The organism is Rossellomorea sp. RS05 (assembly GCF_039822645.1).
Lineage (GTDB): Bacteria > Bacillota > Bacilli > Bacillales > Bacillaceae_B > Rossellomorea > Rossellomorea marisflavi_B.
In genome coordinates this window covers 57672-115342 of sequence record NZ_JBDKWY010000003.1, presented here as the reverse complement: position 1 = coordinate 115342, position 57671 = coordinate 57672, and the positions used below count along the sequence as shown (strand labels likewise).

The 57671-nt window shown below is 49.3% G+C and carries 50 protein-coding genes, 1 tRNA gene, 3 pseudogenes and 1 other annotated feature (2 of these 55 cut by a window edge); of the genes and pseudogenes, 49 read left to right on the top strand and 5 right to left on the bottom strand.

The window, feature by feature from the left end; genetic code table 11:
- The 9 genes from ABJ225_RS10385 to ABJ225_RS10345 form a co-directional block, all read left to right on the top strand.
- Nucleotides 1-1429: the 3' portion of a phage tail tape measure protein gene (locus ABJ225_RS10385; protein ID WP_347320019.1), read on the top strand. 1340 nt of this gene lie to the left of the window's left edge; the window shows 1429 of its 2769 coding nt (coding positions 1341-2769); the start codon falls outside the window, past its left edge; the stop codon is at nucleotides 1427-1429.
- A complete protein-coding gene (locus tag ABJ225_RS10380; protein WP_347320017.1) occupies nucleotides 1413-2210 on the top strand; it encodes a phage tail domain-containing protein in 798 nt (265 codons plus the stop codon). Before ABJ225_RS10385 ends, ABJ225_RS10380 begins: the two co-directional genes overlap by 17 nt.
- A 17-nt stretch (nucleotides 2211-2227) precedes the next feature.
- A complete protein-coding gene (locus tag ABJ225_RS10375; RefSeq protein ID WP_347320015.1) occupies nucleotides 2228-3868 on the top strand; it encodes a glycerophosphodiester phosphodiesterase family protein in 1641 nt (546 codons plus the stop codon).
- 63 nt (nucleotides 3869-3931) lie between these two features.
- Nucleotides 3932-5920, top strand: a complete 1989-nt coding sequence (locus ABJ225_RS10370) for a phage tail spike protein (protein ID WP_347320013.1) — start codon at nucleotides 3932-3934, stop codon at nucleotides 5918-5920.
- Between the two features lie 255 nt (nucleotides 5921-6175).
- Nucleotides 6176-8662: a phosphodiester glycosidase family protein gene (locus tag ABJ225_RS10365; protein ID WP_347320011.1), complete on the top strand. Its 2487-nt coding sequence runs from the start codon at nucleotides 6176-6178 to the stop codon at nucleotides 8660-8662.
- A 244-nt stretch (nucleotides 8663-8906) separates the two neighbouring features.
- Nucleotides 8907-9617, top strand: a complete 711-nt coding sequence (locus ABJ225_RS10360) for a hypothetical protein (protein WP_347320009.1) — start codon at nucleotides 8907-8909, stop codon at nucleotides 9615-9617.
- 85 nt (nucleotides 9618-9702) lie between these two features.
- Entirely contained in the window at nucleotides 9703-9969 is a 267-nt protein-coding gene (locus tag ABJ225_RS10355) for a hemolysin XhlA family protein (protein ID WP_347320007.1), read from the top strand.
- Between the two features lie 61 nt (nucleotides 9970-10030).
- A complete protein-coding gene (locus tag ABJ225_RS10350; protein ID WP_347320005.1) occupies nucleotides 10031-10297 on the top strand; it encodes a phage holin family protein in 267 nt (88 codons plus the stop codon).
- Complete coding sequence (locus ABJ225_RS10345) at nucleotides 10297-11103, top strand: peptidoglycan DD-metalloendopeptidase family protein (protein WP_347320003.1); 807 nt, start codon at nucleotides 10297-10299, stop codon at nucleotides 11101-11103. Before ABJ225_RS10350 ends, ABJ225_RS10345 begins: the two co-directional genes overlap by 1 nt.
- Before the next feature lie 17 nt (nucleotides 11104-11120).
- Here ABJ225_RS10345 and ABJ225_RS10340 read toward each other — a convergent pair whose 3' ends face one another.
- Nucleotides 11121-11642 (bottom strand): hypothetical protein, encoded by a 522-nt coding sequence (locus ABJ225_RS10340; RefSeq protein ID WP_347320001.1) that lies wholly within the window; start codon nucleotides 11640-11642, stop codon nucleotides 11121-11123.
- Between the two features lie 521 nt (nucleotides 11643-12163).
- Here ABJ225_RS10340 and ABJ225_RS10335 point away from each other — a divergent pair.
- The 7 genes and pseudogenes from ABJ225_RS10335 to lon form a co-directional block, all read left to right on the top strand.
- Nucleotides 12164-12784: a hypothetical protein gene (locus tag ABJ225_RS10335; protein ID WP_347319999.1), complete on the top strand. Its 621-nt coding sequence runs from the start codon at nucleotides 12164-12166 to the stop codon at nucleotides 12782-12784.
- Between the two features lie 136 nt (nucleotides 12785-12920).
- Nucleotides 12921-12997: transfer RNA gene (locus ABJ225_RS10330), tRNA-Arg, on the top strand.
- 162 nt (nucleotides 12998-13159) lie between these two features.
- Nucleotides 13160-14149: a tetratricopeptide repeat protein gene (locus ABJ225_RS10325; RefSeq protein WP_347319997.1), complete on the top strand. Its 990-nt coding sequence runs from the start codon at nucleotides 13160-13162 to the stop codon at nucleotides 14147-14149.
- A gap of 157 nt (nucleotides 14150-14306) precedes the next feature.
- Nucleotides 14307-15593 (top strand): trigger factor, encoded by a 1287-nt coding sequence (gene tig, locus ABJ225_RS10320; protein WP_347319995.1) that lies wholly within the window; start codon nucleotides 14307-14309, stop codon nucleotides 15591-15593.
- A gap of 374 nt (nucleotides 15594-15967) precedes the next feature.
- The gene (gene clpX, locus ABJ225_RS10315; protein ID WP_056535038.1) at nucleotides 15968-17239 is read left to right on the top strand and encodes an ATP-dependent protease ATP-binding subunit ClpX; all 1272 of its coding nucleotides are present in this window, start codon (nucleotides 15968-15970) and stop codon (nucleotides 17237-17239) included.
- Between the two features lie 148 nt (nucleotides 17240-17387).
- A complete protein-coding gene (lonB, locus tag ABJ225_RS10310) occupies nucleotides 17388-19031 on the top strand; it encodes an ATP-dependent protease LonB (protein WP_347319992.1) in 1644 nt (547 codons plus the stop codon).
- A 132-nt stretch (nucleotides 19032-19163) separates the two neighbouring features.
- A pseudogene (gene lon, locus ABJ225_RS10305) lies at nucleotides 19164-21155 on the top strand (endopeptidase La); the annotation flags it as partial.
- Here the strand turns inward: lon and ABJ225_RS10300 are convergent.
- On the bottom strand, nucleotides 21155-21868 hold the full coding sequence (locus ABJ225_RS10300; RefSeq protein WP_347320296.1) for an autoinducer binding domain-containing protein: 714 nt from the start codon (nucleotides 21866-21868) through the stop codon (nucleotides 21155-21157). The pseudogene lon and the gene ABJ225_RS10300 sit on opposite strands and share 1 nt — an antisense overlap.
- Before the next feature lie 4 nt (nucleotides 21869-21872).
- On the opposite strand from ABJ225_RS10300, the pseudogene ABJ225_RS10295 reads away from it, so the two are divergent.
- The 7 genes and pseudogenes from ABJ225_RS10295 to ABJ225_RS10265 form a co-directional block, all read left to right on the top strand.
- Nucleotides 21873-22208: pseudogene (locus tag ABJ225_RS10295) on the top strand (S16 family serine protease); the annotation flags it as partial.
- Complete coding sequence (gene yihA / locus ABJ225_RS10290; protein ID WP_048006270.1) at nucleotides 22205-22789, top strand: ribosome biogenesis GTP-binding protein YihA/YsxC; 585 nt, start codon at nucleotides 22205-22207, stop codon at nucleotides 22787-22789. The pseudogene ABJ225_RS10295 and the gene yihA, both read left to right, overlap by 4 nt.
- A gap of 85 nt (nucleotides 22790-22874) precedes the next feature.
- Nucleotides 22875-22985 (top strand): annotated as a pseudogene (locus ABJ225_RS10285) (IS1595 family transposase); the annotation flags it as partial.
- Nucleotides 22986-23094: 109 nt separating this feature from the next.
- Nucleotides 23095-23625, top strand: a complete 531-nt coding sequence (locus ABJ225_RS10280; RefSeq protein ID WP_347319989.1) for a GNAT family N-acetyltransferase — start codon at nucleotides 23095-23097, stop codon at nucleotides 23623-23625.
- Between the two features lie 476 nt (nucleotides 23626-24101).
- The gene (locus ABJ225_RS10275) at nucleotides 24102-24836 is read left to right on the top strand and encodes a transporter substrate-binding domain-containing protein (RefSeq protein WP_142245994.1); all 735 of its coding nucleotides are present in this window, start codon (nucleotides 24102-24104) and stop codon (nucleotides 24834-24836) included.
- A gap of 72 nt (nucleotides 24837-24908) precedes the next feature.
- Nucleotides 24909-25556, top strand: a complete 648-nt coding sequence (locus ABJ225_RS10270) for an amino acid ABC transporter permease (protein WP_048006267.1) — start codon at nucleotides 24909-24911, stop codon at nucleotides 25554-25556.
- A gap of 12 nt (nucleotides 25557-25568) precedes the next feature.
- Entirely contained in the window at nucleotides 25569-26303 is a 735-nt protein-coding gene (locus tag ABJ225_RS10265) for an amino acid ABC transporter ATP-binding protein (protein WP_286188412.1), read from the top strand.
- Nucleotides 26304-26826: 523 nt separating this feature from the next.
- Here the strand turns inward: ABJ225_RS10265 and ABJ225_RS10260 are convergent.
- Nucleotides 26827-27312 (bottom strand): LiaI-LiaF-like domain-containing protein, encoded by a 486-nt coding sequence (locus ABJ225_RS10260; RefSeq protein ID WP_347319986.1) that lies wholly within the window; start codon nucleotides 27310-27312, stop codon nucleotides 26827-26829.
- Between the two features lie 303 nt (nucleotides 27313-27615).
- On the opposite strand from ABJ225_RS10260, the gene hemA reads away from it, so the two are divergent.
- From hemA to ABJ225_RS10225, 7 genes are all read left to right on the top strand, one after another.
- On the top strand, nucleotides 27616-28968 hold the full coding sequence (gene hemA, locus ABJ225_RS10255) for a glutamyl-tRNA reductase (protein ID WP_056535053.1): 1353 nt from the start codon (nucleotides 27616-27618) through the stop codon (nucleotides 28966-28968).
- 15 nt (nucleotides 28969-28983) lie between these two features.
- On the top strand, nucleotides 28984-29817 hold the full coding sequence (ccsA, locus tag ABJ225_RS10250; RefSeq protein WP_347319984.1) for a cytochrome c biogenesis protein CcsA: 834 nt from the start codon (nucleotides 28984-28986) through the stop codon (nucleotides 29815-29817).
- Between the two features lie 18 nt (nucleotides 29818-29835).
- Nucleotides 29836-30768 (top strand): hydroxymethylbilane synthase, encoded by a 933-nt coding sequence (gene hemC, locus ABJ225_RS10245; protein WP_290032230.1) that lies wholly within the window; start codon nucleotides 29836-29838, stop codon nucleotides 30766-30768.
- The gene (locus tag ABJ225_RS10240; protein ID WP_347319982.1) at nucleotides 30768-31553 is read left to right on the top strand and encodes a uroporphyrinogen-III synthase; all 786 of its coding nucleotides are present in this window, start codon (nucleotides 30768-30770) and stop codon (nucleotides 31551-31553) included. Before hemC ends, ABJ225_RS10240 begins: the two co-directional genes overlap by 1 nt.
- A 22-nt stretch (nucleotides 31554-31575) precedes the next feature.
- A complete protein-coding gene (gene hemB, locus ABJ225_RS10235) occupies nucleotides 31576-32556 on the top strand; it encodes a porphobilinogen synthase (protein ID WP_053426415.1) in 981 nt (326 codons plus the stop codon).
- A gap of 22 nt (nucleotides 32557-32578) precedes the next feature.
- Nucleotides 32579-33871: a glutamate-1-semialdehyde 2,1-aminomutase gene (hemL, locus tag ABJ225_RS10230; RefSeq protein ID WP_347320294.1), complete on the top strand. Its 1293-nt coding sequence runs from the start codon at nucleotides 32579-32581 to the stop codon at nucleotides 33869-33871.
- Nucleotides 33872-34291: 420 nt separating this feature from the next.
- Complete coding sequence (locus tag ABJ225_RS10225; protein WP_347320292.1) at nucleotides 34292-34951, top strand: peroxiredoxin; 660 nt, start codon at nucleotides 34292-34294, stop codon at nucleotides 34949-34951.
- Between the two features lie 134 nt (nucleotides 34952-35085).
- Here the strand turns inward: ABJ225_RS10225 and ABJ225_RS10220 are convergent, their stop codons facing one another.
- The gene (locus ABJ225_RS10220) at nucleotides 35086-35358 is read right to left on the bottom strand and encodes a DUF4306 domain-containing protein (RefSeq protein WP_258523450.1); all 273 of its coding nucleotides are present in this window, start codon (nucleotides 35356-35358) and stop codon (nucleotides 35086-35088) included.
- A 348-nt stretch (nucleotides 35359-35706) separates the two neighbouring features.
- On the opposite strand from ABJ225_RS10220, the gene spoVID reads away from it, so the two are divergent.
- Nucleotides 35707-36891 carry a stage VI sporulation protein D gene (gene spoVID, locus ABJ225_RS10215; RefSeq protein ID WP_347319980.1) on the top strand — a complete coding sequence of 395 codons (1185 nt, stop codon included), beginning with the start codon at nucleotides 35707-35709 and terminating at the stop codon, nucleotides 36889-36891.
- Between the two features lie 76 nt (nucleotides 36892-36967).
- The gene (ysxE, locus tag ABJ225_RS10210; protein ID WP_347319978.1) at nucleotides 36968-37999 is read left to right on the top strand and encodes a spore coat protein YsxE; all 1032 of its coding nucleotides are present in this window, start codon (nucleotides 36968-36970) and stop codon (nucleotides 37997-37999) included.
- Between the two features lie 34 nt (nucleotides 38000-38033).
- Here ysxE and ABJ225_RS10205 read toward each other — a convergent pair whose 3' ends face one another.
- Nucleotides 38034-38222, bottom strand: coding sequence for a hypothetical protein (locus tag ABJ225_RS10205; RefSeq protein ID WP_347319976.1), 189 nt, complete (start codon nucleotides 38220-38222; stop codon nucleotides 38034-38036).
- Between the two features lie 163 nt (nucleotides 38223-38385).
- Nucleotides 38386-38605: a binding site (T-box leader), on the top strand.
- A gap of 66 nt (nucleotides 38606-38671) precedes the next feature.
- Between ABJ225_RS10205 and ABJ225_RS10200 the strand changes: the two genes are divergently transcribed.
- The 17 genes from ABJ225_RS10200 to radC form a co-directional block, all read left to right on the top strand.
- Nucleotides 38672-41317, top strand: a complete 2646-nt coding sequence (locus ABJ225_RS10200) for a valine--tRNA ligase (RefSeq protein ID WP_347319974.1) — start codon at nucleotides 38672-38674, stop codon at nucleotides 41315-41317.
- 75 nt (nucleotides 41318-41392) lie between these two features.
- Nucleotides 41393-42700, top strand: a complete 1308-nt coding sequence (locus ABJ225_RS10195; RefSeq protein WP_347319972.1) for a bifunctional folylpolyglutamate synthase/dihydrofolate synthase — start codon at nucleotides 41393-41395, stop codon at nucleotides 42698-42700.
- A gap of 100 nt (nucleotides 42701-42800) precedes the next feature.
- Entirely contained in the window at nucleotides 42801-44501 is a 1701-nt protein-coding gene (locus tag ABJ225_RS10190; protein WP_347319970.1) for a sensor domain-containing diguanylate cyclase, read from the top strand.
- A gap of 173 nt (nucleotides 44502-44674) precedes the next feature.
- A complete protein-coding gene (locus ABJ225_RS10185; protein WP_347319968.1) occupies nucleotides 44675-45871 on the top strand; it encodes a hypothetical protein in 1197 nt (398 codons plus the stop codon).
- Between the two features lie 15 nt (nucleotides 45872-45886).
- Complete coding sequence (locus tag ABJ225_RS10180) at nucleotides 45887-46660, top strand: PRC-barrel domain-containing protein (RefSeq protein WP_347319966.1); 774 nt, start codon at nucleotides 45887-45889, stop codon at nucleotides 46658-46660.
- Nucleotides 46661-46673: 13 nt separating this feature from the next.
- Nucleotides 46674-48065, top strand: coding sequence for a VanW family protein (locus tag ABJ225_RS10175; protein ID WP_347319964.1), 1392 nt, complete (start codon nucleotides 46674-46676; stop codon nucleotides 48063-48065).
- 13 nt (nucleotides 48066-48078) lie between these two features.
- Nucleotides 48079-49734, top strand: coding sequence for a GspE/PulE family protein (locus tag ABJ225_RS10170; RefSeq protein WP_218246300.1), 1656 nt, complete (start codon nucleotides 48079-48081; stop codon nucleotides 49732-49734).
- A gap of 8 nt (nucleotides 49735-49742) precedes the next feature.
- Complete coding sequence (locus ABJ225_RS10165; RefSeq protein ID WP_317947487.1) at nucleotides 49743-50780, top strand: type IV pilus twitching motility protein PilT; 1038 nt, start codon at nucleotides 49743-49745, stop codon at nucleotides 50778-50780.
- Nucleotides 50781-51992: a type II secretion system F family protein gene (locus ABJ225_RS10160; RefSeq protein WP_347319961.1), complete on the top strand. Its 1212-nt coding sequence runs from the start codon at nucleotides 50781-50783 to the stop codon at nucleotides 51990-51992.
- A 107-nt stretch (nucleotides 51993-52099) separates the two neighbouring features.
- Nucleotides 52100-52540, top strand: coding sequence for a type II secretion system protein (locus ABJ225_RS10155; RefSeq protein WP_079516484.1), 441 nt, complete (start codon nucleotides 52100-52102; stop codon nucleotides 52538-52540).
- 4 nt (nucleotides 52541-52544) lie between these two features.
- Nucleotides 52545-53288, top strand: a complete 744-nt coding sequence (locus ABJ225_RS10150; RefSeq protein WP_347319959.1) for a prepilin peptidase — start codon at nucleotides 52545-52547, stop codon at nucleotides 53286-53288.
- A 14-nt stretch (nucleotides 53289-53302) separates the two neighbouring features.
- A complete protein-coding gene (gene pilM, locus ABJ225_RS10145) occupies nucleotides 53303-54238 on the top strand; it encodes a type IV pilus biogenesis protein PilM (RefSeq protein ID WP_347319957.1) in 936 nt (311 codons plus the stop codon).
- On the top strand, nucleotides 54238-54834 hold the full coding sequence (locus tag ABJ225_RS10140) for a PilN domain-containing protein (protein WP_309516422.1): 597 nt from the start codon (nucleotides 54238-54240) through the stop codon (nucleotides 54832-54834). Before pilM ends, ABJ225_RS10140 begins: the two co-directional genes overlap by 1 nt.
- The gene (locus tag ABJ225_RS10135; RefSeq protein ID WP_347319955.1) at nucleotides 54831-55508 is read left to right on the top strand and encodes a hypothetical protein; all 678 of its coding nucleotides are present in this window, start codon (nucleotides 54831-54833) and stop codon (nucleotides 55506-55508) included. The genes ABJ225_RS10140 and ABJ225_RS10135 overlap by 4 nt, the downstream gene beginning before the upstream one ends.
- 129 nt (nucleotides 55509-55637) lie before the next feature.
- Nucleotides 55638-56600 (top strand): hypothetical protein, encoded by a 963-nt coding sequence (locus ABJ225_RS10130; protein ID WP_347319953.1) that lies wholly within the window; start codon nucleotides 55638-55640, stop codon nucleotides 56598-56600.
- Nucleotides 56601-56745: 145 nt separating this feature from the next.
- Entirely contained in the window at nucleotides 56746-57312 is a 567-nt protein-coding gene (locus ABJ225_RS10125; protein ID WP_238281619.1) for a Maf family protein, read from the top strand.
- 29 nt (nucleotides 57313-57341) lie between these two features.
- Nucleotides 57342-57671, top strand: partial view of a RadC family protein gene (gene radC, locus ABJ225_RS10120; protein ID WP_053426435.1) — the beginning only. It continues 372 nt past the right edge of the window; 330 of the gene's 702 nt are visible here — the first part of the coding sequence; the start codon lies at nucleotides 57342-57344; its stop codon lies beyond the right edge, outside the window.

Genomic DNA, 57671 nt, shown 5'->3' with positions numbered 1-57671 from the left:
CACTCTCGAGAACGTAAACGCCATGATGAAACAACGCGACGAGCTTGGAGCCAATATCGATGAATTCGATAAGTTGACGGAAAAGTCGAAACTGACTTCGGATGAGTTCGCCAGGTTTGTCGATATTAACTCGGAACTTGCGAAAACAGCCAATCCCGATACGATCGCAAAGTTGACGGAGGAACAGGAAAAATTGCAGGAGAAATCCGGACTTTCGAACGATGAGCTTAATCGCTTGATTGGACTTAATGACGAAATCATCGAAGCCGTCCCGGAGTCGAATACGGTGCTTTCCGAGCAAGGGAATATCCTCCTCGAAAACACGGACGCTGCGAAAAAGTACAACGACGAACAACTCGAAATGATTCGCCTTGAGCTCGAAGCTCAGCAAACAAAACTCGAGGCCAACATGGCGGAAATGCTTCGCGATGAGGAGCAGGCGCAAAAGGACATCAACAAGGCGAAGGAGCGTATGATTGAGCTCGATAAAATGGAGCAGGACGAAATCCGTATCATCGCCGGCTTGAACGACGAGCTTGCAATCGCCAAGGAAAACAACGACACGCTCGAGATTGACCGTCTCAATGAAACCATCGCGCTCCACGACAACAAACTGCAAGGTATTGCTAAGCAGCGTGCTAAGCAGGCGGAGGTTGTATTAGAGAAAGCGAAGGAAGTCGATAAGATACAGGAACAAATCGGAAAGTTAGACGAGGTTAAGCAGAGCATGGTGGCGCTAGAGTTGAAACAAGCTGGAATCAACGCTAAAAAAGGCGAAGAGATGAAGGCGCTCGACAACGGAATTAAGAAACTAGAAAAGCAAAAAGGAAAACTCGACGAACTCAAGCGGTCGGGCGAAATGAACACCGCCGAGTATCAAGCAGCCAAAGACGCAATCGATGAGCAAATTGGATCACTTAACGGAGTTCGTACGAAGATTCTCGACCTTATCGGTCAGGCTGACTTACTCAACGGTCGCCTTGGAAAGTCAATCAATAAAGCCGTCTATATCACCGAACACGGCGGAAGTGGTACTGGTGCCAAGGCGTCGGTTAAACGTCACCAGGGCGGTCCATTGCCGAAGTTACACATCGGAGGTCTTGCGGAGAAGTTTGCTCAATCGCCTTTGCATAACGAAGTGGACGTGAGGTTACTTCGCAACGAAATGGTACTCACGGAGGCACAGCAGTCGAACTTGTTCCGCATGTTGGACGCAGGGCTTTCTCGAGCTCCGCAGCAGTTCGGGAGTCAAGCCGACTTTGGGCCGTTGATTCGCTCGATCGAGGCGGTAGCAGGGAGGCCGGTGATACTTGAAATAAGCGGACGGGAAATTGCGAAAGCAACTGTTGACGACATCAACGCGTTACAGAAGCAGGGAACGATGAACGAGCGAGCAAGGAGGGGAGTACGGAATGTTCACACTAGATAAGAGGCCCCTAAAAGATTTTGGGATCGAGGTAATAAACTTCGGGTCCTTACCTCTATTCCCTGAAGTAAGGGATCGAACAATTACGGTTCCAGGCAGGGCCGGTACGTATTTTTATGGCACTGACTTAGGAGCAAAAACTTTTACGCATCAATGTGGCTTTATATGGGCTGATTCCGAATTTGAACTAGCCCGACTTGCTCGTGAGTTTAAGGATTTCGTAACTGATGCATACGGTCGCCCCAGGAAGATGCTTCTAATTTACGATCATGAGCCTGATAAATACTACGAGGTGAGATTAACCGGAGATCACAGCATGGAAAAGGCGTGGTCGCTTGGGTACTTCACCTTAAATATGGTAGCAGACAATCCGATGGCAAAGTCGGTCTTTACGTCCAACCAGATAACGCTCGGAAGCGACGTGCCAATTATGAGCGACATATTACTCGGCACTGGCGAAAGTAGCCGAAAGGTGTTTCGCGAAGGCTCGTTCATTGTTACCAATAGCGGGTCGTCAGCCGTGCGCCTAAGCTGCGTAATCTCCGGCTCAGGCAATAGCGTCGCGCTGGAGGCGAATGGCCGCCGATTCACTCTCGGTAGTTTCACGAACAAGACCATCGCAATAGACGGAGAAAACTATCTCGTCAAAGTTGACGGGGTGGCGGATTTGACTAATACCGGCGGCCACTTTATCGATTTATTGCCGGGCGAAAACGAAATTTACGTAAGCGGGTCGTCGCTCAACTTAACAATCAGCGATTCGCTTCGTTATGACTACGTATAAGAAAGGAGACACGTCATATGAAATATGCTCGGAAATTAGTAACAGCGGACACTTTACGCACCGCATATCCGGTACTGAACATCGCGATAGACAATGCAAACGAAGCAGCAACGGCAGCAAACGTGGCCGAAGTCAAATCGACTAAAGCGGAAGCAAAGGCGGTAAGCGTTCAGCAACAACTCGACAACTTGATCGTCGAAGGCGACTCGTCAGTCGAGGCAGCGGCGGCAAGGGTTCGCGAAGTAAACGGACAAGTAAAAACCTTCGACACGTTAAAAGCACGAATGGACGACACGGACGTCACCTTAAACGCTAAGGCAAGCACGACGGCGGTTGACGCAATTAATAACAAAGTCACCGACATTCAAAACGCTATGAGCGGTGTCACATTCGCAAGCACGCCTCAGCCGGTCTACCTGGCGCATAGGGGAGCGAAGCTAATCTTTCCGGAGGCAAGCGTCGAGGCGTTTCGTGGCTGCGTGAACATGGGGATGATGGTGCTGGAAATGGACATTCGACGCACGGTGGACGGAACGCTGATTTGCCATCACGACGACACGATGGAACGCACGACCAATAAAACGGGCAGCGTCGACAACTATTCGGCGATGGGATTCAAGAGCGCCAAAATCGACACATTGCCCGGCTGGGACGGAACGCCTTGCTTGTTCGAGGATTTGCTACGCGAGTTCGGCAACAAGGTTATTTATGCGCCTGAGCTTAAAGGGCCTGGCTTATCGGAAGTCGTGGCGGACACCATCCTAAAGTATCGCCTCGAAAACAACGTCATCATTCAGTCCTTCAGTGCGCCCGACCTCGTGTATTCAATCGGAAAAGGAATCCCAACGCTTTACCTGCGATCGAACACCGACATCGCTCCGTCGCAAATCTACGGCTGGGGTATTCGTTACGTCGGCCTATCGACTAGCTTGCCGGATTCATATGTAACCGACTGCCTCAACGCAGGGCTAAAGGTTTACATGTACACGGTCAACTATCGCTATCTTCACGATAAGTACAAAGCGATGGGCGTGCACGGCTTCTTCAGCGACGACCCGATGTGGATTCGTGGCAACTCGCCCGTACTCGAATGGGACCCGTATCGCGACCAAGTATTCTCCATCGGCCACTTTTCGCCTGACACAAGCGGAACTGGCGGTGACCGAGGTACGTTTATCGCGCCTAACCGATTCGGCTGGCCGACAGCTTCCGAGAATAGCGACTTCTCATTGCAAGGCTGGGCCGGCAAGCTTGCGACTAACTTCCAGGTCGATACGAAGATTCGATACGCAGCATCGGCGTCGAGTGTTCGCTGGGCATCGGTCGCCTTCTGCACGCCGAACGACTTCTTTGACGACTACACAAGCGGACGAAGCGACGGCTACCACGTGCTGGTTCGCGAAAGTGGGTCGATTGAGCTCTATATCCGTAATGGAGGCGGAGCGGTTCAGCTAACGTCTATGAGCACGGCAAGCATTAGCCAGGGGCAAGTCATCGACCTTCGCGTCAAAGTGGCGGGCTCCACTATCACAATCACACGCGTCGACACGAACGACTCAATGAACGTAACCAACTCGGTCCATCGCCAAGGCTACCTGCACTTTGGCCGACGCTATACAGGCGCCACATTCGAAAACGTAAGAGTTCAACGCCAGTAAAAACGGAGGTGATTCACGCTGATTAAGATACTCGACAAATCAACGCGCCAGCCATTGGCGTACTTGCAAAACGCATATGACATCGGATATGAGAAGCGGCTGAACGAATTATGGCTCGCTTCTTTTTCTTTGCCATTGGCCGACCCGAAACTCGAATACTGCGAGCCGTTCAACTTGGTCGAAATTATCGACGACAGCACCGACGAGTACATCGGCCTTTTTCGCATCGAGCCGTCACTGACCCGGCGAAACGAATCGGCAGGCACGGTCGACTTTACGCTGAAGCACGTATTTGCGACGCTGCTCGATGACGTACTGTTTCGCTATCATCAGACGACCAACTGGACGACGACCCAAAACATCGACTATTTGCTCGGCAGGCAGTCAACGAAGAACTGGCGTCGCGGGGTGGTCGACTTTGTGCGCTACTTCCACTACAAATACGAAAACGAAAACGGCTTGCTCGGCCCAATGCTTGCGATTCCTAAACCGTTCAACGAGGACTACCAGTGGACGTATGACACGCAAAGCTACCCGTGGACGCTGGGCCTTGAACGCCCAAGCAACGCCATTACATGCGAAGTAAGGTACGCCAAGAACATGCGCGAAATCGAGCGTGAAATCGATCCGTCGCAACTGGTGAATCGCATTTATCCGTTGGGGTTCGGTGAAGGCGTCAATCAGCTAGGCATCGAAAAAGTCAACGGTGGCAAGCCGTATCTCGAGGACTTCGCATCCGTCGGCAAATACGGTCTCAAGGCGTATGTGTGGGCCGACAGACGGTTCGAGGACGCCCAATCGCTCAAGGACAACGCTCAGGCCTTATTGCAGAAGTGGGCGACGCCTAAGGTCGTTTACAAAGTAAAAGCGGCCGACCTGAGCGTGCTAACGGGCGAGCCGGTCGATAAGTTCGTCGAGGGGGCGCTTGTTCGCATTATTGATCCGGACCTTGGCGTTATCACACAGCGTATTCACATGGTAAGCAAGCCGGACATCACCGGGGCGCCAGGCGACATCGACCTCGAAATCGGCTCACTCACGGACGACATCGCGACGGCCAACGTCGACATCGAACGCAAGCAACAGATCAACGACGCCTACACGCAAGGCGCCACGAACCTCGACTCGCACAACTACGTCGACAACTGCGATTCAACTCATCCGGCCGTCGTACGCTTCTTCTTGCCGGAAGATTTGGTCAACGTCAACACCATGTCGCTTAGCTTCGAGACGGAGCCTTTCAGAGCGTACTCCAGAGCGACCGAAGGCGGCGGGGCGACCACTAAGACAACGAGTGCGGGCGGCGGGACTACTGCCACTAGCTCGAGTGGTGGAGGAACAACTGCAACTAGTACAAGTGGGGGTGGCGTTGCTAAGTCTACAGCTAGTGGCGGAGGAAGCTCACAAACGAGTTCAAGCGGTGGAGGTACTACCCAATCGAGTTCGGCAGGCGGCAACCACCGACACCGTATGTTTGCGTTCGCATCCGATATGGGATCTGCGACACCTCCAAGTAACTTTAAGAACTTCATAGCCACAGCGAACAGTGGTGGTACAGCTGCGGCAAGTGCATTCTTTCCAGCGGTATCCAACGATTTGTATACGGAAGGATCTAGCGGAAACCACGCGCATTCAGTAACCGTACCTGCACATACTCACTCGGTCAGTATTCCGTCTCACACACATGATTTCAATATCCCGAACCATTCGCATGACGTTACCATACCTGACCATACACACAGAGTCACGATTCCCAATCATTCGCATGACATAACGCTGCCGGATCATACTCACGAGGTCGCCCACGGCATTTATGAACTATCTAACAGGCCCACGGCAGTTACGATAAAGGTAGATGGCAAGACGGTACCCGGGAGTTCAACGTCAGGAAACGATATTGATATCATTCCTTATCTCGCTAAGGATACTGACGGTAAGGTAAGCAGAGGTACATGGCACGAGGTTACGCTAACGCCAAATGGACTTGGCAGAATTAATGCGAGTATTATCAGCCGTCTGTTCATTTCATCGCACATGGGTGGGAACTTTTAATTACTGTAAAGGCGCCTTTTGAGGCGTCTCTTTATTTTTAACGGGGGTGTATGTATTGAAGGTCGAGATTTTTACACATGACTTTAATTCTTATACTGCGTCAGTGGATGCGTATAACGCGGTCGATTTGAATGAACGACTTAATAACACGGAATTAAATACTGTTGTTATTGGGAATTTGATATTCTCAAGAATCAATATTAAATCGATTATTCCTATGATAGAAAATTCAAATGAAGAAGAGGTGGCTGAATAATGGAGATAACTAGGCAAATTCCAATAACATTAGACTTTCGTAGACCGACTAAGATTCCTGTTCCTACTGTTAAACAATTCGATTCTAATAGGTTAGTCTTCACAGTCCTTGATGAGGGAGAAACGGCGGACCTTTCTAGTATAGACAGAATCATATTCAACCTTGAACGTCCCGACGGCCATATTTATTCTTACGATATTGAAGCGGTTAAAAATGTCGTTGAGTACGATTTAAGTAAACGGGATATGGAAGTAGCCGGAATCTGCAAGATCAATATTCAACTTTACGAAGGAAATCGCCGATTATCCTCGATACAAATGCGACTAGATGTTGCGAAAAACTTGGGCGCCGATCTTGAAACCAGCGAAGGCATGACGTTGTTGCAGGAAATCTTCGTCGAGGTTTCGGACTTGGCGGTCGAGGCGCAGTCGGCGGCTACCTACGCGAAGAATCAAGGTGATTATGCGAAAGAGCAAGCGGAGAAGGCTGGGGATTTGGAAGGCGTAAAAGATGAAGTAGTGGCGGCTGCGGCCGAGGCCAAAACGCAAGGGGATTACGCAAAAGAGCAGGCGGACTTGTCGGCGGAACAGTACGAGCGTTTGAAGGGTACGGATGTGGGTACGCTTAGTGCGCAGTTGGCAGACAGAGCGACAAAAGAAGAATTGGACAGGAAAGTTTCCCAAATCGTAAGCGGATCACCAAAAGGAACATACTCCACTCTAGCTATGCTCCAAGCTGCAAAACCTAGTGGTGACGCAGGAGTCTATGTTGTTTCGGCGGACGGTAAGTGGTATTACTGGAATAATGCCGCATGGACGGCTGGTGGAGTTTATCAAGCGGTTGGTATTAGCGATAATTCAATTACACCAAACAAAACAACGTTCGTTGAGAACAAATTCACATTGACCTTTGAACGAGGTTCATTGTCATCAGGCATTCCTACAGGGGAAACATCTAGAAATAGGATAAGAAGTGTAGAAACATTTAAACACTCTAAAAGTATAACTATTACAAGAAAAAACCCAAATGTTTTGTACGGCGTGTCAACTTATGATAATGGAAAATATGACGGGATTGATCGTGGTTGGTTAGATAATAACGTATTTATTGTTGAACCAAATAAAGAAGTAAGAATCAACTTACAGAAAAAGAACGGTGCGGATTTTACGGATGAAGACATCATAAACTTAGCTAAGGAATTTGAAATTAGCTACATCTTTACTGCTAGTGATAAATTTGCAACCGAAATGAACACTAATGAAATATTAAAACTGAAAAATTCACTTAAAGATGTTCAAAATAAAACGATTGTTCTCGGAACAAATGATTTCATGGGTGGATCATTCGAGAAGGGTATAGCTTACGAAATTAAAGATAAGCCCACTCGAATTGTAACCAGAAAACGCTACAGGGTTAACAAGGACGATGTGGTGAAATTCCATAAAAATGCAGGTATGTACTCTTATGGTATATCTCTCATGGATGAAAATGGAGTTTGGAATGGTATCGATTATGGTTGGAAAACTGATGCATCCTTTGTAGTTCCTCACAATGGATATATAGCATTTAACATGAGGTATTTAGATAATAGAATCATTGAAGGTACTACGTTTAATGACATCAGTGATAAACCTTTAAGTGTATCGACCTTATTACAGACTTATTTAGATGATCAATTGAAAACCATAAACACTTCTATTGCAAACAATGCTAAATCAAATGCAATTTCTTCAATCCTGGTAAGTTACGAACGTAAAAATGGAGCTTCCTATGTGTTTGTGCGAATCCCGAAATTTACGTTTGATGGGTTAAAGTTAGTACCCAAAGTTAAACTCACCAGTAAAGATGAGTCATTAAACGGACAAAAACTGTCGTCTTTACGTTATTCAAAAGAAAAGAATACTATATTCACTTTAAATGCAGGGTTGTTTGATATGACAAATATGGTTCCGGTTGGTCAAACAATTATTGATGGGAAAAGTCTTATTAATACTCCTATGGTAAATGACAATGGGGTTCCTATTCACCCAGAAGAATGTTACCCATTAGCGATTGATAAAGATGATAATTTAACCACATATCCAAGGAATGTTGATACTCAAACCATGATTAATGATGGTGTTAAATACGCTATAACGGGTTGGGGTAGGTTGGTAACCAATTTTATGGTTGATAAAACTGAAATCGATAAAGAAATTGTACACGGCGGAACCAAGAAGTATATTAGGCAGTCAATAGGTCAATTTCAGAATGGTGATTATTGCGTTTGTTCCGTTGATATGTCTAGGGGTTCCACAGTGAATGAAGCGGGTTTGCTATATGAGGAATTAGCGCAAATATTAGTTGATAAGGGTGTTAAATTCGCTTATTCATTAGACGGAGGAGGTAGTACTCAAGCGGTTTTAGGTAAGAGGCAACTAAACCCTATTTATGAAGGGTTAGAAGGTAGACCTGTTCCAACCGTTATAACATTTGAATTGTCATAGTAGGATCAAACTACGCAACATCGAGTCGCCCTCACCGGCGGCTCTTTTTTATGCTCGGAAAGGAGCGATAGCATGACGGAGCACAACAAAGAAATCTACGACATCCTCACGGAACTGAAAGTAGATATTGGCGTCATCAAGACGGAGGTTAAATTTTTAGCGGAAATAACGCATGCCTAAATATTGACAACTATATTTGTTGATAGTTTAGAATAAGTTAACAGATATAGATTGGAGATGGATTATGAAGTATGCAGTGCCGTGTATGAAGTGTGTGTTTAACGAAGTCCAGAATTACGATTATAATTTTATTGAAATGAATGACTCAGGTTTTTATAAGTTTGAATGTAGCCAAGGACACGAGAACGCCCTTGTATTACAAGACGAAAAATTTGAAATCCTCTTTGACTTAGGGGCTCTTGCATTAATCGATGGCTATGCAAGGGAAGCGGTCTCAAGTTTCGCCGCATCAATTGAAAGATTTTATGAATTTTTTATTAACGTGATTGTTCATAAAGAGGGAATAGATCCAGAAGAATTCAAAAAAACATGGAAGAATGTAAAGAATCAATCTGAGCGACAACTAGGAGCTTTTTACTTTCTCTATCTAACCGTATATAAAGAAGTTCCACCAATAATAAAACCTAAATTAGTTGAATTTAGAAATAATGTTATTCATAAAGGTTATATACCTACGTATGAAGAGACCTATAATTATGGACTAGAGATATATAACTATATTAAAAAGTTATTGATCCTGCTTAGAGTAGATTATAAAGAAGAAATTATGATGGTTGACGTGAGGAGAAGGATGGCTATCCAGTCGCAAAATACCTCAGTAACTTCACTTTCACATATGTTTCAAATGGTTTTAGCGGACCACTTATTCAATGAGCGTACGTTTGAAGACGCCTTTACTGAGCTAGCTGATAAACCAGGTTTATATAGAAGGTAATTCAATTGAAAACCCTTTTTCGTCAAAAGTGTCGCCCTTACCGGCGGCTCTTTTTTCGTATGCCCTCGGAAGGAGGTGACGCATCATGAGCGAACCATCCGGGCGCGAGCTCAACGACAAGATTTACGAGATACGCGAATGGCTCGTGCGGATCGACACGAAGATGGACCATATTAACGACATCAAGCGAACGGCTGAGGAAGCCGACAACAAGGCGGAAAAGGCGCTGAACTTGGCGGAAGAAAATGCGAAGGACATCGAAGGCATAAAAAAGACGACACATTGGGCGATTGGCCTAATAGTGCCGTCGGTGCTGACGATTGTCGGAATATTATTCACGGTGGTTTTATGATTAAGCGGCACATCCAAGACGGGTGTTGTCGCTTTTCTACTATATAAAGGAGGACGAAGCTATGGACGAACTATTGAACTTGGATTTTACCGCGTACCTTGCGCTTGCTGTCGTACTATATGCGATTAGGGAAGCGACAAGGGTGAGTAACCGTTACATTCCAGTGATTGCGATTGTGCTGGGCATCTTGTTCGCAGCGTTTGAGCACGGCGGTTTTGATTATGGCGTCATGATTGCCGGCATCCAATACGCATTACTTGGCGTGGGATCAGTCGCAACAATTAAATACCAATTCGAAAAAAGAAACGAAAATGGGGGCGGTCAATAATGTTTAACTATCCGGTAGAAGACGCAAAACTAACTTCGCCATTTGGACGAGACGTATTGAACGGGCGGGTGCGGAGTCACTTCGGCATCGATTTGGCGAAGAGTGGGGCGGTCAATGTTAAGGCGGCCGCAGCAGGCGTAGTTAGCCAATCATATCGCTCGGATTCCTATGGCGAAGTGGTGTTCGTGGTGCATAACCTTGGCGGTAAAACATACGAGACTGTCTACGCTCATATGCGTGCTGGTTCGCGTAAGGTCAACGTAGGAGCAAGCGTTAAGCAAGGGCAGGTGCTGGGGCTGATGGGCAACACCGGCTATTCATACGGGCAGCACCTCCATTTTGAGCTGCATGCTGGGCGCTGGAATGAGACTAAGAGTAACGCGGTTGATCCGTTGAAATACCTCGACAAAGTGGCACCTGCTTCTAATGCTTCATCGCATACGATTAAAAGCGGCGACACTTTGTGGGATATCGCTAAGGCATACGGAACCTCCGTTAAGGATCTTGAGCGGCTAAATCCTAGCGTCGATGCAAAAGCGCTGAAAATCGGTGCTAAGCTTAACGTGGCGAAAAAGGCGGATAGTTATTCCGGCAAGAAGCTCGTATGCAAAGTCGCTAAGCTGAAGTTCTACAGCAAGCCATCATGGCAGCAGAAGGACGTTGCCGGTCATCTAACGAAAGGTATTGGTTTTCCAACAGTTGTTCGCAAGCTTAAAGTGGATGACGCATACCAATACGAGATTAAAAACAGTAAAGGTGCGACGTTTTATGTGACGGCAAACGGCGCATATGTAGACGTTAAGTAAACCGCAGGCTGGCCGGCTTAATCGTCGGCTGGCTCGTACATACCATCGATCGGCTCATCAATCCATTTATCCGCGTCTACTTCCTCGAACCAATAATCCTCAAAGAACCGCACCTTCCATTCGAGGCTGATTTCGCTTTTGTCGCTGCGGGCATCTAACGTCAGTAGTATCGGGTATACGTTGCGCATAGTCTCGGCAATATAAGCGACTGGCCCACGTATATTTTCATAAGTGAAAACCATGACGTCTCCGTGATTCGTATGACGGACAGAGCTGGAAATGCCGAAGTTTTCTCGAATCGCTGCGTAAAAGCCCTCTTGCTTCGCCTTAACTTCCGTTTTTACATACTCCTCGAAATTGCCGTCATATTGGCCCACCTCAATTAACGCATCATACCTTCCGAGTATCCTCGCCTGGTCAACTCGGCAAATCTTACTCCAATAGTTCGCGACGTCCACTTCGAATAAGCACGTAATAAAATCGAATACTAGTTGCGTTTGAGCTGACGATAATTTGTCTTTATCTACCGTTCTTTTCATAATCGGCCTCCTCGTTACAAGTATAATAGTAAATACGACTTATTTCCGTAATTTCCCTTCTTCTTACCGTGAATAATGCGTAACTATATTCGTATCGCAGCAAATACCGTTGACCACTCCGCCTATATAATGGTAGAATTAGCTCAAACGGTCAGGTGTTCGTTTCAATGACCGAATCAGCTTTCGGATATAATAACGCTTATATACATACGTCTAAGGCGTCGGTCGGGAGTTCGAATCTCTCCTGGGACGTACGACAAACATCCTGTGTTGAATTTTCAACACAGGATGTTTTTTTGTTTTTCTGTGGATGCAACGAAGATATCTTTAACAGGAAGAGCTGGTTTGCTTATCGATCTGCCGTCCCCCTAGAAGAATATGTGAATACGGTCAGGTTCCTCCCAATATACTAGTTCCATCAGCCGTGCCATTCGTACCGTTTCGTATGGCCGGAGTGGAGGGAGAAGTGAGGGTGAAGGGTTTCGGGGTGGATCAAGAAGTGGCAGGTCTGGGTGGGGGTCGTGAGCGTCCTTGTTCTTATGTCGCTTTGTGCTTGGATAGGATACAGTAGTGCACGAACGGAAGTGGACGGCGTGAAGAAATCGTATGATGAAATCCTTTCTGCTCTTGAAGGGAAATCAGGGGAATTGGAAAGGGTAGAGGGAGAGCTGTCCACTCAAACAGATGGGCTTGAACGTGTGATGTCGTCTCTGAGTGAAAAGAAGGAAGACGCAACGGAGGCAGCTTCAATGATCGATGAAGCGAATGCAAAAGCGGGAGAAATCGATTCACTTAAGGAAGAAGCGCTGGCCCTGGATGACAAGATCAAAGAGAAGAAAACCAAAATCGCCGATCTGGATAAAGACATCAAGTCAAAGAAAGGCGAAATCAAGAAGCTTGATGCCGCTCCCATCACCCTGCCTTCCGGTACCTTCATCGTCGGCAAGGATGTAAAGGCTTTGAGGTATTCTGCCAGTGCAGCCGGGCAAAGCGGGAACTTCGTTGTGTACAGTAGCCTTGGTGATCTTAAGGTCAATCAGATCCTCGGATCGGACTACGGGGTTTCCGAGCATATCTTCTTTGCCGATGAAGGTGACATCATCGAATCCACCATGCCCACGATCCTGTCGCCGGTCGAGTGAACCCTCATGCTGATGGGGGTTTTTTTATGACCAATTTTGACTGAATCACAAAAAAATAGATTGAAAGAAGAAAAAATCCTTGAATTCCACTCTGTTCTGGGGTATTCTATTACTTGCACTGCTTGAAACGAAAGCTGTCCCAGTAGCTCAGCAGGATAGAGCGACAGCCTCCTAAGCTGTAGGTCGTGAGTTCGAATCTCGCCTGGGACGCCATCTATCATACATACTGCAGTCGGATGACTGCATTCGTTACGTACCCCGCCCATCGGCGGGGTATTTTTTATTTATCAAAAAGGGAGTTTCAGCCGCCATTTTGTGCTCCAACAGCAATCATGCTACACTTAAAGCAATTCTAGTGTTAGGCAGGTACGAATTATGACAAATCAAGATGAGTTCGGGAAGGTGATTGCCTTTCCCGGTCTGAAGGACCGATTATTCGAAAAAGGGGTCGAAGCCTTGGAGGAGGGGGATGCGCATGCAGCATGCGATCTTCTTTCACAGGCCTACGAACTTGAATCGTTGAATCCCGAAATCAGTACGGCCCTCGTCCTAGCCCTCTATGAGTGCAAGGAGTATGAGGAGGCGCAGGGAATCTGCCGGGAGATGCTCCTTGAAGGCGTCGGTGATTACTTCGAAACGGTCGACATGTACCTCATGATCCTCATCCAGCTGCATGAGCATCAGGATGTGGTGGATACACTCCATGCCCTCTTTGATGAAAAGGAAGTCCCTTTTGAGAAGGAAGAGCATTTCAGGAAGCTCCTTCAGTTCAGCGAGAAGATGTTGAATGCACCGGAGGACGAAGCAGGTGAAGAAGCCCATGGACCTCCCCTTCTCGAAGGGAAAAGCCTTGAAGAACAAATCATCATCACAGCCGGATTGGTTCAACGGAATATCAGGCCGTACAAGCAGGAACTCGAAAACAGCCTGCAGGATGAAGACATGCATCCCTTCGTCCATACGATGATCGTGAATGTCTTGAGGGAGCATGGGGTAGCAAGTGAGATCCTCATGAAAAAGCTTGGAAGGGAAGGAGTAGTGCAGCCGGAGAACCTTCCGGAGGTTTTCACCTCGGATGCATTCCGTGAAGCGGTCCTTGCCCTGGAGGAGCTCCTCCTTCAGGACAGCCCGTCCTTGATCCGTCATGCAGAAGAAGTGCTGAAGCGCCATGCCTTCCTTCTCTATCCCTTCGACATGGAATGGGAGCCCGATGACATCGCCCTGGCCTATGGTCACTATGCGGCAGGCATCCTCGGGGATGAAGACTTAGAGAAGGATCTACAGGACAAGATGGATGAAGGAGAGAGCAAAACGATCCTTGCTTTCATTCACGAACTTGAAGAAATTTCTTCACCGAATATTTAAGTGCTACTTCTTGAAAGACAGAAGCTGTATGTTATAATGTAGTGGTTGTAATGTAAAAGTCTTTCATATAATTACGATGATAGTGCTAGATTCAATCGGGACTATCTACTACTATGCGTAAAATAAAAATCAATTATAGATTGTTGGAGGGAACTGTATGTCTGCAAAATGGGAAAAGCAAGAAGGGAACCAAGGTGTTCTTACAATCGAAGTAGAAGCAGCTAAAGTGAACGAAGGTCTTGACGCAGCGTTCAAAAAAGTTGTGAAACAAGTAAACGTACCAGGATTCCGTAAAGGTAAAATGCCACGTGGCATGTTCGAAAAACGTTTCGGCGTAGAATCTCTTTATCAAGATGCTTTGGATATCATCCTTCCTGAAGCATATGCTAATGCGATCGAAGAAACTGGAATCGAGCCAATCGACCGTCCGGAAATCGATGTAGAGCAAATGGAAAAAGGAAAAGACCTTGTCTTCACAGCGAAAGTTCAAGTGAAACCTGAAGTGAAGCTTGGCGATTACAAAGGTCTTGAAGTAGAAAAAGTGGACGACGAAGTTACAGCTGAAGATGTAGAAGCTGAACTTACTTCTCTTCAAGAAAAACAAGCTGAGCTTGTTGTGAAAGAAGAAGGCAAAGCTGAAGAAGGCGACACAGTAACAATGGATTTCGAAGGATTCGTTGAAGGTGAAGCATTCGAAGGCGGCCAAGCGGATAACTACTCACTTGAACTTGGTTCAGGTCAGTTCATCCCAGGCTTCGAAGAGCAGCTTGTAGGCGTTGCAGCAGGTGAAGAAAAAGACGTTGAGGTAAGCTTCCCTGAAGAATACCATGCGGCAGAGCTTGCTGGTAAAGCAGCTACATTCAAAGTGAAAATCCACGAAATCAAAGCGAAAGAACTTCCAGCACTTGATGATGAGTTCGCTAAAGATGCAGACGAAGAAGTGGAAACACTTGCTGAACTGAAAGAAAAAATCGAAAACCGCCTGAAAGAGTCTAAAAAGACTGAAGCAGAAACAGCAGTACGTGAAGCACTGGTAGAAAAAGCTTCTGAAAATGCTGAAGTGGAAATCCCGGACGTCATGGTTGACGCTGAAGTGGACCGCATGATGCAAGAATTCGGTCAACGTCTTCAAATGCAAGGCATGACCCTTGAGCTTTACTTCCAATTCTCTGGTCAATCAGAAGAAGATCTTCGCGGTCAAATGAAAGAAGATGCTGGAAAACGCGTTCGCACAAACCTTACGCTTGAAGCGATCGCCGCAGCAGAAAATCTTGAAGTGACAGACGAAGAAGCTGAAGAAGAAGTGAACAAAATGGCTGAGCAGTACAACATGTCAGCTGACAACATCAAGCAGGCCCTTGGCGGACTTGATACGTTGAAAGCAGACCTTAAAGTGCGCAAAGCATTGGAATTCCTTGTAGACAACAGCAAAACAGTAGCATAATCATTATATGATAGTAGGGACAAGGCGCTCAGTGCGCCTTGTTTTCTACCCTCTTTTAGGAAGTTTAGACGAGCGGCTCTTCGGGGAAATATCTCTATGAAGAATAAGAACCCCCGGTTTTGGATAAACCTTAAGAAGCAGGGGTTAAAAAAATCCTTCATCCCGTTTCGATCTTCCCGCTTCCGGCTATGTAAATAATTTGCTAAAATCCTCAATACATAATAAGATGATTGATAAGAATCGTATCAATTTCGTTACGGACATATAATGTGATAGAATGCAATACATAACTCATGGTAATTGGAAAGCAGGAAATCGTTCGTGTGATGGAACATTACGATTTTTACTAAGCTCAAACGAAGGGGTGAACGTCATTGTTTAAATTCAACGATGAAAAAGGGCAGTTGAAATGTTCTTTTTGCGGTAAAACACAAGACCAGGTCCGTAAGCTGGTAGCTGGACCGGGCGTATATATTTGTGACGAATGCATCGAGCTTTGCACGGAAATCGTGGAAGAAGAGCTCGGTACAGAAGAAGAAGTGGAATTCAAGGATGTTCCGAAACCACGTGAGATCCGTGAAATCCTTGACGAATACGTCATTGGACAGGATCAAGCGAAGAAATCCCTTGCTGTAGCCGTTTATAATCACTACAAACGGATCAATTCAAACAGCAAAGTGGATGACGTGGAACTATCCAAAAGTAATATTGCCATGATCGGTCCGACAGGTAGCGGGAAGACGCTTCTTGCTCAGACTCTTGCACGCATCTTGAACGTTCCATTTGCCATCGCGGATGCAACGTCCCTCACCGAAGCCGGTTATGTAGGGGAAGATGTTGAAAACATCCTATTGAAGCTGATCCAAGCTGCGGATTATGATGTGGAAAAAGCGGAAAAAGGAATCATCTATATCGATGAAATCGATAAAGTGGCCCGTAAATCCGAAAATCCGTCCATCACGCGTGATGTATCGGGTGAAGGTGTGCAGCAGGCTCTCTTGAAGATCCTTGAAGGAACCGTTGCAAGCGTTCCGCCACAAGGTGGACGTAAGCATCCTCATCAGGAATTCATCCAGATCGATACGTCCAATGTTCTCTTTATCTGTGGTGGGGCATTCGATGGAATCGAACAGATCATCAAACGCCGTCTTGGCCAAAAAGTCATCGGGTTCGGATCTGATCCGAAGACCGCTGAAGTAAAAGAGGATAAATCCCTCCTTGCCAAAGTCGTTCCGGAAGATCTTCTCCGTTTTGGTCTGATTCCAGAGTTCATCGGCCGTCTTCCGGTCATCTCAAGTCTTACTCCTCTTGATGAGGAAGCGTTGGTTGAGATTTTGACCAAGCCGAAGAATGCTCTTGTAAAGCAGTACCAAAAAATGCTTGAGTTGGACGATGTAGAGCTTGATTTCACTGAAGAGGCCCTATTCGAAATCGCGAAAAAAGCGATCGAACGTAAAACAGGTGCCCGTGGACTGCGTTCCATCATTGAAACCATGATGCTCGACGTCATGTTCGAACTTCCGTCCCGTGATGACATCAAAAAATGCATCATCACGAAGGAAACCATCCTTGAGGATGCAGCTCCTCATCTGATGCTCGAAGATGGCACGATCATTGATCCGAATGAAGAAAAAACATCCGCATAATGGTATTCAAAAAGCCGGTAATCCCCCAGGGGATTACCGGCTTTTTTCGTGATTCTGCAATGCTGCCTCCTCCAAATTTTATGGTTATTCCCAAACGGACGGGGAGATACTAACCCGTAACAACTTGAACCAACTGGAGGATGACTATATGAGCTTTACAAGTATCGCGCTGTTTATCCAGCTTTTTTTCGGCATCATCATCGGACTGTATTTCTGGAATCTCCTGAAGAACCAACGAACTCAAAAAGTATCCATCGACCGGGAATCGAAGAAGGAGATGGAGGAGCTGAGGAAGATGCGCTCGATTTCCCTCTCCGAACCCCTTTCTGAAAGGGTCCGCCCGGCAAGCTTTGACGATATTGTCGGTCAGGAGGATGGGATCAAGTCCCTGAAGGCAGCACTGTGCAGCCCGAATCCACAGCATGTGATCATCTACGGTCCTCCAGGGGTCGGGAAGACGGCAGCTGCGCGACTTGTATTGGAAGAAGCGAAGAAGAACATGAAATCCCCGTTCATGACATCGGCTGTATTTGTAGAGCTTGATGCGACGACTGCACGATTCGATGAGCGTGGCATTGCGGATCCCCTGATCGGATCGGTTCATGACCCCATTTATCAGGGAGCAGGAGCCATGGGACAAGCCGGAATCCCGCAGCCGAAGCAGGGGGCTGTCACCAATGCCCATGGTGGTGTGCTGTTCATTGATGAAATCGGGGAATTACACCCAATCCAAATGAATAAATTATTAAAGGTACTGGAAGACCGTAGGGTTTATCTTGAGAGTGCATATTATAATGAAGAAAATCATCAGATCCCTAGTCACATCCACGATATTTTCAAAAACGGCCTCCCGGCAGATTTCCGTTTGGTCGGGGCCACGACGAGGACGCCGAATGAACTTCCACCGGCGATCCGTTCCCGCTGCATGGAAGTATTCTTCCGTGAGCTTGAGAGGGAAGAAGTGAAAGAAATCTGTGCAAGGGCAGCCAAAAAGGTGAACATTTCCGTGAGCAAGGAAGGTTTGGAGATCCTTGCGTCCTATGCTAGGAATGGCCGTGAAGCAGTGAATCTGGTCCAGATCGCGGCAGGTCTTGCCATCACGGAAAATCGCGATCATATTGCTGATCATGAATTGGAATGGATCATTCAATCAACTCAGATGTCCCCGAGGCATGAGAAGAAAATCAACAGGGAGGCGACAGTCGGTCTCGTCAACGGCCTCGCCGTGACAGGTCCGAATTCGGGGTCCCTGCTTGAAATCGAAGTCACCGTCATCCCGGCGGCGGAAAAGGGCGGAGTCAATGTAACGGGGATTGTGGAAGAAGAGAGCATCGGTGATAAAGGCAAATCGATCCGCCGGAAAAGCATGGCCAAAGGATCGATCGAGAACGTCATCACCGTCCTGCGATCCATGGGGGTCCCGGCAGACCAATACGATATCCACGTGAATTTCCCGGGTGGAGTCCCGGTGGACGGACCTTCGGCGGGTATCGCCATGGCACTCGGCATCTACTCGGCGATCTACAGGCTTCCCGTCAGGCATAACATCGCACTTACGGGTGAAATCAGCATTCACGGGAAGGTGAAACCCGTCGGTGGGGTGTATCCGAAGATCAAAGGAGCCAAGGCGGCAGGGGCGGATCTCGTCATCATTCCACACGAAAACGAACAGTCCCTCCTTCATGAAGTGGGGGGCATCGAAGTGATTCCCGTCAAAGAGTTCAAAGAAGTGATCAAGCTGGCCCTTGTCAAAGACGTCATGGACGATGCAAAAAACAAGAAAAGCATGTAAGTATGGCCGATCCGGGTGATTCCCGATCGGCTTTTCCTCAGTACATCCGACAAGTCCAATTTAATAGACACTACCTAGTAAATAAGATAGAATTGTACAAAGGCTTAGAGCATAAATCCGGAGGTGTAAGATATGGCAAATCAAACAAAACGAACAGTTCCCCTCCTCCCATTAAGAGGCCTGTTGGTTTACCCGACGATGGTCCTGCATTTGGATGTCGGGCGTGAGCGCTCGGTGCAGGCTTTGGAAAAAGCCATGATGGATGATCACATGATCTTTTTGACCACTCAAAAGGATTCTGATATAGACGAACCGACCCAGGATGATTTTTACGAGATGGGGACCCTTACGAAGGTGAAGCAGATGCTGAAGCTTCCGAACGGAACGATCCGCGTCCTTGTGGAAGGACTCAACCGCGGGACGATCTCTTCCTATTCCAATGACCAGGGCTTCTATGAAGTGGAAGTGGATGAATACAGTGACTCCGAGCAAAAGGATTCTGAACTCGATGCCCTGATGAGGACGTTGCTGAACTATTTTGAACAATACATAAAGCTTTCAAAAAAAGTATCCGCTGAAACCTATTCCACTGTGGCGGATATCGAAGAACCGGGCAGGCTTGCGGACATCATCGCATCCCATCTGCCTTTGAAGATCAAAGAGAAGCAGCATATCCTCGAAACACAGGATATCAAAGAGCGCCTGCAGATGGTGATCGAGATCATCAACAATGAGAAGGAAGTCCTTTCATTGGAGAAAAAGATCGGCCAGCGTGTCAAACGCTCCATGGAACGGACGCAGAAGGAATACTATTTGCGCGAGCAGATGAAGGCGATCCAGAAGGAGCTCGGTGATAAAGAAGGCAAGACCGGCGAAGTGGAAGACCTTACGATGAAGATCGAAGAAGCAGGCATGCCGGAAGACATTGAAGCGACTGCTTTGAAGGAGCTTGCGCGCTATGAAAAGGTGCCTTCTAGCTCTGCTGAAAGCTCCGTCATCCGCAACTACATTGAATGGCTCGTATCCCTTCCATGGACGAAAGAAACAGAAGACCAGCTCGAAATCAACCGTTCTGAAATGATCCTCGACCGGGATCATTACGGACTGGAAAAAGTGAAAGAGCGTGTCCTTGAGTACCTTGCCGTCCAGCAGCTCACACGCTCCCTGAAAGGACCGATCCTTTGTCTTGCGGGCCCTCCCGGCGTCGGGAAAACCAGTCTCGCCAGGTCTGTGGCCGAATCCCTCGGGCGCAATTTCGTCCGGGTATCCCTTGGTGGCGTGCGTGATGAATCAGAGATCCGCGGTCATCGCCGTACGTACGTCGGAGCCATGCCGGGCCGGATCATCCGCGGCATGAAGAAAGCCGGAACGGTGAATCCCGTCTTCCTTCTTGATGAAATCGACAAGATGAGCAGTGATTTCCGTGGGGATCCATCCAGTGCCATGCTAGAGGTGCTGGACCCTGAACAGAACGCCAATTTCAGCGATCATTATATAGAAGAAACCTATGATCTTTCCAAGGTCATGTTCATTGCAACCGCCAATGATCTTTCCACGATTCCGGGACCACTCCGCGATCGTATGGAAATCATCACGATTGCAGGGTATACTGAGATAGAGAAAGTGAATATCGCCAAACATCATCTATTGCCGAAGCAGCTCAGTGACCATGGATTGACGAAATCCAAGCTGCAGCTTAAGGATGAGGCGTTCGTGGATATCGTCCGTTACTACACGCGTGAAGCGGGCGTCAGAAGCCTTGAGCGTCAGCTTGCGGCCATCTGCCGAAAAGCGGCGAAGATCATCGTTTCCGGAAGCAAGAAGCGCGTGACGATCACGTCCAAGAACATCGAGGAATTCCTCGGCAAGAAAAAATTCCGCTACGGTCAGGCGGAGCTTGAGAATCAGGTGGGCGTATCCACCGGACTTGCGTACTCCTCTGTAGGTGGAGACACGCTTCAAATCGAAGTCTCCCTGGCACCAGGTAAAGGCAAGCTTGTCCTCACAGGGAAGCTTGGAGATGTGATGAAGGAGTCGGCCCAGACGGCCTTCAGCTTCGTCCGTTCGAATACGAAAACCCTTGGAATCGATGAAAAATTCCATGAGAAGTACGACATTCATATTCAGAACATATCGATGAGCCCCGCCGAGACCGCCTTGACGACCGCCTGCACCTTGTTGGTCGCGCCAAGCTTCACGAGGACGTTGTTGACGTGAAAAGTCACCGTCCGCTCCGCGATGCCGAGGATCTGACCGATCTCGCATGCCGTCTTGCCTTCGGCGGTCCAGCACAGCACTTCGCGTTCCCGCGCCGTCAGCACGACGCTTGCCGCTGGCGCGAGCTTCGGCACCATGAAGCCGCTCATCAGCGAATGTGACAGGTTCGCGAGCCAGTGGGTCTGCAGCGTGAGCATGTCGATTTCGGCAGGCGTGAGGCGATCCGCATGGCGCGCGATGCTCAGCAGGCCGAACGCGCCGCGCGCGGCCCAGCTCGACTGCGCGATGCCGACCGACAACCCGGCCTCGCGCGCATCTTCCCACAACGGGCATGGCGCGACCTCGTCGACGTCCGGCCAGACGATCATGTTGGTGGTGAGCGCACCGTCGCGGACCGTCGAATCGATCTTGATGTAGTCCTGCGCCTGATAGTGCGCCATCCAGCCGTCCGGATAGGTGTCGAAGATCGCGACGGCCGATTTCGACACGGGCAGCGGCACCCGGATTCCGTAACAGCAGTATTCGAAGCCCAGGCGCTTCGAATACGCGGCGATCCGCTGGAAGAGCTGCTGCTCGTTCTCCGCGGCGCTGAATTGATGGTAGGCGTCCTGCCAGCGCAGCTCCATCCATGTTCCTGAAGGCGCCGTGCCGAAGGATGGACCCTCTGCCGGCATCACGATCACGACGGCATTGGTATCGGCCCTCACCGGTAAGTATGTGGACCGCGAAGTCGGCATGACCGGGGAAATGACCTTGAGGGGGAGGGTGCTCCCGATTGGTGGACTCAAAGAAAAGACCCTCAGCGCACACCGTGCCGGGATCAAGACCGTGATCCTGCCGAAGGACAATGAAAAAGATATCGACGATATACCGGAAAGCGTCCGTGAAGAATTGACCTTCATCCTCGTTTCCCATATCGATCAAGTGTTAGAGAAAGCATTAGTAGGTGAAAAGAAGTGAAAGTAAATCAAGTTGAGCTAGTGATCAGTGCCGTCAGGCCCGAGCAGTACCCGGAAGGGGATCTTCCGGAGTTTGCCCTGGCGGGGCGTTCTAACGTCGGGAAGTCCTCTTTCATCAACAAAATGATCGGCCGCAAAAGCATGGCGAGGATCTCATCGAAGCCGGGTAAGACCCAAACGTTGAATTTTTATAAAATCGAAGAGACCCTCTACTATGTGGATGTTCCCGGATATGGATTCGCAAAGGTATCGAAGAAGGAGAGGGAAGCCTGGGGCAAGATGATCGAAACGTATATCACGTCCCGTGATCAGCTGAAGGCCGTCCTCCTCATCGTCGACCTCAGGCATCCGCCGACCAATGATGACGTCATGATGTACGGATTCCTCAAGCACTACGAAATCCCTTGCATCATCGTCGCCACTAAGGCCGACAAGATTCCTAAGGGCAAGTGGCAGAAGCATCTTAAAATCACCCGTGATACGTTGAAAATGGAAGAAGGCGACGAATGCGTCCTCTTCTCTTCTGAAACAGGACTCGGGAAAGATACGGCATGGGATGCCATCAGAGCACGATATAAGTAAGTGGAAAGCGGTCCGGATTTGATTCCGGACCGCTTTTTTTCTTTTGCTTTTTCCTTGAGGTGAAGTTATCAAATATGAGTTGGTGATGACTGCGAGAGAAACCGATCTCCTTAAAGCTATCCAAAAGCATCATCCGGCGGAAAAACATCGCTTGCAAGAATTTGTAATACTCTCATCCTCCGCTGGGAGCATTATCTTAGCTCGACAATCACTTCTAAATAGGTGTTATAATGAGAAAAGAAGCTTAGATCATATTTACATATACTCTAACAATTTGAGACAAGAGAATAAAGGAGAATAGTAAAATGAGATTAGAGAGCGAGAGAATTTATTTAAGACCGCTTTGCGAGTTAGATGTCCCTATTATGTTAGGAAATACATTGGATAAAGAATTACGTTATATGACTGGGACTACTTCTGATTTTTCATTGGAACAAATAAAGACACATATAAATAATATCAATAATGATTCTAGTCGCTATGATTTTGCTATTTGTTTAAAAAGCAGTGATGAAATGATTGGAGAATTATCGATATACGATATTGATGAGGAGAATAGAAAGGCAGGATTCAGAATATCAATGGCTTCTATTTCATTAACAGGAAAAGGTTATGGAGTTGAAGCAATCAATATAGTTCTAAGTTTTGTTTTTAATCACCTTACATTAACTCGTTTACAGTTAGAAGTATTTAGTCATAATACACGTGGAATCAGGGCGTATGAAAAAGTTGGATTTGTAAAAGAAGGTGTATTACGTCAGTCCTTATACTACAATGAACAATATTCAGATGAAATTATTATGGCAATACTTAAAAGTGATTACGAAAAGTTATGATTGTAATTGTCTTTATTTGTGAATGAATACGCTTAAACAAACAGGGGCGTTAGTTTAATAAGACAATAAAAACGGAACTTCCAATCTTGTGGAAGTTCCGTTTTCTTTTAGATAAACTATAAACGGTAACAGAGCCTTTTTTTAACGATGACTGTCCGTTCCAATCCCATGCTCGGATTCAGTCATCTAAATGTCCTAGTATGATAGCTTCATTTTCATTTCAGATAGAGGCAATAAGCACTAATAGAAGCGAGGGATATAAAGCATCCTCAAGGATCCGGGCGGATACTTGTCTTTATAGGAGATGGGTTTATCTCAAGTTGCCATAGGGTAAGTAATGGAATGATATCACAACATTTGAATTTTGTGAATATTATTTATTGTTGATACAATTATTCAGAGTAGTGAAAAAAAGAGGGGGACGTATACACGTGAAAATTTGGACAAGACTGACGCTTTTCATCGCACTCGCCGTGATGCTCACGGCATGTGGATCAAAGGCAACAACCGAAGGCGGGGCCGACCTCGTAAAAGCGGATACCTTCACCTTCTCTGCATCTGGTGAATTCAAGCCTTTCAGCTATACGAATAGCGAAGGGAAGATGGAAGGTTTCGACATCGACGTGGCGGAAGCTGTCGCCAAGGAGCTGGGTCTTAAACCTGATCAGAAGAAATTTAAATTCGCGGGTATCGTGGAAGGCGTGAAATCCGGACGATTCGATGCAGCAGTCGCTTCACACACCATCACCGAGGATCGTGCGAAAGAAGTAGACTTCTCGACACCGTATTATTATTCCGGGCCACAGATTTTCGTGAGGCCTGATAGCGACGTCGAAACGCTCGACGATCTGAAAGGAAAAGAAATCGCGGTTTCCAAAGGCTCATCCTATGCCAAGGAAGCAGAAGCCGTCACTGATAATATCCCGCAGTACGATAGTGATGTCGTCGCACTGGAAGCATTGAGCAAGGGCAAGCATGATGCTGTCATAACGGACTTTGTCACCGGTAAGGAAGCGATTTCGGCTGGAATGAAGCTGGATGCGAAGGAGCTCCTCGGACGGAGTGAACAGGCTATCGCCGTGAGTAAGGATAATCCCAAGCTCTTGAAAGAAATCGATGCCGCCCTCGAAAAACTGAGGGACGATGGAACGCTGAAGAAAATCAGTGAAAAATATTTTGACTCAGATATTACAACAGATCCAAGTGAGTAAAGCGTAAGCGTGGGACGGATGCGCAGTTCATGCACATCCGTCTTTTAAATGAAACATCCGGGAGGAAAGCATATGGATTTTTTGAAGATTGTAATCGACACATACCCCATCTTCCTGAAGGGGATGCTGCTGACATTTCAGCTCACCGCCATCGCGGTTCTCATTGCCATCGTCATCGGATTGTTCTTCGCCTTTTTAAAGATTTCACCTGTGAAAATCCTCCAGTATATCGCGGACTTATATATTTTCGTCGTCCGGGGGACCCCATTGATCGTCCAAATCTTCATCTTCTACTATGGCCTCACCTCAATCAACCTTCCGAGCTTCTGGGCGGTTGCACTGGGGCTTGCGTTCCACAACGGGGCGTATATCGCAGAGATCTTCAGGGGATCGATCCAGTCGGTGGATCGCGGACAGATGGAAGCAGGGCGATCCCTCGGGATGTCCATGAGCCTGACCATGAGGCGGATCATCCTGCCACAGGCATTCAAACGGGCACTTCCGCCACTAGGGAATCAGTTCATCATCGCTGTGAAGGATTCGTCCCTTGCCTCATTCATCGGCATGTACGAGCTGTTCAGCGTAGCGACGACGCTCGGCTCCAATAATTTCGATTACATGACGTACCTGCTTGTTGTCGCGATTTACTACCTTGTACTCGTATTCGTGTTTACAATCATTGTCAACATCATTGAGAAACGACTATCGGTAAGTGATTAAGGGGGGATACTCATGAGTAAAGAGATGATCAAGGTGGAGAAATTGAATAAATCGTTCGGTGATCTCCATGTTTTGAAAGATATTGATATGAGCGTGAATGAAAGTGACGTCGTCTGTCTCATCGGAGCAAGCGGATCAGGTAAGAGTACACTGCTGCGCTGCCTCAACTTCCTTGAACTGAAGGACGGGGGGAGAGTCGTCATCGAGGGTGATGACATCGATCAGAAGACGCATGATTTGAACAAAATTCGTGAGAAAGTGGGGATGGTTTTTCAGCACTTCCATCTCTTCCCCCATAAAACGGTCCTTGAGAATGTCATGGAAGCACCAGTCCATGTGAAAAGGATGGACCGTGACAAAGCAAGGAAGTCAGCAAAGGAGCTTTTGAAAAAAGTCGGACTTGCCGATAAGGAAGGGGTTTATCCATCGAAGCTCTCCGGAGGGCAGAAACAGCGTGTAGCCATTGCGAGGGCTCTCGCCATGAAGCCTGATATCATGCTGTTCGATGAACCGACCTCTGCTCTTGATCCCGAATTGGTCGGCGAGGTTCTGGCCACGATGAAGCAGCTTGCCCACGAGGGGATGACGATGATTGTCGTCACTCATGAGATGGGATTCGCAAGGGAGGTGGCCGACTGGGTCGTCTACATGCACGACGGACGGATCGTCGAAGTCGGGCATCCCGAGGAAATGTTCGGTTCACCTAAAGAGGTGAGGACCAAGGCGTTCCTTGATGCGGTATTATAAGAGAATGCTGGGAGAAGAACGTTAGTCATAGTAAAGAAGCTGAGACAAACATGTTTTAGTCATAGTAAAACCCGAATCATTTGCCTACGATAAAGCAAATGATTCGGGTTTTAAATTCGTTTAATGAACATTCAAATTTCATCGTTTCCAGCGGTTGATCGGAGTGCAAGACGAAGACTCCTGCGGGAAGAGTAGCTGATGTGAGACCCCGCAGGCGTGCCGAGGAGGCTCACGGGCTACCCGCGGAAAGCGAAGTCTTGCACGGAGATCATGAGCGGTATTAAGATCCTATACTGATCGTGTTCGGCATTAAAGGGGCCTCTTTTAGTTTTGTCTCATCCTCTTTTCATACGTTTCATGACCACGTTTCCAGCGGCGGACTGGAGTGCAAGACGAAGACCCCTGCGGAAGAGGGGCTAGCATGGCCTGCCGAGGGAGCTCACGGGCTACCCGCAGAAAGCGCAGTCTTGCACGGGAATCATGAGCGGCATAGAGAATCTACACGGATCGTGTTTATGTACGCTTACTTCCTCTTGAAGAAGAGAAGGAACGCCCCTATGAGGATGAGGACGAACGGCCACAGGCTGACGATGGAACCGACCTTTCCTCCAAGGAAGCCGAACCAACCGGCTATTCGATCTGAGAACAGCATGAGGATCGACAGGATGAGGAATAGCCCTCCCTGGAACATCCCTGTGCCCGTCTTCTGATAGCGCAGAAGGAAGCCGAGGGCGAGGATCAGGACGAATACGCCCATGTGATCCGGCCAGACGGGCATCCGGTTGACGAGATGGAAGTGCAGGCCGAATCCAACGAGGATGGTCCCGGGAAGGATCGCTTCATGGTCCTTCCCGACATACCCTTGAGCCAGAAAGGCGATGCCTACAATCATGAGCAGGGTCGGCCAGGTGAAAAATTCGCTGAATAAGATGATATGCGCCTGTTGAAGATAGAAGTAGGCACCGAATCCCAGGAGGATGACTCCGGGGAAGATCCGTTGTTGCTTCATATGGTTCCTCCGTCTTATGGAATGACTGTTTTTCGTGATTCACTCACTTGATTCTTATAGTGTGATTTGATACTCTACATAGGTGGGACTTGTCGAAAGTCCGTCTTTTTTGCAACGGAATGTAAATGCTTTCAGATTGAAAGAAGAACCCAATTATACAGTAAATCAAACCATGGGTAAGTTTCAAGCAATCAGCTTTCCATGGCAAACATAGGATTCATTTTCTGTTCACATTTTATCCTGAGTGATGCAGTAGGACATGTTATAATAAGAATGATTTTAATTTGGGGGTGTCACGCACTTATGCATACAATCGTAGTTGGTTTAAATTATAAAACGGCCCCTGTAGAGATTCGTGAACGACTATCTTTTAATGAAACTGATCTTGCTTCGGCCATGAAGGCGCTGAAGGAGAAAAAAAGCATCCTGGAAAATGTGATTGTTTCCACATGCAACCGCACGGAAGTGTATGCGGTGGTCGATCAGCTTCATACAGGCCGCTATTATATTAAAGATTTCTTATCCAAATGGTTTGATATAGATAAAGAGGAATTCTCCCCTTATTTGTTTATTTATGAACAGGAGGGAGCGGTGGAACATCTATTCAAGGTGGCTACCGGCCTCAACTCCATGGTTCTCGGGGAAACCCAGATCCTTGGGCAGGTCCGCTCAAGCTTCCTTCTTGCACAAGAGGCTGGAGCGACCGGTACGGTCTTCAATCATCTATTCAAACAGGCCGTCACTCTCGGGAAAAAAGGCCATGCCGAAACCGAGATCGGGTCCAACGCCGTATCCGTCAGCTATGCGGCCGTCGAGCTTGCCAAGAAAGTATTCGGCAGCCTCAACAAAAAGAACGTCCTTGTCCTAGGTGCAGGAAAGATGGGGGAACTGGCCATCAAGAACCTTCAGGGAAGCGGTGCAACACAGATCACCATCATCAACCGCACGTTCGAAAAAGCCGAAGCACTTGCCGGTAAGATCGATGGACAGGCGAAGACGCTACAGGAGCTCCAATGCTCCCTCGTTGAAGCCGATATTCTGATCAGTTCTACCGGATCGAAGGATTTTGTCCTTTCGAAGGAAACGATGGCCCATGTGGAGCGCATGAGGAAAGGCCGTCCCCTCTTCATGGTGGACATCGCCGTGCCTCGTGATCTCGATCCGTCCATCGCTGAACTCGAGAGCGTCTTCCTCTATGATATCGATGACCTCGAAGACATCGTCGAAGCCAATCTGGCCGAGCGTCAAAAAGCCGCCGAGGAGATTGAAATCATGATCGAAGGGGAAATCCTCGCCTTCAAAGAGTGGCTCAATATGCTGGGCGTCGTTCCGGTCATTTCCGCTCTTCGTCAGAAAGCCCTGTCGATCCAGGCCGAAACGATGGTCAGCATCGAGCGCAAGATGCCGAATCTTACCGACCGTGAGCGCAAGGTGCTCAATAAGCATACAAAGAGCATCATCAACCAGCTGCTAAAGGATCCGATCCTCCAGGCGAAGGAATTCGCAGGGAAATCTGACGCATCAGAAAAACTGGATCTGTTCATCGATATCTTCAACATCGAAGAGCAGGTGCTCCAACAGAAACAGGCCAAAGAGTCGGAAGAAAAGAATGAGAGCAGTCACTCGCTATCACCGCAACCTTCTTTTCAATTTTAAGGAGGGTTGGAGTCTATGTTTGAACAAACGATGACCAGACTGCATGAACTGATGATCGTCCTTTATGCCATTAGCATTCTTTTTTACTTCATCGATTTTTTAAACAAAAACCGGAAGGCCAACACAGTGGCCTTCTGGCTCCTTGCGATTGTTTGGGTCCTTCAAACAATTTTTTTATTTCTCTATATGATGGACACAGGAAGATTCCCGGTCCTTACGATATTTGAGGGGTTATATTTCTACGCATGGATCCTGATCACCCTGTCGCTGGTGATCAACCGGTTCCTCCGCGTCGATTTCATCGTCTTCTTTACCAATATCCTAGGATTCATCATCATGGCGATCCATACGTTCGCACCCGTGCAGATCGAATCTCAGGCCATGGCGGAGCAGCTGGTATCGGAACTGCTCCTCATCCATATTACGATGGCGATCCTCTCCTATGGAGCGTTTTCCCTGTCATTCGTCTTTTCCCTCCTTTACCTTTTGCAGTTCAAATTGCTGAAGGAGAAGAAGTGGGGGCAGCGGCTTTGGAGGATCACGGATCTGTCGAGGCTTGAGATGTTTTCGTACATACTGAATTCCATCGGGGTGGCCATGCTCCTCCTCAGTCTCATCCTGGGGCTGCAGTGGGCATATATACGGCTTCCGGACTTTGTCTGGTATGATCCGAAAATCATCGGCTCATTCATCCTCCTCATTCTATACGGGATCTTCCTCTATCTGCGACTGAAAAAAAATGTATTCGGCAAGAACCTAGCACTCCTGAATGTGGCAGCCTTCCTGATCATCTTGATCAACTTTTTCCTGGGAAGCAGGCTGTCATCATTCCATTTCTGGTATTCTTAAGTTTTTGGGGAGGTCATTATGAGAAAAATCATTGTAGGCTCTAGACGTAGTAAACTAGCACTCACCCAGTCCAATTGGGTGATCGACCAGCTGAAGGCACTCAATCCTTCATTCGATTTCGAGCTGAAGGAAATCGTCACAAAGGGAGACCGCATCCTTGATGTGACCCTATCTAAAGTCGGGGGAAAAGGTCTTTTCGTTAAGGAAATCGAGCAGGCGATGCTCGACGGTGAGATCGACATGGCCGTTCACAGTATGAAAGATATGCCTGCGGTCCTACCGGAAGGACTGACCATCGGATGCATCCCGGAGCGTGAGGATTTCCGCGACGCCTTCATCAGCAAAAATCATGTGCGCCTGAAGGATATGCCGTCCGGATCCATTATTGGGACAAGCAGCCTTCGCCGCGGAGCCCAGCTTCTTTCTGTCAGACCGGACCTCGAAATCAAATGGATCCGTGGGAATATCGACACACGTCTCTCAAAGCTCGAAACAGATGGATATGATGCCATCATCCTGGCAGCGGCTGGACTATCACGCATGGGGTGGACCAGGGACGTGGTAACAGAGTTCCTCGATCCCGATCTTTGCCTTCCGGCTGTTGGCCAAGGGGCATTGTCCATCGAGTGCAGAGAGAGTGATTCAGAGCTCTTGGCGCTCCTCGAGCAGTTTGCCTGCGGGGAAACGACCAGGACGGTCACGGCAGAGCGTGCGTTCCTTCATAAGATGGAAGGCGGGTGCCAGGTTCCGATCGCCGGTTTTGCGGAAGAAAAGCCCGACGGATCCATCGCTCTCACCGGTCTTGTAGCTTCACCAGATGGGCAGACGATCTACAAGGAGTACATTGTCGGCCATGACCCAGAGGAGCTTGGTGAGGCAGTAGCAGAAAGTTTGACGAATCAAGGTGCCAAGGCGCTGATTGACCAGGTGAAAGAGGAGCTTGACCAGTAATGAGCGGGGGTAAGCCTTTAGATGGTGTAAAGGTCCTCATCACCCGCGGTCAGTCCGGGGCCAGTGAAACGGCTTCAAGAATTCAAGCGGAAGGGGGCATCCCGGTTGTGGTGCCCCTCTTGAAGTTCGAACCCCGGATCGATCCCTCGGAGAAAGAATGGGGGGGTTCCCTACATACATACGATTGGATTCTCTTCACAAGTAAGAACGGGGTTCATTTCTTCCTGGAGGCCATGGACCGCATGGGTGTCTCCCTGTCGGCTTTGGAAGTGAGATGTGCAGCTGTCGGGGAGAAGACCGCCTATTATTGTGAAAAACGGGGAATTCCGATTGATTTCATTCCAACGGAATACACGGGTGATGCCTTCGCCAGTGAGTTCATTCAAGCGATGTACGGGAATGCCAAGGTCCTTGTGCCAAAAGGCAACCTCGCCCGGAACGTGATCAGCGAGGAGCTGAATCGTTCCGGAATGACGTGTCACGAATGGATCGTCTATGAGACGGTGCTTCCCGAGGAGAGCGGTGATATCCTTAAACATGTCCTTGAACGGAAGGAAGCGGATATCATCACATTCACAAGCTCGTCCACCGTCCATCACTTCATGAAGGTGGTCAAATCCCATTCCCTCGGGCATTTCATCGAGGGCGTCCCCATGGCCTGTATCGGTCCGATCACAAAAGAAACGGCCGAACGGTACGGATTACATGTAAAAATCAGCCCAAAGGTTTATACTGTAAATGAAATGGTAGAAGCCATTAAAACCTATATCCAAAAGCACGACTGATTTCCTTTAGGAGGGTTACACTATGTCTGAATTACAATTCAATCGTCACCGCCGCCTGCGTCAAACCGAAAACATGCGTGCGCTTGTGAGGGAGACGCATTTGCGGAAAGAAGATCTTATCTACCCACTATTCGTTGTAGAAGGGGAGAACATCCGCCGTCTTGTCCCTTCCATGCCGGATGTCTATCATATATCCATGGACAATCTCCAAGCCGAAATGGACGAGATCGTCTCCCTTGGTATCAAATCCATCATCCTCTTCGGCGTCCCTGCCGAAAAAGATGAAATGGGCTCACAGGCCTACCATGATCACGGCATCGTCCAGCAGGCGACCCGGTTCGTGAAGGAGCGCTACCCGGAAATCGTGGTGGTTGCAGATACATGTCTGTGCCAATACACGAGCCACGGTCACTGCGGCATCGTCGAAGGCGGGAAGATCCTGAATGATCCGACCCTTGACCTGCTTGCGAAAACGGCTGTCAGCCAGGCAGAAGCGGGTGCCGATATCATTGCACCGTCCAATATGATGGACGGATTCGTAGCAGCGATCCGTCACGGTCTCGATGAAGCGGGCTTCACCGATGTTCCCATCATGTCCTATGCCGTGAAATATTCATCCAGCTTCTACGGTCCGTTCCGTGATGCGGCCCATTCAACTCCTCAATTCGGAGACCGCAGGACGTACCAGATGGATCCGGCGAATCGTCTGGAAGCATTACGGGAAGCGCAGTCGGATATAGAGGAAGGTGCCGATTTCCTTATCGTTAAACCTGCTCTTTCGTATCTTGATATCATGCGTGATGTGAAGGATCGCTTCAATGCCCCTGTTGTCGCCTATAACGTGAGTGGTGAATACAGCATGGTCAAAGCGGCCGCACAAAACGGCTGGATCGACGAGAAAGGCATCGTCATGGAGAAATTGGTGAGCATGAAACGTGCAGGAGCCGACTTGATCGTCACCTATCATGCCAAAGACGCAGCAAGATGGTTATCTGAATCTTAATTGGAACGGGAGGAATGGAACGATGCGATCGTATGAAAAATCAAAGAAAGCCTTTCAGGAGGCATTAAAATTGATGCCGGGCGGAGTGAACAGTCCGGTACGTGCATTTAAATCCGTTGACATGGATCCCATTTTCATGGAACGTGGTAAGGGCTCCAAAATCTACGATATCGATGGGAATGACTACATCGATTATGTCCTTTCCTGGGGACCGCTGATCCTTGGACACGCTAACGACCGCGTAGTGGAAGCAATCAAGAAGGTAGCCGAAAATGGAACAAGCTTCGGTGCACCGACCAAGATCGAAAACGAACTGGCGAACCTCGTCATCGAGCGTGTCCCGAGTATCGAAGTCGTCCGGATGGTTTCTTCCGGTACGGAGGCGACCATGAGTGCCCTCCGCCTTGCCCGCGGGTACACCGGACGCAATAAAATCCTCAAGTTTGAAGGCTGCTATCACGGCCATGGCGATTCCCTCCTTATCAAAGCCGGGTCCGGTGTCGCCACACTCGGTCTTCCAGACAGTCCCGGTGTTCCTGAAGGGATTGCGAAGAATACCATCACCGTTCCGTATAACGACCTTGACAGCATCCGCTATGCGTTCGAACAGTTCGGTGATGACATCGCCGGCGTGATCGTGGAACCTGTTGCTGGGAATATGGGGGTTGTCCCTCCGAAACCCGGTTTCCTTGAAGGACTCAGGGAAGTAACAGAGCAGTACGGCTCCCTTTTGATCTTCGATGAGGTCATGACCGGGTTCCGGGTCGGATACAACTGTGCACAAGGGTATTTTGGCGTCACGCCGGACTTGACTTGCCTTGGTAAAGTCATCGGTGGCGGTCTTCCAGTCGGTGCGTACGGTGGTAAAGCGGAAATCATGGAGCAAATCGCTCCTAGCGGTCCGATCTATCAGGCGGGTACGCTTTCCGGAAACCCCCTTGCCATGACAGCTGGACTTGAGACATTGAAGCAGCTCACACCTGAGAGCTATGAGGAATTCGGACGCATTGCCGATCGACTTCAAGATGGGTTGAGCCGTCTTGCCGAGAAATATAGGATCCCTCATACGATCAATCGCGCCGGTTCCATGATCGGATTGTTCTTCACCGATGAAGAAGTGTCCAATTATGAAGGAGCCAAGTCATCCGATCTTGAGATGTTCTCGAACTATTATCGTGAGATGGCCCATAACGGTGTCTTCCTCCCGCCTTCTCAGTTCGAAGGATTATTCCTGTCTACTGCACACAGTGACGAGGATATCGACAAGACCCTTGAAGCGGCAGAAGCGGCATTCAAGAAGATCCAACAAAAATAAGTTATAAAAGAGTCTGGGACAAACGTGTTTCAGCCATAGAGTGACCCGAACGATTTTGCGATCAGGCAAAGTCGTTCGGTTTTTTCATTTGGATAATGCACATTGCCATTTCAACGTTTTCAGCGGTTGATTGGAGTGCAAGATGAAGACTTCTGCGGGAAGAGTGGCTCCCTGCAGGCTTGCCGAGGAGGCTCACGGGCTACCCGTGAAAAGCGGAGTCTTGCACGGAAATCATGAGCGGTATAAAGAACCTATACGTATTGTATTCGTATTGAGATGGTACCTTTTAGAATGGGCCCCACCTCTTTTTCGATTGAATCAGGTTTCATCCTACTTTCGTTCCATTTTCTGGCGATGACGATTGATGCCATGTGGGACGTGGTACAGTACTTGTATTCAGAAGAAAGGGAGGCAGATACAATGGAAGGAAGCTCTACAGAAACTCAGGAATATACCATGCCGCGCATCGGTGACGATGCACCTGGATTCACGGCCGCCACGAGCAGGGGGAACGTCAGCTTGTCTGATTACAGGGGCAGGTGGGTGGTATTGTTTTCTCATCCCTCGGATTTTACCCCTGTATGCACGACAGAGTTCGTCGCATTCCAGGAAATTTACCCTGAACTGCAAAAGCTGGATACCGACCTGTTGGGGCTGAGCGTGGATAGTGTATCGTCCCATATCGCTTGGATCAGAAGCATTGAGGAAAACTTCGATACAACCATCGAATTTCCCGTCATTGCCGATCTGGACAAGGAGGTAGCCATGAAATATGGCATGATCATGCCTGGGGAGAGCCAGGTCGAGACGAGCCGGGCTGTCTTTGTGATCGACAGAAGTCAGACGATCCGCTCCATCATCTATTACCCTCTCACTACAGGACGCAATATGAAGGAGATCGTGCGTCTCGTCCATTCACTGCAGGCGACGGATGAACATGGTGTATCAACCCCTGCCGACTGGGAGCCGGGTGACAAAGTCGTGGTCTCACCACCTGAGACACAGGAGGAGGCCGCAGAACGTGCGAATGAAGAGGGGATCGAGTATATAGACTGGTATATTTCTAAAAAATCGCTGTAGTGAAAAGTACCGTCCGCATGGCGCGGGCGGTTATTTTTTATGTAAAATTCATTCCTCATGCCACAATCCTTGAACGGTTTGGTTACATGGGATATATGGTGGTGAGTCACATGGATGCGGGGCCATCATGATGCTTAATTTGTGGATTGATACTTAGTGAGAAGGATTCGCCTGAGGATCATGACGATCAGGAAGAGTGCATACAAGAAACTTACCATCATCAGAATTGTCACTACCAGTGGGGCATGCTGGAACCCGTAGATCAGTTTATCAAGTTCGGAAATATCCTGTGGGGTCATGGCGTCTTTGCTGAATATGAGCATTTCACTCCAATTGTCCTCCAGCATCAAGTAACTCGCTGCCCAGCCGAAGGTGAAAAAGGTGTATGAAAAAATCCCCAATGACAATATCAACTGAAAAAATAAGAATGGTTTATTCAAAAAGATCCTCCGCTCCAACTTTCATTCTTTTGTTTAAATTTACCATTATTTAATGGGAGGTGCAATCTGCTTTTTTCTGCATGGATAGAGTGTCTTGCAGCGAGAATAGGGACAAATGACTTCACTTGGCGTCATCTCAAAGAAAAGCACAAATGCCATTTCCTCTTGAACCTCTACCGTGCAATCAGTATTTATGAAGAGGAGCTTTCTGAATTTCCGGAACTTCACAAACAGTATCATATTCTTTCAGGGAAGCCCATATAGTGATAATGGCATTGTTTGTTATTTCTTTGCTTAATGAAAGGAGGAATTTCTTTGTCGCAGCAATCGAGTCTACGATTTTCCCTGGAAGAATCAATTTGGTTTAAAAAAGGACAGGAAGTTGAAGAGTTATTATCCATCTCCTTAGATCCACATATAACGATACAAGAACAAGAGCAGTATATCCTCATCAGAGGTAGCCTGGATCTATCCGGTGAATACCTTCCGTCCTCGGTGAGGGATGATGATGAAGCCTATGAGGTGGATGAGATCCTGGAGGCAAGCGGAAAGTACGTCCAGATGGTGGAAAGCCGTGAGAAAGGGGAGCTCGAGTTCATTCATTGCTTCCCGGTGGATGTGACAATCCCGAAGAACCGGATCGAGAATCTGGAAGACATCGATGTATATGTGGAAGCATTCGATTATGCCGTGCCTGAAAATGCCTGCATCAGGCTGAATGCCGACCTGACCATCACAGGGATCTTCGGTGAACAGCAGGTGCAGACGCCTGTCGAAGAAGAGCTGTATGAACCGATGTACCGTGCCGTCGACACGATGGAGGACGTGGAGGCTGAAGAGGCGGAAGCGACGCTGGAGACGGTCGTACCTGATTACGTTGAGGAGCCTCCTCGGGAGGAAGAATACGATGTCTTTTCCCTCTCACCTGCCTATGAGGAAGTGGAAGATGAGGAGGAGCCGGAGGAAACGGAGCCTTTTGTCCTTGAAGGAAGGGTGACGCCTGAAGAGGAAGAAATCCCGGTCCAGATCCAGTATGAATCGTTTCCTGAACCAGAAGCGATGAGAAGCGAAAAGATGTTTGAACTTCCGGAACACGAGCTCAGTGAATCGTCAGAGGATCAGTCCTATCAGCACCACGCGCAGGAGCCGGTCCAGCCTCCGGTTCAACTTCCCGTCCAAGAGGTCATGGAGGCAGAAGAAGAGGAAGAGGAAGAATCTTCATCAAGCTCCGAGGTCGAAGCGGCGAAAGAAAAGGCAAAAGGCAAGAAGAAGAAATATGATTCGATCTCCCTAACGGATTTCTTCGCCCGGAAGGAAGAGGAGCGGGGTGCCACGCTCCGGGTATGCATCGTCCAGGATGGGGATACCCTTGATTCCATCGCAGAGAAGTATGAACTGACGATCCCGCAGCTGCTGAGGGTGAATCAGCTTGAGGCCAATCAGGACGTGTACGGCGGTCAAGTGCTGTATATCCCGCCTGAGGAGCCCGCTTTTAGGTAAGGGTGCAAGGGAAGCCGGACTGACGCGTTAGGGTTGGTCCGGCTTTTTTAGAGTATACAGGCAGAAGGTGATAAACATGGAACAACCCCTGGAAGCATTGAGGCCCGTACTCCAGCCATATGGCGTCGAACCTTATTTTGTCGAGAGCTTCGGCAAAATCTCCAAGGTGTTTTCGAATAAAGGGACTCTTGCCGTCAAAAAACTCTCTCCGCAAAACGGGGTGGATTTCGTCCGCAACATCCAGACCCTTTTTCAAAGGGGCTATAACCGCATCGTGCCGATTTATCCTACGCTTGACGGCCGCTATGCGGTGTGGAATGAAGGCAGCCTGTTCTACGTGATGCCCTGGCTCATCAATCAGGACAGGGAAGACCGCTTCGAGAAGCATCAGAAGCTGTTCAGGGAGCTTGCCCGCCTTCATACCCTATCCTCCCAAGACGTGAAGATCGATACAGAAGAGAGGGAATCCCACTACGAGTTGCTTACCACACGATGGGAGAAAGAACAGCAGTTCCTCGATGAGTATATCGATACATGTGAGCGGGTCACATATATGTCGCCGTTTCAATACCATTACTGTATGTACTATAAAGATGCGTCGCAGGCGTTGAAGTTTTCGAGAAAGATGCTCGATGAGTGGTATGAGGAAACGAAGGAGCTCGAGAAAGTTCGGACGGTCATCACCCACGGGAAGGTGTCTTCCGAGCACTTCCTATATGATGACAGGGGGATGGGGTATTTTCACAACTTCGAGCAGTCCAAGGTCGCCTCCCCCTTCCATGACCTCCTCCCGTTCCTGTCAAGGACGCTGAAAACGTATCCGAAGTATTATGAAGAATGCGTGGAATGGCTCACGACCTATTTTCATCATTTTGCCGTCCGGAATGAGGAGCGACAGCTGTTCATGAGCTATCTTGCCTATCCGAGCTCCGTGATCGCCGTGGTGGAGAAATATTTCCATACCCCGAAGCATAAACGCAATGAGCGTAAATCACTGAAGAAGCTTCAGCGTCACTATTGGCTTCTGAAAAATACGGAGTACGTGGTCATGCGGCTGGATGAAATGGAACGGCAGAAAAAAGAAGCAGAGGAAGCATCCTCGTCATAAGAAATGCCCCGGACAGGATCCGGGGCTTTGTTTTTTATATCCAGTCGAAATAGATGGCAGCGGCTATCGCAAGGAAGAGGGTCAGTAAAAGGACGTCGAACGTGGATGGGATCAGGATCGTCCGTATCCCTTGGAATATGGTGAAGGGGACAATGAATTGCTTACATATGGCACGGGTGTTCCTCAGCCAGGGGGGCTGGGTATAGGAGCTGAATTTCTTCATACCGGTCACTCTCTTTCCTGGGTGATTTCACTACTGTATCCTATGAAGGGGGAGGGAAATGGTGTCAGACGGGCCTTCTCATGAATATTTTACGGCGAAATGGGCGATAATGATTGACGAACCTGAATCAAATCTTATACTATAATAAATAACTATATAACATGTAAATGCAATGAACAGGAAGAGTACGTTGAACCTGGCATTCAGAGAGGGAGGCATAAGCTGAGAGCCTTCCATGCCAAGACAATGGAATGTCGCCTGAGAGCAGTTCCCGTGAACTTTAAGTAGTGGGAACCGGTGAAAAGCCGTTATGGGTCTTTGAGAGCCTGGGGAAACCCGGGAATTAAGGTGGTACCGCGAATGAGAGATCCTTCGTCCTTTTTATAGGACGGGGGATCTTTTTATGTGTACCCAGGGCCCGCATGCATGCACGAAATGGAGGAAAACCAATGGAAAATCAAGAGTTATCAATGCCGACAAAATATGATCCGAAGGCGATCGAGGATGGCCGCTACAAGTGGTGGATCGATGGGAAGTTCTTCGAAGCGACACCCGATGAAGGGAAGGAACCATACAGCATCGTCATCCCGCCTCCGAACGTAACCGGAAAGCTTCACCTCGGTCACGCGTGGGATACGACCCTTCAAGACATCCTGACGCGCATGAAGCGCATGCAGGGCTACGACGTCCTCTGGCTTCCGGGGATGGACCACGCAGGGATCGCGACGCAGGCAAAAGTAGATGAGAAGCTGCGCAATCAGGGCATCTCACGCTATGACCTCGGCCGCGAAAAGTTCGTGGAAGAAACATGGAAGTGGAAGGAAGAATATGCTTCCCACATCCGTGAGCAGTGGGCGAAGGTCGGCCTCGGACTCGATTACAGCCGTGAGCGTTTCACCCTTGATGAAGGATTATCCGACGCCGTACGCAAAGTATTCGTCGACCTTTACAACAAAGGGCTCATTTACCGCGGGGAGTACATCATCAACTGGGATCCGGCGACGAAAACGGCCCTGTCGGATATCGAGGTTATCCACCAGGACGTTCAAGGCGCCTTCTACCACATGCGCTATCCACTGAGCGACGGATCCGGTCATATCGAAATCGCGACGACGCGTCCTGAGACGATGCTCGGTGACACAGCCGTTGCCGTTCACCCTGAAGATGACCGCTACAAGCATCTCATCGGTAAAACCGTGATCCTTCCGATCACAGGGCGTGAGATCCCGATCGTCGGAGACGACTATGTGGACATGGAATTCGGTTCGGGTGCAGTGAAGATCACACCTGCCCATGACCCGAATGACTTCGAAATCGGCAACCGTCATGACCTGCAGCGCATCCTCGTGATGCATGAAGACGGGTCCATGAACGAAAAAGCCAGCAAGTACTCTGGTATGGACCGTTTCGACTGCCGTAAGCAAATCGTGAAAGATCTCCAGGAAGACGGCGTCCTCTTCAAAATCGAAGAGCATCTTCACTCTGTCGGTCATTCTGAGCGAAGCGGGGCCGTTGTTGAACCATACCTGTCCACACAATGGTTCGTGAAAATGGATCCCCTTGCCCAGAAAGCCGTGACGCTTCAGGACGGGGAAGAGAAGGTGAATTTCGTTCCGGACCGCTTCGAAACGAGCTACCTTCGCTGGATGGAGAATACGCGTGATTGGTGTATTTCTCGTCAACTATGGTGGGGTCACCGCATCCCGGCTTGGTACCATAAGGAAACAGGTGAGATCCACGTTGCCCATGAAGCACCTGAAGATCTTGAAAACTGGGTGCAGGAGGAAGATGTCCTGGATACATGGTTCAGCTCGGCGCTATGGCCGTTCTCCACAATGGGCTGGCCGGATCTTGAAGCAGAGGACTTCAAACGCTACTATCCGACCAATACCCTCGTGACGGGCTATGACATCATCGGATTCTGGGTATCCCGCATGATCTTCCAGGGACTTGAATTCACGAATGAACGCCCATTCAAAGACGTATTGATCCACGGTCTCGTGCGCGATGCCGATGGCCGCAAGATGAGTAAATCCCTCGGAAACGGCGTCGATCCCATGGATGTAATCGAGAAATACGGAGCCGATGCCCTGCGCTACTTCCTTTCGACAGGAAGCTCGCCTGGTCAGGATCTGAGATTCTCCTTCGAAAAGGTGGAATCCGTTTGGAACTTTGCCAACAAGATCTGGAATGCTTCCCGATTCGCCTTGATGAATATGGACGGCATGACCTATGACGAAATCGACCTTTCCGGTGAAAAGTCGGTGGCAGACAAATGGATCCTCACCCGTCTCAATGAGACGATTGAAACCGTTACACGCCTTGCCGACAAGTATGAGTTCGGTGAAGTGGGGCGCATCCTTTATAACTTCATCTGGGATGATTTCTGTGACTGGTATATCGAAATGGCGAAGCTGCCTCTTTACGGGGAAGACGAAGCCGCGAAGAAGACGACTCGTTCAATCCTTGCCTATGTTCTCGACAACACGATGAGACTTCTTCACCCGTTCATGCCGTTTATTACCGAGGAAATATGGCAGAACCTGCCGCATGAAGGCGAATCCATCACCGTGGCTGCCTGGCCGGAAGTCGATTCAGCCCTTACGGATGATGCCGCTGCTGAAGAAATGAAGCTTCTCGTGGACATCATCCGTGCGGTACGGAATATCCGTGCAGAAGTGAATACGCCGATGAGCAAGCAGATCAAACTCATGCTGAAGGCGAAAGATGAAGAAACGCTTGCGGTTCTTAAGAAGAATGCGGCCTACATCGAGCGTTTCTGTAATCCGGAATCCCTTGAGCTATCCACTGATGCATCTGCACCTGAAAAAGCGATGACAGCGGTCGTGACAGGAGTTGAGCTATTCCTTCCACTTGCAGGCCTCATCAACATAGATGAAGAGATCGCACGCCTGGAGAAAGAGCTCGACAAATGGACGAAGGAAGTATCACGCGTACAAGGGAAGCTGAGCAACGAACGATTCGTAAGCAAGGCGCCTCAAAAAGTCGTGGATGAAGAAAAAGCAAAAGAACAGGACTACTTGGATAAACAGGCCACGGTTAAGGCCCGGATCGAAGAGTTGAAGACGGTATAATCACACCGCAAAGACAAGAGGGCTGATGACCGATCAGCCCTCTTTTTCTTTACGAAGACAAGGAGGACAACCAGTATGATGCAGTATGAAGATGCGGTAAGTTGGATTCATTCACGCTTGCGCCTCGGTATCAAACCCGGTTTGCAGCGAATGGAGGAGCTTCTTGAGAAGCTTGGAAATCCCCATCAAACGATCCGGACCGTCCACATCGGAGGGACGAATGGAAAGGGGTCCACGGTCACTTTCCTACGGAATATGCTCCAGGAAGCGGGCTACACAGTGGGGACGTTCACTTCTCCGTATTTCGAGAGATTCAATGAGCGGATCAGCATGAATGGGGTTCCGATATCCGATGAAGCCCTGACTTCTCTCGTCGAACGCGTAAAACCGATTGCAGAGGAAATGGAGGATTCCGAATGGGGGGGACCATCGGAATTCGAAGTTATCACGGCCATGAATTTCTTGTATTTTGCCGAATATGAAACACCCGACATCGTACTCGAGGAAGTCGGACTCGGAGGGAGACTCGATTCCACCAACGTCATCACCCCACTCGTTTCCGTTATTACGAGCATCGGGATGGACCACATGCAGTTCTTGGGGAACTCACTGGAGGACATCGCTTTTGAAAAAGCAGGGATCATCAAAGCAGGTATCCCGGTCGTATCGGGTGTATCACAACCCGAAGCCGCTGCAGTCATTTCTGAGCAAGCAGAACAGAATCATAGCCAACTCCACGTATTGGGAGAAGGATTTTCGGCCGTCTCCATGGAACATTTACCTGACGGGGAACGGTTCCGCTATGAAGAGGGGGGCGCTACAGAATTGTTCGATATGACCATGATTGGGATGCATCAGGTGCGAAATGCCTCCGTATCCATAAAAGTAGCTAGGCTTCTCGGTGAACATGGGTTCCGGATTGATCCGGTGCATATGAAACGGGGACTCCTGAATGCGTACTGGCCTGGAAGGATGGAAAAGGTTTCGGATACCCCATTGATCTTCCTGGATGGCGCCCACAATCCAGAAGGCGTGGCGGCACTCGTCTCCACAATTCAGGAGCGATTCCGAGGAAGGCGTGTATCCAGTTTGTTCGCCGCCCTCAAGGATAAAGACTTGAAGCCGATGATCGAACCGCTGAAAACCGCCGTCGATCACCTGGTCCTCACGCAATTTGACTTCCCGAGGGCTGCTTCCGGCAGTGAACTGCGCGAACTGGCAGGCGGGGGAATGGTTGAAGGCGATTGGAAGCAGTTTGTGGATGAATATGTTGCCACTCCAAAGGAAGGGGAAGTCCTACTTATTACGGGATCACTCTACTTCTTATCGGAAGTAAAACCATATTTATTGAAAAAATTAGAAAATAATAGAATTAATAAGTGACTTTAATAGGGTACTCTGATAAAATATTCGTAAACTTGTGACTATTTAACTAGATGAGCAAGAGATCAGAATATTGTGAGGGATGGCCATGCCGCTTTCGTTGAGTAAAAAAGTATTATTTGTGATCATTTGGCTTGCTGTTGTACCAGCAGGCTTATATTTCACCTATATTCATTATCCACCTGAGAATGTAGAAGGAAATGAAGCAACACTCGTTAGTCTTGTTGTCTTTTCTACTGTCATCCTTTTATTGCCGATTGTTGTAAATGGTACGATGATTTTCCTTTTTCAGTGGGTTGCTTTAGCTGCATTTATTCAATTTGGGCTTTTTATAGAAATTTTACTCATGCAACTGTCGGTCATCCCTTTTGTATTCCGGTTAAGAGTGGCAAAACAGGATTGGCACCGGATACCGTTGAATTCCACGATGTTCTTCCTTGTATCTTTTTTCAGTGGCCTTCTTTTCTATGAAGTAGGCGGGGTCGTCGGTTCAATGGGTTTAGAGACCCTTATTATCCCAATCTTTTTCTATCAAGTAGCTTCTGTACTTATTAACCAGATCCTCCTGTTTAGCTATCTGAAATACATAGCCAAAGCATCGATCCCATTCTATAGCAAAGACTTTATATGGGATGGCATTTCTAACCTCATCATGATGCCTATTGCTCTCTCTTTTTACTATCTTACCTTCCAAATTGGGGGATATGCTTCTCTCTTAATTGGAGTCCCGTTCATAAGTCTTGTCATCATCATGAAGCTGTATAATTCTTCTGAAAAAATCAATCTCTATTTACAAAAAGCCGGTGAAATCGGTCACCAGCTCACGGAGAGACTTAAGGTGAGTGAAGTATTGGATATCTTCATCGAGAAAATCACCTCTACGCTCCCTGTCGAGTATGCATACATCCTCGATTGCTATGACCCGGATCTCGTTTTGATCCGAAGGGTGGAAAATGGCCGGCGCATGCCGAATGATCTGCCCCCTTTGAAGAAAGGGGAAGGCATCAGCGGCAGGGTGTGGGACAGCGGCGAATCCATGCTCTTCACGTCCAAGAGAGAATGGCAGGATATTGCCGAGGGCTACATGCCAGAAAACGTGGAAAGCGTCCTGTGTGTCCCCATCGTGAGGAATCAGAAAGTGAGGGGGATCCTGCTTCTTGCGACGTCGAAGAAAAAGGCATATGAAAAAATGCAGCTCATGATTGTGGATATTCTCTGCTCTTATTTCGGCGTGGCCATGGAAAATGCGCGTCATCATGAAATGACCAAGCATAATAGCGAACGATGTGCCCTCACAGACCTTTACAATTACCGGTACTTCGAAGATCTTCTCGCACTGGAATTCAATTATCTGGAGAGCGGCCAGCGCCGGTGCCTGTCCCTTATCATGCTTGACCTGGATCATTTCAAGACCATCAATGATACGTATGGACATCAGGGCGGGAATGAAATCCTGAAGGGACTTTCGAACCATCTCGTGGAATTGATCGGCGTCGCCGGAACCGTCGCCCGTTACGGCGGCGAAGAGTTCGTGATCCTTCTGCCTGATATCGAAAATCATGAGGCGTTCCAGATAGCGGAAAAAGTCCGTCGGCACATTGCAGATACTCCATTCCTTCTTCATGATTCCCTTAATGGTCAGGACAGGCGGAAGATGGTGAGGATCACGGCAAGCATCGGGGTTGCGACGGCACCGGTTGATGCAGATGATCCCCTGGCACTGATCAGGCATGCAGACCGGGCGCTCTATACAGGTGCAAAGCAGCTTGGACGGAACCGGGTTGCTCAATATGTTAAGTGAAAGAAACGCGGCTGACGGGCCGCGTTTCTTTTTTTTACAAGAAATGAGTTTTTTGATCTTTTTTTTGTATAAGCCTATTATCATATTCCAAAATACCCATAGATGAGATAGACTAGGATTATATTGGAATCGGATGAATCTTTTTACTTACTTATAGAGGAGTTGTGAGGAACGTGGCTTATCTATTTATCTGCATCACCGCCATCATACTGATTCCCATCCTGTATGTGGTTCCCATGGGATTATCACTGAAAGGGAAGCATCTTGTCGCTTCGAGTACCATTCTCCTTTCCGTGGTCGGTGCGGCGGCTTCTGCCACCTATCCCCTTTGGATGATCCTGCTTATGCTAGCAGTGACCGTGAGCCTGATGGCCTATCTCATGGATCAGCGGATCTCAGGCTTGTTCAGGAGCTTAGTGCCGGCAGGAGATGGAGCCATGGCAGGGATCTTGAACGATGTGAATGAGCCGGATAAAACAGAAACTATCATACATAGTGTGAAGGAAGATACGCGTGAGGAAACAGAAATGGTTTCAGAGGTGGCTGCAACAGTCGAGGTTCAGCAGCCTTTGGAAGTGGAAGATGACGAAAGCGAATGGTTTGTGGAATCCGTGAATGAAGGAATGGCGCCGGAAACTTCCGTGTTGGATGATGAAGTTGAATTGGAAGAGGATGAGCTCATACTGGGTTCATGGTTTGATAATGCCGAACCGGCTGAGGGATCGGAAGAAGACCCTGAACTGATGTTCATCCAGCCCGTGGAGCCTCCCCTTCAAGACGTTCAGGAAGACGATTCGATCGCTAAGTATATGGAGGAGCTCTTTGAAGAAGGAAACAGTGCGGATGGGCAGGAAGACGGTCAGCCGCCTGTATCGGTTCCAGAGCTGGAGGATCTTTCAAACGAGATGCTCGAAGAAGAGCCCCTGGTAACAGAAGAGGAGACGGGCGGAATTCTTGAAGAAGATAGAGTTGATGCCAGTCCGGAAGAGGAAGACCACCTCCTTCTCGAAGAAAGCCTCGAAGACAATCCCTCTCATGAAGAATGGGAGGATCTGCAGGAGGAGCCGGTGTCCCGGTCGCGCATTGACGGGCCCATCATGAAGACGATGCTGGAGATCATCGCCTTATCAGAAACGTCCCTCCCAGAAGAAGCATTTCACGAGCTGGTGAGTTCCTATCTGCATCCGGCCCTCCATGACCGTGATTATTACACGTTTGCCAAGATCTTGATTGATCATCATCTTGCGCACGCTCAGTTTGAGAAGTGTTCGACCTTTATCACCGGGATCGAAGACCGCTTCCATTCCTATGGATACCTGTCGGAAGAACTTAGCCATATAAAGCAATATGCCCGAAATCAAATGAACTAGAATAGGAGAATATCAATGAAAAAGAGTACTGAAATCCAATCCCTACCCATCATCAACATTTCGGACGGCAGTGAAATCGGGAAGGTTCGCTCCCTTGTTGTCAACCCTGAGAAAGGATCAGTCGATTTCCTGACAGTGGAGCATGAAGACTGGCAGATCAGCGTAAGGGCGATCCCGTTCAAAAAGGTCGTGGGAATCGGTGAATACGCCGTCACGGTGGAACATGAGAATGCCGTCATCGACCTGAATGAAATCCCCATTGCCAACTCCCTTGTGAACAAAAAGATCCGGGTGACAGATACCCGCCTCATGACGAGGAAGGGACAGATGATCGGTGAAATCGTCGAGTTCCATGTGGACGATGAGAGCGGCGCGATCCGGACCCTCGAAGTGAAAAGCAAGAGTGACACGTACTATCTGGACTCTCCTCATGTGCTGACGTGGGGAAAGGATATCGTCATCGTGAAAGAGGATGCTGCCGAGTACTTCCGGGAAACCCTCGTAGAAGTAGAAGTGGAAGTGGAAGACATTTCGACGCCGCAGGAAGTCGTTGCCATGCAGGAACCGGTTGTCATGCAGGAAGCAGCTGCCACGCAGGCTGACGGGCTGAAGGACATCGAAAACAGGCAAATGGAACTTCTTGTTGGAAGGCAAACGGCAGATGATATATTCAGTCTCGAAGGGGAACTGCTCATACCGAAGGGTGCGGAGCTGACCCGGACGAACATCCAATCGGTCAAGGAAGCGGGTCCATCCGTCTTTGTTGAATTGACCATGAACATCAGATAAGGGGGCGCATCAGATGAAAAATCGGCGCCTGATCCAATTATTGGCACCTATGTTCATCATGACCGTTTTATACGTCGGTGTATCGCAGCTGGGTGTTTTCCTTTATGAAAAAATAACCTCGGTTTCGTTCATACAAAACGCAGAGGCAGCATCGGTGGACCTGTCGGGGAAAACAAGGAAGCAGGCCGTAAAGCTTCTTGAAACGAAGGTCGAATCGTGGAAGGGGGAGCAGGAAATCATGCTCTCATTCGATGGGCGGGACGTCCTTCTGGATTCCGATGCCGTCGCATTCCATTTCAAAGAATCTGTCGGGGCACTGAAGGAACAGGGGAATTCTCCATTAATCGTTTCCGTCGATGAAGGCGGTTTGAACGGCTTTATAGAGGAACGATTCCCAGGATATCAGCTGGATCAGTTTCCGGGACTTCAGAAAGAAATCATGGATGCCACGTCCATGCTGAAGGTGGAGGGAACGATCGACCTGGATGAGTACTTCGAAGGGGAAGAAAATGTCTTCTATGCAGGGGAGCTCGATAAGATCGAAGTCACTCCGGGGCTTTCAGCGTTCGTTGACGCCAATCCTGTGATCGATATCCCTGCAAATGCACGATTTTCGTTCCTGGAGTTTCTTGATTCAAATGGTTCTTCAGTGAGTTCTCCCGACGATCTCGGTCCGGTCGCTTCCTTGCTGTACGAGCTGATTTTGCACACAGACCTGGCGATTGCCGAGCGCAATATCTCCATGGTTCTCCCGTCTTATGCAACCCTCGGTCTTGAAGCGAGGGTGAATCCTGTCACAGGACAGGATCTCGTATTCATGAATGCACGGGATTCAGCTTATACGGTGACCTTCTCCCTCCATGACAATACTTTGAAGGCACAGATTTCCGGCATGGCGAGCCCGTATGAATACAAGGTGAGGACGACCGGGAAGAAGGAATATCCGCCGCGCGTCGTGAAGCAGTTCAGCGCCTTCATCCCCCAGGGGGGCCTTGCGACCACACAGGAAGGCAAGAAGGGACGGCTGATCACCGTCTACCGGGATAAGTATTCTTCCGACGGAGATGTGATCGATGAAGAGCGGGTCAGTGAAGATTTTTACGCACCGACAAATCGCGTGGAAATCTGGCCGCTTAACGCCGCTGAAACGGATGTAACCCTATCGGACGAGGTATCCGTACAGGATCAGGAAAATGAAGATGGAAGCAGTGAACCGGACAGTGAAGGAAGCACGGAAGGCATCCGGGAAGATTCCCCCGAGATCGAAGGGGATGACGACGCCGATGAGGAAGAAAGTACATCGGATGAGCAGCAATCAGCAGACGGCAACAAAAATGGAACAACGGATAAGAAGGATTCATCCGATGTGAAAACCGCCCCGAAGAAGAAAAAGGAAGAAAAGTGAAGGAGGGTAATCCATGACGACAACCCGGAAAAGGCTTGGGGATCTCCTGGTCGAAGCGGGGATCATCTCTGAAGAGCAGCTTCAGGAAACGCTTGCCGACAAAGTGAAGGGTCAGAAGACGGGAGATGCCCTCCTACAGAAGGGCTTCATCACGGAGCAGCAGCTCATCGAAGTGCTTGAGTTTCAGCTCGGTATTCCCCACGTCAGCCTGTATCGCTATCCGTTCGAGGCGAACCTGTTTCACCTGATCCCGAAGGAGACGGCCAAAAGGACGCTGATGATTCCGCTCAAGACAGAGGGGGACCGCCTGTTTGTGGCCATGAATGACCCCCTTGATTTCTACGCCATTGAAGATTTGCGATTGGCGACGGGTTTTAAAATCGAGCCGGCGATCGCGACGAAGGATGATATCCTCAAGGTCATCAATAAATATTATGACCTTGAAGAAGGGTTCGAAGAGCTTTTCCGTGAGGAGCAGGTGCAGGTCGATGAGCCGTCCGTAACCGATGCGGAGTCGCCCATCGTGCGCCTGGTGAATCAGATCCTCTCCAATGCGGTGACGCAAAAGGCGAGTGATATCCATATTGATCCACAGGAAACCAAGGTGGCGATCCGCTTCAGGGTCGACGGCATCCTCCGGACAGAGCGGAATCTTCCCAAGCATATGCAGAGCATGCTCCTTGCCCGCCTCAAGATCATGGCCAACCTGGATATCACGGAGTTCAGGGTTCCACAAGACGGCAGGATGAAGGCGAATGTCGATGTCCACCCAATCGATCTCAGGGTTTCCACCCTCCCGACCGTTTATGGTGAGAAAATCGTCCTTCGACTCCTTGATCTCGGCTCGCAGCTCAATGACCTACAAAAGCTCGGCTTCAATAAAGTGAACCACCGGCGGTTCATGAATCTGATCAAACAGCCGACGGGCATCGTCCTCATCACGGGGCCAACGGGGTCGGGGAAATCATCGACCCTCTATGCCGCACTCAATCATCTTAACAGTGAAGAAGTAAACATCATCACCGTCGAAGATCCCGTCGAGTATCAGCTTGAAGGCATCAATCAGATATCTGTGAACCATCAGGTCGGCCTGACGTTCGCGAAGGGGCTCAGGGCGATCCTGCGCCAGGATCCCAATGTGATCATGGTAGGGGAAATCCGTGACAAAGAAACGGTCGAAGTATCGATCCGTGCATCCCTCACAGGGCATCTCGTCCTGAGCACCCTTCATACAAATGATTCGATCTCCACCATCACCCGTCTTCTCGACATGGGGGTGGAGCCGTTTCTTGTCGCGTCTTCCCTGAGCGGAGTCGTCGCACAGCGGTTGATCCGCAGAGTCTGCCGCGACTGCAAGCAGGTCGTACCGGCCACGGCCCGTGAAATCGGGATCTTCGCCAAAAGGGGCATGAAGATTGAGACCATCACCCGTGGAACCGGATGCTCCTCCTGTAATATGACGGGGTACAAGGGGCGGATCGCGATCCATGAAATCCTAATGATGAATGAAGAAATGAAGAAAGTCATCCTGAACGACGAGCCGATTTCGAAACTGCGGGAGCTCGCCGTACGCAACAAAACCATATTCCTTGTGGATGATGGACTTTTGAAGGTGAAACAGGGATTGACGACAACGGAAGAAGTGTTACGAGTTTCAATAGCAGAGTAGGTGAAAACATGAAAGATAAAATAGATGCTCTCCTCAGAAGCGCGTATGAACTCGGGGCCTCAGACATCCACCTGACCGTCGGGGCGCCGCCGGTATTCCGCATTCATGGGGACCTGAAACGGTACGGGAAGGATGCCCTCTCCCCGGAAACGACCGAGGGGATGGCAAAAGCATTGATTGCCCCGCCCATGTATACGAGCTTTGAAGACGCAGGCGAACTTGATTTCTCATATGGTATCCCAGGTGTATCCCGGTTCAGGATCAATGCTTTCCGACAGCGCTCCTGCGTGTCCCTGGCGATCCGGGTGATACCGACATCGATTCCAACAATGGAGGATCTGTTCCTTCCCCATGCGCTGAAAGGGATCGCCGGAAGGCCCCAGGGCCTCTTCCTCGTGACGGGACCGACGGGCAGTGGGAAATCCACGACCCTAGCGTCCATCATCGATCATATGAACAGGACGATGAGGAAGCATATCATCACCCTGGAGGACCCCATCGAGTATCTTCACCGCCACGGCAGTTCCATCATCGATCAGCGGGAGGTCGGTTTTGATACGGGTTCTTTTTCCAGAGGATTGAGGAGTGCTCTGAGGCAGGACCCCGACATCATCCTTGTGGGGGAAATGAGGGATCTTGAAACGATCCATACGGCCATCACGGCTGCGGAGACGGGTCACCTCGTGCTGGCGACCCTTCATACCTCCAGTGCGCCGGCAACCATCGAGCGCATCGTCGATGTTTTTCCGCCTGAGCAACAGGCACAGATCCGCGTCCAGCTTGCGTCCGTCTTGACGGGCATCCTTTCGCAGCGCCTGTTCCCGACCGTGGACCGGAAAGGCCGCCGTGCTGCGACGGAGCTCCTGTTGAATAATGCGGCAGTGGCCAACCTCATCCGTTCGGAGAAAGTGCATCAAATCCAAAACGTCATGCAGACGTCGCGGGCTTCGGGCATGCATCTTATGAGCGACAGCGTCCAGGGACTGTACGAGGCGGGGATCGTCTCCAAGGAAATGGCGCTGCCCTATATCCGGGAGGGGGCGTAGATGGCCAGGTTCAAATATACGGGCCGCGACCGCTCGGGTCCTAAGAACGGTGTGGTCACGGCGTCAAATAAGCGGGAGGCCCTCCTGCAACTGAAAAAGCTCGAGGTGAGGGTGATCGGGATCGATGAGCTTCCGGAGACCCTGCTGACCAAGGATCTGGCCATCGGGAATTCGGTGAAGCTTCGCCACCTCCTCATCTTCCTGCGGCAGTTCGCCACCTTGCTCCAGGCGGGAGTGACCGTCGTGGATGCCACCCACATCCTTTCGCGGCAGACGGAGAGCAAGCCCCTGTCAAGGGCACTGGGTGAGGTGGAAGAGAACCTCAGGGGAGGACATCCCCTCTCAGAAGCCCTCGGGAAGCATGGGAGGATCTTTGAGCCCCTCCTCATCAATATGGTGAGGGCGGGGGAGGCGTCGGGGAGCCTCGATGAAACTCTTGACGGACTGGCCACGCACTACGAGAAACAGCATGCCACGAGACAGAAGATCGTATCGGCCCTTACCTATCCGGCCGTCGTCGCCGTCCTTGCCCTCGGTGTCGTCATCTATCTCCTGACCTCCGTCGTCCCGACCTTTGTCGACATGTTCATCGACTTCGGGGGAGAGCTGCCGGCCATCACGAAATTTGTCATCTCCGCCAGCGAATTCATGCAGCGGTTCTGGTACATCCTGATCGGTCTCATATTCCTTCTTATCCTGGGGATTGCTCTGTTGAGAAAGAATAAGGAAACGAAGTACCATCTCGACTACGTGATCCTCAGGCTGCCCATATTCGGGAAGATGCTCCAAAAAGCCGTCCTTGCCAGGATGACACGGACCCTGAGCTCCCTATTCTCAAGCTCGGTTCCCATACTCCAGGCGCTGTCGATCGTGGAGCGGGTCGTCGAGAATGAAGTGGTGGCAAAGGTCATCTCGCAATCGAGGAGGGCATTGGAAGAAGGGTCATCCCTTACAGAGCCCATGAAGGCCCACTGGGCATTCCCTCCCCTCGTCACGCAGATGATTGCCATCGGCGAAGAGACAGGGGCCCTCGATACGATGCTAGATAAAGTAGCCGACTTCTATGAAAAAGAAGTCGAAAGTGCCACGGACCGCCTTAAATCCTTGATTGAACCCCTCATGATCGTCGTACTGGCCGGGGTAGTGGGGACTATTGTCATAGCGATCATGGTTCCGATGTTTGAAATCTTCAACAGTGTGCAAAACTATTAAGAAGTACCTATTAAAATGTAAAAATATATAATTTTATGACAATTAATGTTGTATAATAGTCCTAGATTGTCCGACTGGCAATCCAGAAAATATCAGGAGGAATTCCCATGTTAAAGAAATTGCGTCAACGCTTGAAAAATGAGCGCGGCCTCACCCTTATCGAGCTTCTAGCCGTCGTCGTCATCCTCGGCATCATCGCAGCCATCGCGATCCCGAGCATCGGCGGCCTCATCGACAACTCGAAGAAAGATGCCCATGTGGCGAATGCAAAGCAGATGGTGAGTTCGGCGAAGTTGGAGATTTCGTCAAAAGCAGCAGAGTCCACAGCTGCTACAGAAGGTAAAGTTACCCTTGGTGAACTTGAAGAAGGTGGGTATATTGACACTCTTAAAGATCCAGACGGTGATAAGGAATCGTACAGCCGAACAGATTCGTTTGTAACATATGACGCGACAAAGAAATCTTATTCTGTAACGCTAAAAGGGAAGAAGCGTACGATAACTGGTACCTCAGATTCAATTACTCGTGCATCAGTAAATAACAATTAATAACATGATTATCTTACTATTCCTATACGGCCTCATCCTAGGTTCCTTCTACAACGTGGTCGGTCTCAGGGTGCCGTTGAAAACGTCCATCGTCACTCCTCGGTCATCATGCCCCTCCTGCGGCCACAGGCTGACGGCCAGGGAATTGATTCCCGTTCTATCGTATCTCATTCAAGGGGGGAAGTGCTCTCAGTGCAAAGAGGGCATTTCTCCGCTTTATCCGTTGATGGAATTTGCGACGGGCGCGCTTTTTGCCCTCGCTTATTATCTGTACGGCTGGCAGCCGGAGCTGCTTGTCACCCTCACCCTTGTTTCCCTATTCATGATCATTACGGTCAGTGATCTCGCGTATATGCTCATCCCCGATAGAATCCTCGGATTTTTTGCCCTCATGTTCATACTGGAACGTTTGTTCATTCCCCTTGATCTGTGGTGGGACAGCCTTCTTGGAGCTGCGGCCGGTTTTGCCCTCCTGCTGGTCATCGCCGTCATCAGCAGGGGAGGGATGGGCGGTGGAGATATCAAGCTCTTTGCTGTCATCGGATTTGTCCTCGGCGCCAAAGGGATGCTCCTCGCCTTTTTCCTGGCCACCTTGTTCGGGGCGGTATTCGGGATCATCGGCCTTGCCGCAGGCTTTTATAAGAGGGGCAAACCCATCGCATTCGGTCCGTACATCGTCGTCGGCACACTGGTGAGCGTGTTTTATGGCCGCCAGGTACTGCTTTGGTATTCGTCTTTATTCATCTAAAAGGGGTCATCGCCATGCTATCCAATCTGTTCGTGAAGAAGAAAAATCGAATTTCCCTTGTCATCAGCGACGACTGGGTGCGTTATGCAGAGGTTAAAAGCACGTCCCCCCTCTATATCCAACGGCACGGGGAGAAGCGCCTTCCCGAGGGGATTATTTCAAACGGGAAGATCCTTGAGCCGGCAATCTTGCGCTCGTTCATGGAGCAGTGCGTGGAGGAGTGGGGAATTGCAAGGCAGCATGTCCAGTTCCTCGTTCCGAACACCCAGATGATTGTCAGGCGTGTGCTGATCCCGGCCGATGTACAGGATGATGAGGTGGAAAGCCATTTGTTCATGGAGCTCGGGACAAGTATTCATCTCCCGTTCGAACATCCCCTTTACGACGCCGTTGTCGCGGGGATGAAGGACGGGAAGAAGGAAGTGATCCTCATTGCAGCGGAGGAGAAGACGGTCCTCGAGTATCAGGATCTTCTTGAGCTCTCTTCCCTCAAGCCGGTGGTAGCGGATATTTCCCCCCTTGCCCTGTACCGCTATCTTCATTTGCTTCAGCTGACCGATGGAAACGACCATGAGATGGTCCTTTTCTTCCATGAAGGATCCATCGCGGTTTCGGTGTTCCACCGCCATCAGCCTGTCTTTTTCAGGAATATTTCCCTAAGTGGGAATAGTGACGTGATGGATCCCATCCAGTCGGATGAAATCTTGAAGGAAGTGGAAAAGGTGATCAGCTTCTACCGCTACACCCTCCACGATGACGGGACGATGATCACGAAGCTGTTCGTAGGAGGAGAGCATGTCCTCTCTGAATCCTATCACTCGATGCTTGCCAACCGGTTGGAAGTCCCATCAAGGTACATCGCGAGTGAAGCGAAATCTGCCCATACGGGTGAGCCCGTACCTGCGCGGTTCCTGCTTCCGGTCGGTTTGGGACTGAAAGAGGTGCGATGATGCTTGTAGATATCAATCTATTACCTCATGATGAACGAAAACAGAGTTCCTGGCTGAAGGCGGTCATCGCCATCGCTGCCTTGGGGCTGATCCTCATCCTCACTTTTGTAATCCTCGGAATCTATCAGGGGAGAGCAGTGGATACTTTGGCGTCCCAGCTGTCACAGGAACAGAAGCTCCGTGCTCAGAAGGAAGAAAAGATCGCAGAGCTGGAATCGTTGGACACGTGGGCCAATCTCGATGCGGCCGTCAAATGGGCGGAGGGGTACCCCATGCCCATGCTTCCGGTCCTTGGCGAAGTGGTCGATGCCCTTCCTGAAAGGGGCTTTCTCGAGGAATTCACCTATACCGGGGCAGGTGCACTGGAGCTTGGCATCCAGTTCGATTCGAGCCGGGAGGCGGCCTATTATCTTGAACGCATTTCCTCAACCAAGCTCGTGAGCGATGTGAAGCTCCTTGGAGTGGAGACGGAGGCACTCGAAGAGGGGGAGGACGCTGATGCCGGGGTTCTTCCCCGGTATCTGGCACGGTACGCCCTGACTTTGGACCGTGAAGCCGTCAAAGGGACAGCGGATGAAGAGGAGGCGGGAGAATGAAGCTGACACGGAAGGATTGGAGCATCATCTCCCTCGCATTTGTATTCTTTGCCCTCCTTGTCTGGGTGGTTTATTGGTTCTTTTATCTTCCCGTTCGCGAGGAAAAAGACAGGCTCACCACCGAGATCTCCAATGAAGAAAAGCTTACCGGCGTCCTGGATGAGCGGCTGACAGCCATGAAGGGAGGTTCATTGGAGACGACCGCTGTCCTGCAGAGGGTGGTTCCGGTCAAACCTATGACGGATCAGCTCCTCATCGATCTCGAGAAAGCCGAGGTCGTTTCTGGAGGCTTGATCACCAAGATGGACTTCACGGAATCACCCATGGCGGCTGCAGCAGAAGGAGAGGGGGTGGAAACACCGGCGGGACTTCAGAAGCTCACCGCCGTCCTCACCCTCGAGGCCGATGATTACTTCATGATCGAGGGCTTCATCGAAGAATTGGAGCGTACGCAGAGGATTTTAGAAATCGAGGAAATCTCGCTGGAAGGTCCCGAGGAATTGAAAAATATGAATGATGAAACGGAAAAAATCGAATATGGAGTCACCTTCTCGACATTTTTCCTCCCTGAGGCCGAAACGACAGAAGGGGATGGGAAAGCGACAGATTCCCCTCCTTCCGCCCATAAGAATGATCCGTTCCAGCAGTTCCCGGATTCGACTGAAGGAGAGTAAGTTGGCAGAAACGGGGGAAACCCTCCGTAAATTGGCGAAAACCTCTTAGAACAAGACGACAAAAGTCTTGTTCTTTTTTTATTTGGATATGATAGCATGGAAAAAACTAGATGAGGGAGGGCGGTGATGATGGCGAAAAAGTCCAAGGTTTCGATTAAAATCAATGGTGAAAAAAAGACGTTCGACGAAGATCTTCCTGTGCATGACTGGAAGGGGGCTGAAGAGGAAATCGCCTCCGCAGAGGAAAAAGTGGACGACAAGGACTTTGAATGGGTGCTTCCGGAAGGTGATTTCCAGCCGCCGAAGGAGTATAAAAAGATCAACTATGTGTCTGGTAAGAATAAAAAACGAAAATCCTTCCGCAACCCTTTCCAGGATTCGATCAATCTCCTCATGTCCCTTGTAGGGGCGATCGTCGTCGGGGCCGTCCTGGGGTTCGGTACGCTGAAGGTGATCACGGCAACGGAAAGCGACGCGGCCCCGGCCGCCCTTCAGGAAAAACCCGTCGCCCAGGAGGAAACCACCGCTTCCAAAGTGGCAGCAGTCGAAGTGGACGGGCTCAAAACGTCCATTCTCCAAGGAGGAGTATTCTCCAAAGAGGAGGCTTTGGTTTCCATGAAGGAAACCCTGGCGACAAAAGGGATCCCGGGTGCTCAGATCGAGAAGGACGGGCAGTGGATCCTCATCCTCGGGGTGTCTGATGATCTTACGAGCGCGCGTGCCCTCGGTGAAGAGGTGAAAAAACTCGGGGTCGATGTATACGCAAAGGATTTTGAACTGTCGGCAAAAGGCATCAATGCAACAAAGGGAGAGCAGTCGTTCCTTGAAAAAGGAGGAAGTCTGTTCCAAGAACTTACCAAGGCAAGCAGCGCTGCTGTCGTTTCAGGTAAGATGGAGGCAGGTTCTGTGAAGGACATCGAAACGGCTGCCAAGGAAGTGGAAGGGATCAAGGTGGAGCAGGAGGGCTTTGTTAGCATGAAGAAGTCGCTGCAGGAAGCTTCTGCCAAAGCAGCGGCGATTTCTTCGGCGGAGGATGCCCGGGAGGTCCAGGGGGAACTGCTGAAATATGTTGAACAGTATGGTGGCCTCTGACCGTTCGACGCGTTGAGACTATTTTCTAGGAAATAATCGGGCATTTCCCCTTGGAGATGCCCTTTTTCGTGCTTGTGAAGGGGGAGTCGTTTTGGTAGTATAAATCTTGTATCTCCCAAACTGTCACTGAAAGGAATTGGTATGTGTGTCAAGCCTCATTCTTGCTTCTCAATCTCCCCGACGAAAAGAACTCCTCAAGCAGATCCAACTCTCATTCACCACCCTTAGCCCGCAAGTAGAAGAAACGTTTGAAGAAGGCATGTTGCCCGGTGATGTGGTCATGTACCTCGCTGATATCAAGGCTGCAGCCGTATCGGGTGAACACCCGGATTCCTTTGTGATCGGCTCCGATACCGTCGTCACCAAAGACGGGAAGATCCTTGGGAAACCGAAGGACGAAGACGATGCGCGTGCCATGCTGACGGAGCTGTCCGGCTCCACGCATGACGTCTATACAGGTGTGTCCATCCACCACGGCCGTGAAGTAAACCGTTTTTATGAAAGAACCACCGTCACATTCTGGGAGCTGTCCCCAAGTGAGATCGACGGATACATCGCTTCCGGTGAACCCTTCGACAAAGCCGGGGCCTACGGGATCCAGGGGATTGGCGCCAAGTTTGTCAAAGGGATCGAAGGGGATTATTATGCCGTCGTCGGCCTCCCTGTCTCGAGGGTGAACAGGACCCTAGCGGAAATGGGCTATCGAGCTTGAGGCCGTCTCCTTACTAGAAGGAGGAAACCATGGTCAAAGTTGAATCAACCCCATCACTCATGATCCGTGATTACCCGCAGGATGAGCGCCCGAGGGAGCGGCTCATCCAAAGCGGACCCGCAAGCCTCTCCAATCAGGAAATCATTGCGATCCTCCTTAGGACGGGGACGAAATCTGAATCCGTCCTCCAGGTATCGAACCGCCTCCTTACTTCATTCGAAGGCCTCAACCTATTGAAAGATGCTTCCCTTGAAGAAATCACGTCCATCAATGGAATCGGCCTTGCCAAAGCCGTCCAGCTCATGGCCGCCGTCGAACTCGGTCGGCGCATCAGCAACCTTGGATTCGATGATCGCTAC

What these genes read in the sequence shown, in the direction of transcription:
- ABJ225_RS10380 (WP_347320017.1), top strand. Translation starts at nt 1,413, where the DNA reads ATGTTCACACTAGATAAGAGGCCCCTAAAAGATTTTGGGATCGAGGTA.
- ABJ225_RS10375 (WP_347320015.1), top strand. Translation starts at nt 2,228, where the DNA reads ATGAAATATGCTCGGAAATTAGTAACAGCGGACACTTTACGCACCGCA.
- ABJ225_RS10365 (WP_347320011.1), top strand. Translation starts at nt 6,176, where the DNA reads ATGGAGATAACTAGGCAAATTCCAATAACATTAGACTTTCGTAGACCG.
- ABJ225_RS10360 (WP_347320009.1), top strand. Translation starts at nt 8,907, where the DNA reads ATGAAGTATGCAGTGCCGTGTATGAAGTGTGTGTTTAACGAAGTCCAG.
- ABJ225_RS10355 (WP_347320007.1), top strand. Translation starts at nt 9,703, where the DNA reads ATGAGCGAACCATCCGGGCGCGAGCTCAACGACAAGATTTACGAGATA.
- ABJ225_RS10350 (WP_347320005.1), top strand. Translation starts at nt 10,031, where the DNA reads ATGGACGAACTATTGAACTTGGATTTTACCGCGTACCTTGCGCTTGCT.
- ABJ225_RS10345 (WP_347320003.1), top strand. Translation starts at nt 10,297, where the DNA reads ATGTTTAACTATCCGGTAGAAGACGCAAAACTAACTTCGCCATTTGGA.
- ABJ225_RS10340 (WP_347320001.1), bottom strand. Translation starts at nt 11,642, where the DNA reads ATGAAAAGAACGGTAGATAAAGACAAATTATCGTCAGCTCAAACGCAA.
- ABJ225_RS10325 (WP_347319997.1), top strand. Translation starts at nt 13,160, where the DNA reads ATGACAAATCAAGATGAGTTCGGGAAGGTGATTGCCTTTCCCGGTCTG.
- tig (WP_347319995.1), top strand. Translation starts at nt 14,307, where the DNA reads ATGTCTGCAAAATGGGAAAAGCAAGAAGGGAACCAAGGTGTTCTTACA.
- lonB (WP_347319992.1), top strand. Translation starts at nt 17,388, where the DNA reads ATGAGCTTTACAAGTATCGCGCTGTTTATCCAGCTTTTTTTCGGCATC.
- ABJ225_RS10280 (WP_347319989.1), top strand. Translation starts at nt 23,095, where the DNA reads ATGAGATTAGAGAGCGAGAGAATTTATTTAAGACCGCTTTGCGAGTTA.
- ABJ225_RS10275 (WP_142245994.1), top strand. Translation starts at nt 24,102, where the DNA reads ATGCTCACGGCATGTGGATCAAAGGCAACAACCGAAGGCGGGGCCGAC.
- ABJ225_RS10270 (WP_048006267.1), top strand. Translation starts at nt 24,909, where the DNA reads ATGGATTTTTTGAAGATTGTAATCGACACATACCCCATCTTCCTGAAG.
- ABJ225_RS10265 (WP_286188412.1), top strand. Translation starts at nt 25,569, where the DNA reads ATGAGTAAAGAGATGATCAAGGTGGAGAAATTGAATAAATCGTTCGGT.
- ABJ225_RS10260 (WP_347319986.1), bottom strand. Translation starts at nt 27,312, where the DNA reads ATGAAGCAACAACGGATCTTCCCCGGAGTCATCCTCCTGGGATTCGGT.
- hemA (WP_056535053.1), top strand. Translation starts at nt 27,616, where the DNA reads ATGCATACAATCGTAGTTGGTTTAAATTATAAAACGGCCCCTGTAGAG.
- ccsA (WP_347319984.1), top strand. Translation starts at nt 28,984, where the DNA reads ATGTTTGAACAAACGATGACCAGACTGCATGAACTGATGATCGTCCTT.
- hemC (WP_290032230.1), top strand. Translation starts at nt 29,836, where the DNA reads ATGAGAAAAATCATTGTAGGCTCTAGACGTAGTAAACTAGCACTCACC.
- ABJ225_RS10240 (WP_347319982.1), top strand. Translation starts at nt 30,768, where the DNA reads ATGAGCGGGGGTAAGCCTTTAGATGGTGTAAAGGTCCTCATCACCCGC.
- hemB (WP_053426415.1), top strand. Translation starts at nt 31,576, where the DNA reads ATGTCTGAATTACAATTCAATCGTCACCGCCGCCTGCGTCAAACCGAA.
- hemL (WP_347320294.1), top strand. Translation starts at nt 32,579, where the DNA reads ATGCGATCGTATGAAAAATCAAAGAAAGCCTTTCAGGAGGCATTAAAA.
- ABJ225_RS10225 (WP_347320292.1), top strand. Translation starts at nt 34,292, where the DNA reads ATGGAAGGAAGCTCTACAGAAACTCAGGAATATACCATGCCGCGCATC.
- ysxE (WP_347319978.1), top strand. Translation starts at nt 36,968, where the DNA reads ATGGAACAACCCCTGGAAGCATTGAGGCCCGTACTCCAGCCATATGGC.
- ABJ225_RS10205 (WP_347319976.1), bottom strand. Translation starts at nt 38,222, where the DNA reads ATGAAGAAATTCAGCTCCTATACCCAGCCCCCCTGGCTGAGGAACACC.
- ABJ225_RS10200 (WP_347319974.1), top strand. Translation starts at nt 38,672, where the DNA reads ATGGAAAATCAAGAGTTATCAATGCCGACAAAATATGATCCGAAGGCG.
- ABJ225_RS10195 (WP_347319972.1), top strand. Translation starts at nt 41,393, where the DNA reads ATGATGCAGTATGAAGATGCGGTAAGTTGGATTCATTCACGCTTGCGC.
- ABJ225_RS10180 (WP_347319966.1), top strand. Translation starts at nt 45,887, where the DNA reads ATGAAAAAGAGTACTGAAATCCAATCCCTACCCATCATCAACATTTCG.
- ABJ225_RS10175 (WP_347319964.1), top strand. Translation starts at nt 46,674, where the DNA reads ATGAAAAATCGGCGCCTGATCCAATTATTGGCACCTATGTTCATCATG.
- ABJ225_RS10170 (WP_218246300.1), top strand. Translation starts at nt 48,079, where the DNA reads ATGACGACAACCCGGAAAAGGCTTGGGGATCTCCTGGTCGAAGCGGGG.
- ABJ225_RS10165 (WP_317947487.1), top strand. Translation starts at nt 49,743, where the DNA reads ATGAAAGATAAAATAGATGCTCTCCTCAGAAGCGCGTATGAACTCGGG.
- ABJ225_RS10160 (WP_347319961.1), top strand. Translation starts at nt 50,781, where the DNA reads ATGGCCAGGTTCAAATATACGGGCCGCGACCGCTCGGGTCCTAAGAAC.
- ABJ225_RS10155 (WP_079516484.1), top strand. Translation starts at nt 52,100, where the DNA reads ATGTTAAAGAAATTGCGTCAACGCTTGAAAAATGAGCGCGGCCTCACC.
- ABJ225_RS10150 (WP_347319959.1), top strand. Translation starts at nt 52,545, where the DNA reads ATGATTATCTTACTATTCCTATACGGCCTCATCCTAGGTTCCTTCTAC.
- pilM (WP_347319957.1), top strand. Translation starts at nt 53,303, where the DNA reads ATGCTATCCAATCTGTTCGTGAAGAAGAAAAATCGAATTTCCCTTGTC.
- ABJ225_RS10140 (WP_309516422.1), top strand. Translation starts at nt 54,238, where the DNA reads ATGCTTGTAGATATCAATCTATTACCTCATGATGAACGAAAACAGAGT.
- ABJ225_RS10135 (WP_347319955.1), top strand. Translation starts at nt 54,831, where the DNA reads ATGAAGCTGACACGGAAGGATTGGAGCATCATCTCCCTCGCATTTGTA.
- ABJ225_RS10130 (WP_347319953.1), top strand. Translation starts at nt 55,638, where the DNA reads ATGGCGAAAAAGTCCAAGGTTTCGATTAAAATCAATGGTGAAAAAAAG.